This window comes from Streptomyces sp. NPDC058195 (assembly GCF_042883525.1).
Taxonomy (GTDB): Bacteria; Actinomycetota; Actinomycetes; order Streptomycetales; family Streptomycetaceae; genus Streptomyces.
Map to the genome: position 1 here is coordinate 146,682 of NZ_JBHVVM010000013.1, position 55,751 is coordinate 202,432.

Annotated in this window: 52 protein-coding genes (2 of these 52 cut by a window edge); 31 read left to right on the forward strand and 21 right to left on the reverse strand. The window is 72.1% G+C overall.

Features of this window, described 5'->3' with window-relative positions; translation table 11 throughout:
• On the reverse strand, window positions 1-1,124 hold the 5' portion of the coding sequence (locus ACFVWY_RS18375) for an alpha/beta hydrolase-fold protein (protein WP_389873220.1). 43 nt of this gene lie to the left of the window's left edge; the window shows 1,124 of its 1,167 coding nt (coding positions 1-1,124); the start codon lies at window positions 1,122-1,124; its stop codon lies beyond the left edge, outside the window.
• Window positions 1,125-1,235: 111 nt separating this feature from the next.
• Between ACFVWY_RS18375 and ACFVWY_RS18380 the strand changes: the two genes are divergently transcribed.
• Both ACFVWY_RS18380 and ACFVWY_RS18385 read left to right on the forward strand, forming a co-directional pair.
• Window positions 1,236-1,445, forward strand: coding sequence for an MbtH family protein (locus ACFVWY_RS18380; protein WP_389873223.1), 210 nt, complete (start codon window positions 1,236-1,238; stop codon window positions 1,443-1,445).
• Between the two features lie 17 nt (window positions 1,446-1,462).
• On the forward strand, window positions 1,463-1,960 hold the full coding sequence (locus ACFVWY_RS18385) for a GNAT family N-acetyltransferase (RefSeq protein ID WP_389873226.1): 498 nt from the start codon (window positions 1,463-1,465) through the stop codon (window positions 1,958-1,960).
• Between the two features lie 33 nt (window positions 1,961-1,993).
• Here the strand turns inward: ACFVWY_RS18385 and argB are convergent, their stop codons facing one another.
• Together argB and ACFVWY_RS18395 are read right to left on the reverse strand one after the other, a co-directional pair.
• Window positions 1,994-2,818, reverse strand: a complete 825-nt coding sequence (gene argB / locus ACFVWY_RS18390) for an acetylglutamate kinase (RefSeq protein ID WP_389873229.1) — start codon at window positions 2,816-2,818, stop codon at window positions 1,994-1,996.
• 56 nt (window positions 2,819-2,874) lie between these two features.
• Window positions 2,875-4,605: an Imm49 family immunity protein gene (locus ACFVWY_RS18395; RefSeq protein WP_389873384.1), complete on the reverse strand. Its 1,731-nt coding sequence runs from the start codon at window positions 4,603-4,605 to the stop codon at window positions 2,875-2,877.
• 227 nt (window positions 4,606-4,832) lie between these two features.
• Between ACFVWY_RS18395 and ACFVWY_RS18400 the strand changes: the two genes are divergently transcribed.
• Together ACFVWY_RS18400 and ACFVWY_RS18405 are read left to right on the forward strand one after the other, a co-directional pair.
• The gene (locus tag ACFVWY_RS18400) at window positions 4,833-5,312 is read left to right on the forward strand and encodes a hypothetical protein (RefSeq protein ID WP_389873387.1); all 480 of its coding nucleotides are present in this window, start codon (window positions 4,833-4,835) and stop codon (window positions 5,310-5,312) included.
• 125 nt (window positions 5,313-5,437) lie between these two features.
• Window positions 5,438-6,109 (forward strand): vitamin K epoxide reductase family protein, encoded by a 672-nt coding sequence (locus ACFVWY_RS18405; RefSeq protein ID WP_389873231.1) that lies wholly within the window; start codon window positions 5,438-5,440, stop codon window positions 6,107-6,109.
• Here the strand turns inward: ACFVWY_RS18405 and ACFVWY_RS18410 are convergent.
• Complete coding sequence (locus ACFVWY_RS18410; protein WP_389873232.1) at window positions 6,060-7,364, reverse strand: globin domain-containing protein; 1,305 nt, start codon at window positions 7,362-7,364, stop codon at window positions 6,060-6,062. The two genes, ACFVWY_RS18405 and ACFVWY_RS18410, sit on opposite strands and share 50 nt — an antisense overlap.
• Before the next feature lie 296 nt (window positions 7,365-7,660).
• Here ACFVWY_RS18410 and ACFVWY_RS18415 point away from each other — a divergent pair, with 296 nt between their 5' ends.
• Window positions 7,661-8,350: a response regulator gene (locus tag ACFVWY_RS18415; protein WP_389873234.1), complete on the forward strand. Its 690-nt coding sequence runs from the start codon at window positions 7,661-7,663 to the stop codon at window positions 8,348-8,350.
• A gap of 142 nt (window positions 8,351-8,492) precedes the next feature.
• Here the strand turns inward: ACFVWY_RS18415 and ACFVWY_RS18420 are convergent, their stop codons facing one another.
• A complete protein-coding gene (locus ACFVWY_RS18420) occupies window positions 8,493-10,148 on the reverse strand; it encodes a GAF domain-containing protein (RefSeq protein ID WP_389873390.1) in 1,656 nt (551 codons plus the stop codon).
• A gap of 497 nt (window positions 10,149-10,645) precedes the next feature.
• Between ACFVWY_RS18420 and ctaD the strand changes: the two genes are divergently transcribed.
• Window positions 10,646-12,334: a cytochrome c oxidase subunit I gene (gene ctaD, locus ACFVWY_RS18425; RefSeq protein WP_389873393.1), complete on the forward strand. Its 1,689-nt coding sequence runs from the start codon at window positions 10,646-10,648 to the stop codon at window positions 12,332-12,334.
• 54 nt (window positions 12,335-12,388) lie between these two features.
• Window positions 12,389-12,781: a hypothetical protein gene (locus ACFVWY_RS18430; protein ID WP_389873236.1), complete on the forward strand. Its 393-nt coding sequence runs from the start codon at window positions 12,389-12,391 to the stop codon at window positions 12,779-12,781.
• 90 nt (window positions 12,782-12,871) lie between these two features.
• Here ACFVWY_RS18430 and ACFVWY_RS18435 read toward each other — a convergent pair whose 3' ends face one another.
• Together ACFVWY_RS18435 and ACFVWY_RS18440 are read right to left on the reverse strand one after the other, a co-directional pair.
• Window positions 12,872-13,330 (reverse strand): SRPBCC family protein, encoded by a 459-nt coding sequence (locus ACFVWY_RS18435; protein WP_389873239.1) that lies wholly within the window; start codon window positions 13,328-13,330, stop codon window positions 12,872-12,874.
• A 193-nt stretch (window positions 13,331-13,523) separates the two neighbouring features.
• Window positions 13,524-14,522 (reverse strand): ArsR/SmtB family transcription factor, encoded by a 999-nt coding sequence (locus ACFVWY_RS18440; protein ID WP_389873242.1) that lies wholly within the window; start codon window positions 14,520-14,522, stop codon window positions 13,524-13,526.
• A gap of 131 nt (window positions 14,523-14,653) precedes the next feature.
• On the opposite strand from ACFVWY_RS18440, the gene ACFVWY_RS18445 reads away from it, so the two are divergent.
• On the forward strand, window positions 14,654-15,061 hold the full coding sequence (locus ACFVWY_RS18445) for a hypothetical protein (protein WP_389873245.1): 408 nt from the start codon (window positions 14,654-14,656) through the stop codon (window positions 15,059-15,061).
• Between the two features lie 553 nt (window positions 15,062-15,614).
• Here the strand turns inward: ACFVWY_RS18445 and ACFVWY_RS18450 are convergent.
• The 4 genes from ACFVWY_RS18450 to ACFVWY_RS18465 all read right to left on the reverse strand — a co-directional run bounded on the left by ACFVWY_RS18450 (window position 15,615) and on the right by ACFVWY_RS18465 (window position 19,506).
• On the reverse strand, window positions 15,615-16,889 hold the full coding sequence (locus ACFVWY_RS18450; protein WP_389873248.1) for a hypothetical protein: 1,275 nt from the start codon (window positions 16,887-16,889) through the stop codon (window positions 15,615-15,617).
• A 41-nt stretch (window positions 16,890-16,930) separates the two neighbouring features.
• Complete coding sequence (locus ACFVWY_RS18455; RefSeq protein WP_389873251.1) at window positions 16,931-17,440, reverse strand: SigE family RNA polymerase sigma factor; 510 nt, start codon at window positions 17,438-17,440, stop codon at window positions 16,931-16,933.
• Window positions 17,441-17,784: 344 nt separating this feature from the next.
• Window positions 17,785-18,681 (reverse strand): hypothetical protein, encoded by an 897-nt coding sequence (locus tag ACFVWY_RS18460; protein ID WP_389873254.1) that lies wholly within the window; start codon window positions 18,679-18,681, stop codon window positions 17,785-17,787.
• Between the two features lie 126 nt (window positions 18,682-18,807).
• On the reverse strand, window positions 18,808-19,506 hold the full coding sequence (locus tag ACFVWY_RS18465) for a hypothetical protein (protein WP_389873257.1): 699 nt from the start codon (window positions 19,504-19,506) through the stop codon (window positions 18,808-18,810).
• Window positions 19,507-20,107: 601 nt separating this feature from the next.
• Between ACFVWY_RS18465 and ACFVWY_RS18470 the strand changes: the two genes are divergently transcribed.
• From ACFVWY_RS18470 to ACFVWY_RS18485, 4 genes are all read left to right on the forward strand, one after another.
• Window positions 20,108-20,941: a PIG-L family deacetylase gene (locus ACFVWY_RS18470; RefSeq protein ID WP_389873260.1), complete on the forward strand. Its 834-nt coding sequence runs from the start codon at window positions 20,108-20,110 to the stop codon at window positions 20,939-20,941.
• A 498-nt stretch (window positions 20,942-21,439) separates the two neighbouring features.
• Window positions 21,440-22,714, forward strand: coding sequence for a 4-carboxymuconolactone decarboxylase (gene pcaC / locus ACFVWY_RS18475; protein WP_389873262.1), 1,275 nt, complete (start codon window positions 21,440-21,442; stop codon window positions 22,712-22,714).
• A 12-nt stretch (window positions 22,715-22,726) separates the two neighbouring features.
• Entirely contained in the window at window positions 22,727-23,383 is a 657-nt protein-coding gene (locus tag ACFVWY_RS18480) for an MBL fold metallo-hydrolase (RefSeq protein ID WP_389873265.1), read from the forward strand.
• Between the two features lie 48 nt (window positions 23,384-23,431).
• The gene (locus tag ACFVWY_RS18485; RefSeq protein ID WP_389873268.1) at window positions 23,432-24,211 is read left to right on the forward strand and encodes an exodeoxyribonuclease III; all 780 of its coding nucleotides are present in this window, start codon (window positions 23,432-23,434) and stop codon (window positions 24,209-24,211) included.
• Between the two features lie 121 nt (window positions 24,212-24,332).
• Here the strand turns inward: ACFVWY_RS18485 and ACFVWY_RS18490 are convergent, their stop codons facing one another.
• A complete protein-coding gene (locus ACFVWY_RS18490; protein WP_389873271.1) occupies window positions 24,333-25,517 on the reverse strand; it encodes a Cmx/CmrA family chloramphenicol efflux MFS transporter in 1,185 nt (394 codons plus the stop codon).
• A gap of 389 nt (window positions 25,518-25,906) precedes the next feature.
• On the opposite strand from ACFVWY_RS18490, the gene ACFVWY_RS18495 reads away from it, so the two are divergent.
• The 5 genes from ACFVWY_RS18495 to ACFVWY_RS18515 all read left to right on the forward strand — a co-directional run bounded on the left by ACFVWY_RS18495 (window position 25,907) and on the right by ACFVWY_RS18515 (window position 29,687).
• Entirely contained in the window at window positions 25,907-26,347 is a 441-nt protein-coding gene (locus tag ACFVWY_RS18495; RefSeq protein ID WP_389873273.1) for a DUF6278 family protein, read from the forward strand.
• A 127-nt stretch (window positions 26,348-26,474) separates the two neighbouring features.
• Window positions 26,475-27,218, forward strand: coding sequence for an amino acid ABC transporter ATP-binding protein (locus ACFVWY_RS18500; RefSeq protein ID WP_389873276.1), 744 nt, complete (start codon window positions 26,475-26,477; stop codon window positions 27,216-27,218).
• Between the two features lie 14 nt (window positions 27,219-27,232).
• Complete coding sequence (locus tag ACFVWY_RS18505; RefSeq protein WP_389873278.1) at window positions 27,233-28,156, forward strand: glutamate ABC transporter substrate-binding protein; 924 nt, start codon at window positions 27,233-27,235, stop codon at window positions 28,154-28,156.
• A 17-nt stretch (window positions 28,157-28,173) separates the two neighbouring features.
• On the forward strand, window positions 28,174-28,818 hold the full coding sequence (locus ACFVWY_RS18510; protein WP_389873281.1) for an amino acid ABC transporter permease: 645 nt from the start codon (window positions 28,174-28,176) through the stop codon (window positions 28,816-28,818).
• Complete coding sequence (locus ACFVWY_RS18515; protein ID WP_389873284.1) at window positions 28,815-29,687, forward strand: amino acid ABC transporter permease; 873 nt, start codon at window positions 28,815-28,817, stop codon at window positions 29,685-29,687. Before ACFVWY_RS18510 ends, ACFVWY_RS18515 begins: the two co-directional genes overlap by 4 nt.
• A gap of 196 nt (window positions 29,688-29,883) precedes the next feature.
• Here the strand turns inward: ACFVWY_RS18515 and ACFVWY_RS18520 are convergent, their stop codons facing one another.
• Window positions 29,884-31,131 (reverse strand): Ig-like domain-containing protein, encoded by a 1,248-nt coding sequence (locus ACFVWY_RS18520; RefSeq protein WP_389873287.1) that lies wholly within the window; start codon window positions 31,129-31,131, stop codon window positions 29,884-29,886.
• 218 nt (window positions 31,132-31,349) lie between these two features.
• Here ACFVWY_RS18520 and murJ point away from each other — a divergent pair, with 218 nt between their 5' ends.
• The 4 genes from murJ to ACFVWY_RS18540 all read left to right on the forward strand — a co-directional run bounded on the left by murJ (window position 31,350) and on the right by ACFVWY_RS18540 (window position 35,821).
• The gene (murJ, locus tag ACFVWY_RS18525; protein ID WP_389873289.1) at window positions 31,350-33,035 is read left to right on the forward strand and encodes a murein biosynthesis integral membrane protein MurJ; all 1,686 of its coding nucleotides are present in this window, start codon (window positions 31,350-31,352) and stop codon (window positions 33,033-33,035) included.
• Window positions 33,036-33,117: 82 nt separating this feature from the next.
• Window positions 33,118-33,801 carry a response regulator gene (locus ACFVWY_RS18530; protein ID WP_389873292.1) on the forward strand — a complete coding sequence of 228 codons (684 nt, stop codon included), beginning with the start codon at window positions 33,118-33,120 and terminating at the stop codon, window positions 33,799-33,801.
• Window positions 33,798-35,234: an ATP-binding protein gene (locus ACFVWY_RS18535; RefSeq protein WP_389873295.1), complete on the forward strand. Its 1,437-nt coding sequence runs from the start codon at window positions 33,798-33,800 to the stop codon at window positions 35,232-35,234. Before ACFVWY_RS18530 ends, ACFVWY_RS18535 begins: the two co-directional genes overlap by 4 nt.
• 71 nt (window positions 35,235-35,305) lie before the next feature.
• Complete coding sequence (locus ACFVWY_RS18540; protein WP_389873298.1) at window positions 35,306-35,821, forward strand: hypothetical protein; 516 nt, start codon at window positions 35,306-35,308, stop codon at window positions 35,819-35,821.
• A gap of 96 nt (window positions 35,822-35,917) precedes the next feature.
• Here the strand turns inward: ACFVWY_RS18540 and ACFVWY_RS18545 are convergent, their stop codons facing one another.
• Window positions 35,918-36,658 carry a hypothetical protein gene (locus tag ACFVWY_RS18545; protein ID WP_389873301.1) on the reverse strand — a complete coding sequence of 247 codons (741 nt, stop codon included), beginning with the start codon at window positions 36,656-36,658 and terminating at the stop codon, window positions 35,918-35,920.
• Window positions 36,659-36,998: 340 nt separating this feature from the next.
• Here ACFVWY_RS18545 and ACFVWY_RS18550 point away from each other — a divergent pair, with 340 nt between their 5' ends.
• From ACFVWY_RS18550 to ACFVWY_RS18560, 3 genes are all read left to right on the forward strand, one after another.
• Window positions 36,999-37,376, forward strand: coding sequence for a hypothetical protein (locus tag ACFVWY_RS18550; protein WP_389873302.1), 378 nt, complete (start codon window positions 36,999-37,001; stop codon window positions 37,374-37,376).
• Window positions 37,377-37,706: 330 nt separating this feature from the next.
• Window positions 37,707-39,515, forward strand: coding sequence for a gamma-glutamyltransferase (gene ggt, locus ACFVWY_RS18555; protein WP_389873304.1), 1,809 nt, complete (start codon window positions 37,707-37,709; stop codon window positions 39,513-39,515).
• A 150-nt stretch (window positions 39,516-39,665) separates the two neighbouring features.
• Window positions 39,666-40,352 carry a glycoside hydrolase family 75 protein gene (locus ACFVWY_RS18560; RefSeq protein WP_389873305.1) on the forward strand — a complete coding sequence of 229 codons (687 nt, stop codon included), beginning with the start codon at window positions 39,666-39,668 and terminating at the stop codon, window positions 40,350-40,352.
• A 35-nt stretch (window positions 40,353-40,387) separates the two neighbouring features.
• Here ACFVWY_RS18560 and map read toward each other — a convergent pair whose 3' ends face one another.
• Window positions 40,388-41,155, reverse strand: coding sequence for a type I methionyl aminopeptidase (map, locus tag ACFVWY_RS18565; RefSeq protein WP_389873306.1), 768 nt, complete (start codon window positions 41,153-41,155; stop codon window positions 40,388-40,390).
• 41 nt (window positions 41,156-41,196) lie between these two features.
• On the opposite strand from map, the gene ACFVWY_RS18570 reads away from it, so the two are divergent.
• Window positions 41,197-41,466, forward strand: coding sequence for a helix-turn-helix domain-containing protein (locus ACFVWY_RS18570; protein ID WP_389873308.1), 270 nt, complete (start codon window positions 41,197-41,199; stop codon window positions 41,464-41,466).
• Window positions 41,467-41,548: 82 nt separating this feature from the next.
• On the opposite strand, the gene ACFVWY_RS18575 is transcribed toward ACFVWY_RS18570, so the two are convergent.
• Window positions 41,549-42,643: a Rieske 2Fe-2S domain-containing protein gene (locus ACFVWY_RS18575; protein WP_389873311.1), complete on the reverse strand. Its 1,095-nt coding sequence runs from the start codon at window positions 42,641-42,643 to the stop codon at window positions 41,549-41,551.
• 147 nt (window positions 42,644-42,790) lie between these two features.
• Window positions 42,791-44,062: an aminotransferase class I/II-fold pyridoxal phosphate-dependent enzyme gene (locus ACFVWY_RS18580; RefSeq protein ID WP_389873313.1), complete on the reverse strand. Its 1,272-nt coding sequence runs from the start codon at window positions 44,060-44,062 to the stop codon at window positions 42,791-42,793.
• Between the two features lie 256 nt (window positions 44,063-44,318).
• On the opposite strand from ACFVWY_RS18580, the gene ACFVWY_RS18585 reads away from it, so the two are divergent.
• Complete coding sequence (locus ACFVWY_RS18585; protein WP_389873315.1) at window positions 44,319-45,161, forward strand: nitrilase-related carbon-nitrogen hydrolase; 843 nt, start codon at window positions 44,319-44,321, stop codon at window positions 45,159-45,161.
• Window positions 45,158-46,441, forward strand: a complete 1,284-nt coding sequence (locus ACFVWY_RS18590; RefSeq protein WP_389873317.1) for an aspartate aminotransferase family protein — start codon at window positions 45,158-45,160, stop codon at window positions 46,439-46,441. The genes ACFVWY_RS18585 and ACFVWY_RS18590 overlap by 4 nt, the downstream gene beginning before the upstream one ends.
• 58 nt (window positions 46,442-46,499) lie before the next feature.
• Here ACFVWY_RS18590 and ACFVWY_RS18595 read toward each other — a convergent pair whose 3' ends face one another.
• Window positions 46,500-48,389: an alkaline phosphatase family protein gene (locus ACFVWY_RS18595; protein ID WP_389873319.1), complete on the reverse strand. Its 1,890-nt coding sequence runs from the start codon at window positions 48,387-48,389 to the stop codon at window positions 46,500-46,502.
• Window positions 48,390-48,726: 337 nt separating this feature from the next.
• On the opposite strand from ACFVWY_RS18595, the gene hydA reads away from it, so the two are divergent.
• The 3 genes from hydA to ACFVWY_RS18610 all read left to right on the forward strand — a co-directional run bounded on the left by hydA (window position 48,727) and on the right by ACFVWY_RS18610 (window position 52,868).
• A complete protein-coding gene (gene hydA / locus ACFVWY_RS18600) occupies window positions 48,727-50,127 on the forward strand; it encodes a dihydropyrimidinase (protein WP_389873322.1) in 1,401 nt (466 codons plus the stop codon).
• 10 nt (window positions 50,128-50,137) lie between these two features.
• Window positions 50,138-51,154, forward strand: coding sequence for a TIGR03842 family LLM class F420-dependent oxidoreductase (locus ACFVWY_RS18605; RefSeq protein WP_389873324.1), 1,017 nt, complete (start codon window positions 50,138-50,140; stop codon window positions 51,152-51,154).
• A 154-nt stretch (window positions 51,155-51,308) separates the two neighbouring features.
• On the forward strand, window positions 51,309-52,868 hold the full coding sequence (locus tag ACFVWY_RS18610) for an NCS1 family nucleobase:cation symporter-1 (RefSeq protein WP_389873326.1): 1,560 nt from the start codon (window positions 51,309-51,311) through the stop codon (window positions 52,866-52,868).
• Here ACFVWY_RS18610 and ACFVWY_RS18615 read toward each other — a convergent pair.
• Window positions 52,831-53,604, reverse strand: coding sequence for a hypothetical protein (locus tag ACFVWY_RS18615; protein ID WP_389873328.1), 774 nt, complete (start codon window positions 53,602-53,604; stop codon window positions 52,831-52,833). The two genes, ACFVWY_RS18610 and ACFVWY_RS18615, sit on opposite strands and share 38 nt — an antisense overlap.
• A 226-nt stretch (window positions 53,605-53,830) precedes the next feature.
• Between ACFVWY_RS18615 and ACFVWY_RS18620 the strand changes: the two genes are divergently transcribed.
• Window positions 53,831-54,172 (forward strand): hypothetical protein, encoded by a 342-nt coding sequence (locus ACFVWY_RS18620; protein WP_389873331.1) that lies wholly within the window; start codon window positions 53,831-53,833, stop codon window positions 54,170-54,172.
• A 65-nt stretch (window positions 54,173-54,237) separates the two neighbouring features.
• Here ACFVWY_RS18620 and ACFVWY_RS18625 read toward each other — a convergent pair whose 3' ends face one another.
• Window positions 54,238-55,269 carry a nucleotidyl transferase AbiEii/AbiGii toxin family protein gene (locus ACFVWY_RS18625; RefSeq protein WP_389873334.1) on the reverse strand — a complete coding sequence of 344 codons (1,032 nt, stop codon included), beginning with the start codon at window positions 55,267-55,269 and terminating at the stop codon, window positions 54,238-54,240.
• Window positions 55,266-55,751, reverse strand: the 3' portion of a protein-coding gene (locus tag ACFVWY_RS18630; protein ID WP_389873336.1) for a hypothetical protein. 189 nt of this gene lie beyond the right edge of the window; only the last 486 of its 675 coding nucleotides appear in the window; its start codon lies beyond the right edge, outside the window; the stop codon is at window positions 55,266-55,268. The genes ACFVWY_RS18625 and ACFVWY_RS18630 overlap by 4 nt, the downstream gene beginning before the upstream one ends.

Here is a 55,751-nt window from a genome sequence, read left to right on the forward strand (position 1 = left end):
GCCACGTCCCGGAGCAGGGCGTGGCGCCAGCCCGCCCGGTCGTGGGCCGCGGCCGAGCGGGAGACCCGTACCGTCGCCCCGGCCCGCCCGGCCAGCGCCTCGACCCGTTCGCAGTGCGGCAGCATCCGGGTCTCGTGCTCCCCGACGTCGAACGCGCACCGCAGCCCGGACAGGTCCGCGCCCCCGCGCAGCCGCTCGGCCAGAGCGCCGCCGAGCGGCCCGCCCAGCGGGTCCGGCAGTTCCGCCGCACCGGGGAACCACCACAACGAGGCCGACTGAACGGCGATCCGCCGGACGAGGCCGGGGAACTCCAGCGCCGCGTACAGCGCGCTCAGCCCGCCCAGGCTCTGCCCGGCGACGACGAGCCGGTCCGGGTCGGCCGGCGGTCCGGACTCCGCCAGCAGCGGCAGCAGTTCGTCGCGGACCGCCTCCCAGAAGTCGGACCGGCACGCGTACTCCGCCTCACGGTCCTTGGCGGGCACGAAGACCAGCGTGACGGGCGGCATCGCGCCCGCGGCGACGGCCGACTCGAACGCGGTCGCGGCGGGGTGCAGATACAGCCAGTCGTCCCCGTCGAGCAGCAGCACCACCGGCCCGCCACCGCCCACCGGATGCACCCGCACGGTACGCCGCCCGCCGAGCCGCCCCCCGGTCCAGCGGAGCCGGGTCCGGGGGAGGGGCGGTACGTCGTCGGCGCCGACGACGGGCCAGTGCGGCTGCGCCGGGGCGTCCGGGGTGGCGGCGAGGGACCGGTCGGCCCCGGCCCCGGCCGGGTTGAGCGGGTCCGCGTGGGCGGCGCCGTCCACGAGGACGCGGTAGGTGACCCGCAGCCGTGCGGGCATCCGGACCTCGGCGTACCAGCAGTCCGTACCGGCCCAGCGGCGCAGCGGAAGAGGGGGTGACCAGCTCTCGAAGTCGACGACGGCCTCGGACCCGCGCCACAGGAACAGGGTCCGCCAGCCGCCGTCGCCGTCCGGTACCGAGACGGGCGTGCGCGCCGCTGCCCAGAACGCGTCGGTGCCGATGCTGCCGGGCAGCCCGAACGGGGCGAAGGGCGTGGGCTCACCCGGCGTGTGAACGGCCGCTTGTGAGGGGGAGGGGGAGGAGTTAGGCTCATCCTTCATTAGGTGAGCCTAACCTAACAAGTTGTGATCGCTCCATCCCCGCACGCCGTCCGGCGCGCACTCAGTATCCGGCCGTCAGTGGCCCGTTGGGCCCGAGGAGGCACCGACAGTATGAGCACCAACCCGTTCGACGACCCCGAAGGCCGCTTCCTGGTCCTGGTGAACGACGAGGGCCAGCATTCGCTCTGGCCGTCCTTCGCCGAGGTGCCCGGAGGGTGGACGGTCGCCCTCGCCGAGCGCGACCGGGCGGCCTGCCTGGAGTACATCGAGGCCAACTGGACCGATCTGCGCCCCCGTTCGCTCGCCGCCTCCACCGACTGAGACCGGTGGGGAGCACCATGGCCGCCGCGGGAACCTGCCCCGCCCCGTCGGCCGCGCCGGGGTGCGCGGTGCGCTCCGCCCGTCGGGAGGAGGCCGAGGAACTCGCCGCGCTGTCCCGGCCGTTCGCGCGCTCGGGGGCACTGAGGGAGCGGCCCGTCTCGCTCTACGCCGCCCGCGCCGCCGAGTTCCTGGTGGTGCGCGCCCCCGGGGGTCCGGTCGAGGGCGCCGTGGCGCTGCGGGTGCACCCGGGTGAGGCCGGGGCGGTGGGTGTCGTCTACAACTTCTGTGTGGCCGGGCCCCGTCAGGGGTGCGGGGTGGGCGCCGGACTGCTGCGCGCGGTGCTCGACCGGGCGCGCACCCAGTCGCTCGGCGCCCTGTTCACGGCGACCACCGGCAGCGGAGGTCTGTTCCTCCGGCACGGCTTCGCGCCCACGGCCGCACACCGGGCGCCGCAGGCCTGGGCGAGATCCCTGGACCCGCGCCGCGGCGCCCGGATCCTCGCGCGGGCACTCTGAACGCGGCGGGGCCCGGCCCGTACCCGGTACGGGTCAGGCGCCGCCGGGGACCACCGTGGTGCCGGAGCCGTCCGGGTGGAGCACGCTCCGCAGCACCGCGTGCGGCACCCGGCCGTCCAGCACCTGCGCCGCGCGCACCCCGCCGCGTACCGCGCGCAGGCAGCCCTCCATCTTCGGCAGCATCCCGCTCGCCAGGCCCGGCAGCAGTCCGGCCAGGGTGTCGGCCGTCAGCCGCTCCAGCACCTCGGTGCTGTGCGGCCAGTTGGCGTACAGCCCCGGCACGTCGGTGAGCATCACCAGCCGCTCGGCGTCCAGGGCCACCGCCAGCGCCGAGGCCGCGAGGTCCGCGTTGACGTTGTAGACCTGCCCGTCCGCGCCGCGTGCCACCGGGGAGACCACCGGGATGTGGCCCCGCTCCAGCAGGGCGCGCATCAGGCCGGGGTTCACGTCCACGACGTCACCGACCAGCCCGATGTCGACCGGGCGGCCGTCCGCCCAGGCCGGGCGCCGCACCGCCGTCAGGGTGTGCGCGTCCTCGCCGGTCAACCCCACGGCGTAGGGGCCGTGTTCGTTGATGTGGCCGACCAGTTCTCGCTGGACCCGGCCGCTCAGTACCATCCGCACCACGTCCATGGCCTCCGGTGTCGTCACCCGCAGCCCCGCCTCGAAGCGGGACTCCAGGCCGAGCCGGTCGAGCATCGCGCTGATCTGCGGACCGCCCCCGTGCACCACGACCGGGCGCAGTCCGCGACGCCGCAGCTCCACGACGTCCCGGGCGAACGACCGCTTCAGATCCGTGTCCACCATGGCGTTGCCGCCGAACTTGACGACGACCGCGCCGCCCCGCACCGAGTTCATGAAGTTAGCTTAGCCTTACCTAAGCTTTCCTGGCCGGGTGTTGGCCCGCCGGACCGTCAGGTGCCGTCGGTCCCCCGCTGGAAGGGTTCGGCGGCCCGCAGCAGGTCCTGCGGGAGGTACGGGGATTCGACGCGTACGGACCAGCCCCGGCGGCGGGCGTGACAGGCCAGGGCCAGGATTTCGAGATCCAGGAAGGCGTCCGGACTGTCGGCCCGGTCGGCGACCTGGTAGTGGTCGCGATGGGCTTCGAGCGCGTCGGCGAGGGCCAGGTTGAAGCTCTCCTCGTCGCCCTCCACCAGCTGGGACAGCAGTACGGCCGGTGGCGTGGGAAAGCCCCGGTCCCGGGCCTTCTCGACCTGTTCCAGCGCCCGCCGCGCGGCCGGCCCGGGATCGGTGCCCTTCAGATAGGCGTGGAGGGCCTCGTGGTACGCGCTGAACACCGAGTGGTCCGGGTGCGCGAAGGCGGGACCGGTGAGGACCAGCGGGGCGAGGTCCTCGCGTACGCCGGTGATGAGCGCCAGCGCGGTGGCCGTCGCCCAGGTGCCGGCGCGGACCTCCTCCCCGCGCTCGGCCCGGTAGCGCAGGGTGCGGCCGTCCACGGTCACCTCGGTCTCGGTGCCCGGCTCCGCGAGGGCGACGCGGAACAGGGCCGCCCCTGTCCGGGAGGCCAGCCTGAGGTTCGCGAGCTGGGCGTCGGACACCCGGCCGGAGTCCCGCGCACGCCACTTGAAGAGCCGCTCCTGGTCGCCCATGACACTGCCGAGCCGCCAGAGGGAGAGGGGACTCCCGCCGTCGGAGGTGAACGCTTCCTCGACGTGCCTGTCGTACACGGCCTCCAGCTCCGGGGACACCGTCCTTTCGCGGGCGGGCCGCTCCACCACCAGCGGGCCCGCGGCGAGCGCGGCGACCGCGTCCGGCCGCCGGTCCCGGCCGAACCCCGCGACCCGGGGGCCCGGGGCCTCGAAGCCGGTGACCAGCGCGTGCGGAAGGTAGTCGGTGCGGACGGCCGGAGCCCAGCCCAGCGTCCGGTACGCGAACGCGGCCAGCGCGATGGGCACCAGCGGCAGGAGCGTGCCCGGGGAGGCCGAAGGGCCGTGCAGGACGCTCTCCTTGGCCAGGAGCCCGGCCAGCGCGGCGTCGAAGGCGCCCCGCTCCCCGGCGGCCAGGGCGCGCAGGGCACCCAGCGCCACGCTGCCCGGCCGGTCCAGGAGGGGCTCGCCGCTCTGCTCGGCGCGGACCCGGACGCGGTCCAGAGCCGCGTCCACGGCGGCGGTCTTGGCCCGCGCGCTCGGCGGGTACTCCTCGTCGTCGCCGGTGTCGTCCAGGAACACGGCCGTCAGGCCCGCGGCCAGCTCCCCGGCGGGCGTTCCCTGTGCCTGCGCGGCGAACTTCTGCCGGGCGAAACGGAACGCCTCGCCATGCCAGCCGGCCCGCTCCGTGAGCACCGCCAGACACAGCGCGTCGGTCCACTCCCCGGGCGTGACGCTCTCCGCGGGGGCGTCCTCCCCCGGCGCGTAGTCCATGCCGAAGTTCACGTACTCCAGAAAGACCTGGAAGGAGCAGTGCGGGTGGTACGCGGCATAGGAGACGGCGCCCGCCGCGGCCTCGGCGGTGTCCCTCAGGACGGCCTTGGCCTCCGGAGTACCGAGGCCGGGCGTCCCGACGGAGAGGGCGCCCAGGTAGTCGAGGAATTCCTCGGAGAGGAACTGCCACGCGTAGGTGGTCATCCGGTCGGCTCTCGACAGGGACCGCACCCGGCCCCCGATGCGGTTCGGGAAGTCCTCCATGGCCGCCGACACGGCGGCCCCGCCCACCTGGTGACGCTCTATCCGCACTGCTCTGCTCCTTGGTCGGTGTCTGCGCCACCCTACGAGGGGGGTCCGACACCCGCCCTCGCCGCCGGGCGTGCCCGGTGGACCGCTGGTCAGGGCCGATCGGCCCTAGTGGTGAAGGCGCCCCGCTGGGTTCACTGCGTTGCATCGCACGCCGCTGGTGCGCGCGGGAGGGAAGCATGGTGATCGCAGTCGTCGGGCACAGGGACCTCGGCAGCCGAACCCTGGAGCTGGTGGAAGCCGAACTGAGAACGCGGCTGGACCGATTGGCGGAGGGAGCCGCCGCGCTGGTGCGGGCCGGGTCGGGGCTTCCGCTGGTATTCGGGCGGGCGGCCCGCGAGGCGGGACGGAAGCTGACGGTGCTGCTGCCGTCCCAGGGCGCGGTGCCCGCCGCGCTGCCGGAGCCGGACCGTTCGGCCGCGGGCGAACTGCTGGTCCTGGCCGAACAGGTGCGGCTGCTGGCCTTCGATCCGGCCGACCGGAACGCGTGTGTCGGTGCGGACGAACGGCTGGTGGCGGCCAGCGGGACGGTCCTCGCGGTGTGGGACGGATCGCCCTCGGACGGCGGGGACGCCACCGCGCATCTGGTCGCCTTCGCGCGGGCGCGTGGCATCGCGGTGGAGGTCGTCTGGCCGGCCGGTTCGGTACGGGGGCGACGGTGAAGCTGTCGGACCGCGGTACGCGGACGGTACGGACGCGGGGCACGGACCCGGAGCGCGCGGAGGCGTCCGGTCACGGCGAGGCCGTACGGGACGGAGCGGGTCGCGACGGCGCGGATCATGGCGGCGTGGGTCACGGCGCGGATCATGACTACGCCGCGGATGACGGGCCCGCGTGCGGCGGGGCCGGTGCCGACGCGGCCGGACACGACCAGGACCGCGCCGGAGCGCGGCGGGGATTCGGCTGGCTGCTGATCGTCACCGCCGCGCTCGGACTGCTCGCCTCGTTCGTCATCACGGTCGACAAGTTCGAGCTCCTCGCCGACCCCGGCTTCGTCCCCGGCTGCTCGCTCAGCCCCGTGGTGTCCTGCACGAGCGTGATGACCAGTGACCAGGCGTCGGTGTTCGGCTTCCCCAACCCGCTCCTCGGGCTGATCGGCTTCGCGGTGGTGCTGGGCACCGGCGCGGGCCTGCTCGCCGGTGCGCGCTACCGGCGCTGGTACTGGCTCGGGCTGAACCTCGGCACCCTGTTCGGTACCGGCTTCTGCATGTGGCTGATGACCCAGGCCCTCTACGAGATCGGTGCCCTGTGCCTGTGGTGCATGCTCGTATGGGCGGTCACGATCTTCATGTTCTGGCACACCACGGTGCACAACCTGCGCCACGGGGTACTCCCCGCACCGCGCGCCCTGGTGGCGGCGGTGCTGGAGTTCCCGCTCGTGGTGCCGGTGACCTGGTGCCTGTCCATCGTCATGCTGATAGCAGTCCGCTTCTGGCCGTACTGGCGGACCTTCCTGTGACCGTTCCCCTGACAGTGGTGTCGAGATGAAGGTGCGTCTCCGGAATTCCGGCGGCGGTCAGCCGGGCGGCGACCTCCTGCTCGGCACCGGCCGGAGCGGTTTCGGGGCAGAGGGCCACGAAGGCGTGCTGCCGGGCCGTGGACCGCGCCCCGGTGTCCCCGAAGCGGGCACCCGCGGCGTCCGCCGCGACGACGGTCAGCCAGGACCGGTTGCGCCGGAACGCCTCCAGGCTCGCCGCGTCGTACATCTCCTCGCCCGCCCCCGCACTCCCCGGACCGCCATGCCCCAGCAGCAGCCGTACCCGGTGCACACCGGACCGGTCCGCGTCGATCCGCTGGAGCAGCGCCTTCATCGGGGCCCAGCCCGTGCCGGAGGCCAGCAGCAGCAGATCGGCCGAGAGCAGATGGTCCGGCAGGACCAGCGCACCGCGCGGCGCCCCGAGGCGGACCGTGCCGCCCGCCCGCGTGCCGTGCACCAGCGCGTCGCTCACCCCGCCAGCGCCCCGGGCCCGTACGTGGAACTCCAGTTCGCCGTCCGGGTGCGGGGCGCGGGCCAGGTAGTACGGGCGCCACGCCTGCTCCAGCAGCGGGGACTCCAGGGACGCGTACTGCCCGGCCTCGAAGGCGTACGGCTGGTGCGGGCGGACCCGCAGCACCGCGAGACCGGGGGCGCGCAGCTCGTGCGAGGTCACCGTCGCCTCCCAGCTGGGCGGTTCGGCGATCGCCTCGTCGGCGCCCCGGACCATCGCCGAGACCGCCAGGTGCAGCATCCGCAGCCAGGCATCCTCCAGCGCACCGGTCCACCGGACCCCGGCCCGCATCCGCAGCGCTTCGATGAGCGCTTCTTCGAACGCCTCGAACTGCGCGGGGCGCACCCCGAGCTTGCGGTGGTCGCGGCCCAGCTGACCGCATACGCGGATCAGCTCGTCCGTACGGTGCAGACTGCCGATCAGGTAGTGGAAGATCGACGCGAGATGGTCCTGCTGGAACGCCATCGACTCGGGGAACAGCGCCCGCAGGTAGGGGTGGCGCTCGAAGAGGAACCGGTACAGGTCCGCGATCAGCTCGTCCATCGGGGCCACCAGCGGCAGCGAGTCGCTGATCAGCAGCTGGTCGGCCCTGCCGTCGTAGGCCTGGGGGGCCTCGGCGGTCCACCGGTCCGTGCGGCTGTCGGCCGGGGCCAGGATGCGTCGTCGCAGGCGCATCGCGTCATGCCGCGCGAGCAGTGCGTGGTAGTCCTCGCTGGAGGTGTTCATGGGCCGGTTGCTCCTTGTTGCAGCGCAGTGGGGGTGGCCGGAAGGGAGATGTCCGTGGGCGCCCGGACGATCTTGGCGGCGTCAGTATGGCACCGGCCCCCACCCGCTGACCGGCCCCCGGCCACAGGGTCTTTAGGCCCTGTTCAGATGCCGTTCACCATGCCTCCGCACCCCGCCGGAACCCTCCCCGGAGCCGGGCACATACTGTTTTTGGCCCTCTCCCCGAACCGATCGAGCCTGATGTGAGTGAGTTCGCGAACACCGCAACAACCACGACCCCGCAGCACCCGGCCCCCTTGCCGGTCACAGCCCCCGTACGCGTCTTCATCCTCGACGACCACGAGGTCGTGCGGCGCGGCGTACGCGACCTTCTGGAGGCCGAGGACGACATCGAGGTGGTCGGCGAGGCGTCCACCGCCCGGGAGGCGCTCGCCCGCGTACCGGCCACCCGGCCGCAGGTCGCCGTGCTGGACGTACGCCTCGGCGACGACCAGGGCGGGGACCACGCCGGGATCGAGGTGTGCCGGGAACTGCGCGCCCTGATGCCCGAACTCGCCTGCCTGATGCTCACGTCCTTCGACGACGACGAGGCACTGTTCGACGCCATCATGGCGGGGGCGGCGGGCTATGTGCTCAAGCAGATCAACGGCGCCGATCTGATCACCGCCGTACGCCGGGTCGCCTCCGGCAGCTCGATGCTCGATCCGCGCACCACCGCCCGGGTGATGGAACGGCTGCGCGGTGCCGAACAGCAGCCGCCCGCCGAGCCGTCCGAGGCGGCGCAGCTCGACGGACTCACGCCCCGGGAACGGCAGATCCTCGACCTGATCGGCGAGGGCCTCACCAACCGGGAGATCGCCGAGCGCCTCTTCCTCGCGGAGAAGACCGTGAAGAACCGCATCTCGTCGATCCTCGCCAAGCTGGGCGTGGGCCGCCGCATCCAGGCCGCGATGCTCGTCGGCCGGGTCAGGGAACACCGGGGCTGACGGGCCCCTGCCTCCGGGCAGGGACCGCATCCTGGCAGGGGCTCAGGGGCTCAGGGGCTCAGGGGCTCAGGGGCTCAGGGTCTCAGGGGTCTCCTGAGCCCGTGCTTCCCTCGCCCGGTCCACCCGGGCGGGGGCGCGCCGGTCAGTCGTGCAGGGGCGCGCGCCAGACGATCCGGGTGCCGCCGTCCTCGGGCCGTTCCACGGACAGCGCGCCCCCGCACAGCTCCGCCCGGGTCCGCATGTTGGCCAGCCCGCCGGAGCGCCCGGCCGCCGGCCCCGCCCCGGCGGCGGCCAGTACGTCGTCCGGGATTCCGGCGCCGTTGTCGGTGACGGCCAGGGTCACCACGTCGTCCGCCGCGAGCTCGATGCCGATCCGGGTGGCGCGGGCGTGCCGGGAGGCGTTGGACACCGCCTCGGCGGCCACCGCCACCAGATGCTCGGCCAGTTCGTCCGGCACCGTGGTGTCGACCGGCCCGTCGATCCGCAGCGAGGGCTGGAACCCCAGGGCGTGCGCCGCGGTGCGGGCGGTCTCCGCCATCCGGTGCCGCAGCCCGCCGCGCCCCGCCCGTTCCGCGGTCCGCAGATCGAAGATGGTGGACCGGATGATCCGGATCGTGGTGTCCAGGTCGTCCACCGCCCGGCTGACCCGCTCCGCCGCGCCCGGCCGGTCGGCGATGGCCCGGGTGGTGCTCTGCAGAGTCATTCCCGTGGCGAAGAGCCGCTGGATCGCCAGATCGTGCAGATCACGGGCGATCCGGTCCCGGTCGTGCATGACGGCCAGCTCCTCGGACTCGGCCCGCCTGCGGGCCAGCTCCAGGGCGATGGCCGCCTGGTCGGCGAAGCCCGAGACCAGCGCGATCTCCGTCTCGTCGAACGGCGGCCGGTCCACCGGCCGGCCCAGCCGCAGCGCGCCGCTCGCCCCCGTGTCCACCCGCAACGGCACGGTCACCACCGGCCCCAGCCCGTCCTCGGCCCCGTCGCCGAACGGATGAGCCCGGGGATCGGTCCGTACGTCGGCACAGTGCACCGGCGTCCCGGTGCGGGCCGCGAGGCCGGCCAGCGACCCGCGCGCCGGGACGGACAGCCCCGTCACCCGCCCGGCGTCCCGGCCGTGGGCGACCGCGACCGTCAGCCGCGCCTCGGCCCCCTCACCGGCCCCCGGCGGCGACGGCAGCAGGATCGCGGCCCGGTCGGCCCCCGCCACCTCCATCGCCCGCTCGGCGATCAGGTGCAGCACCTCGTCGGCGTCCGTCCCCGACAGCAGACTGCGGGTGATCTCGCCGAGCGCCTCCAGCCGCCGCTCCCGGCGACGGCTCTCGTCATACATGCGCGCGTTGTCGATGGCGACCCCGGCCGCGATCGACAACGTGGTCAGCAGCGACTCGTCGTCGGCGTCGAAGCCCGCCCCGCCCCGCTTCTCGGTGAGGTACAGGTTGCCGAACACCTCGTCCCGCACCCGGATCGGCACCCCGAGGAAGGTGTGCATCGGCGGGTGGTGGGGCGGGAAGCCGAAGCTGCGCGGATGACTGCTCAGGTCGGTCAGCCGCAGCGGCTCCGGACGCTGGATCAGCTCACCGAGGATGCCGCGGCCGCACGGTGTCTGACCGATCTCGGCGGCCAGCGGTTCCGATATGCCGACCGGCAGGAACTCCAGCAGCGTCTGCCCGTCCCCGACGATGCCCAGCGCCCCGTACTCCGCGTCGGTCAGCGTCACCGCGGCCTCCACGATGCCGCGCAGCACCTCGGGCAGCTCCAGGCCGCGCCCCAGGCTCATCACCGCGTCCAGCAGACCGCGCATCCGGTCCGGGCGGCTCGGCTGCGGCCAGTCGGCCGCGACGGGGCAGTGGGCCCCGTGCGGGGCGGCGGGTACGTCGGCGGGGGAGCCGGACACCGTGGGTGCTGTCTCTGTCATCGGGGTGCCGCTCTCAGGTTCCGTGTGCCATGGGCGTATGCCGGGGGATCGCTCACCGGATCACCGGGGGTCTGGGACCGGTCCACGGACGGTCAGCCTACGGCAGTCACCCGGCCCGGTCCGGAGGTGCTCCCGCGAACCGGCCCGGACGGTGGGGCCGGTCGGCCGTGCGGGGGCCCGGCGAGTAGGGCCGGTCGTCCCGGTGAACGGTACCCGTCGGTCCCTGGAGGCGCCCCGGGGGCACGGCCAGCATGGTGCGGTCGGGAAGGTCCGGCCCGTCCCCTCGTGATTCACCGGGCCTTTCCGGCCGCTCCTCACGCCCCGCACGGCGGGGGAGCGCTCGTAGAACCGCAAGAGCTGGAGGACACGGTCCGGTGGACGCAATGGAAAAGCAGGGCAGTCTGGCCGCCCCCGCGCAAGGGCCCCTGCCCCCCGGCCCCGACCGGCCCGGCCGCCCGTCCCGCGGCCGGATCGTCGTCTCGTGGCTCACCACGACCGACCACAAGCAGATCGGCACGCTGTACCTCGTCACCGCGTTCCTGTTCTTCCTCATCGGCGGCGTCATGGCGCTCGTGATGCGCGCCGAACTCGCCCGCCCCGGCACGCAGATCATCTCCAACGAGCAGTTCAACCAGGCGTTCACCATGCACGGCTCGGTGATGCTGCTGCTGTTCGCGATGCCGCTGTTCACCGGATTCGCCAACTGGCTGATGCCACTCCAGATCGGCGCCCCCGACGTGGCGTTCCCGCGGCTGAACATGCTGGCGTACTGGCTGTTCCTCTTCGGCTCGCTGATCGCCGCCGGTGGATTCCTCACCCCGCAGGGCGCCGCCGACTTCGGCTGGTTCGCCTACGCCCCGCTGTCGGACGTCACGTATTCACCCGGAATAGGCGCCGACATGTGGATCATGGGTGTGGCGCTCTCCGGATTCGGGTCCATTCTCGGCGCGGTCAATTTCATCACCACCATCATCTGCATGCGCGCCCCCGGAATGACCATGTTCCGGATGTCGATCTTCACCTGGAACGTGCTGCTGACCGCCGTACTCATTCTCCTGGTCTTCCCGGTCCTGGCAGCGGCGCTCTTCGCGCTGGAGATGGACCGGAAATTCGGTTCGCACATCTTCGACCCGGCCAACGGCGGCGCTCTGCTCTGGCAGCACCTCTTCTGGTTCTTCGGCCACCCCGAGGTCTACGTCCTGGCCCTGCCGTTCTTCGGGATAGTCTCCGAGATCGTCCCGGTCTTCTCCCGCAAGCCGATGTTCGGCTACATCGGCCTGGTCGCCGCGACGATCGCGATCGCCGGACTCTCCGTCACCGTCTGGGCCCACCACATGTACGTGACCGGTGGCGTGCTGCTCCCCTTCTTCTCCTTCATGACCTTCCTGATCGCCGTGCCGACCGGAGTGAAGTTCTTCAACTGGATCGGCACGATGTGGAAGGGATCGCTGTCCTTCGAGACACCGATGCTGTGGACCACCGGATTCCTTGTCACCTTCGTGTTCGGCGGACTGACCGGCGTCATCCTGGCCTCACCGCCGCTCGACTTCCACGTCTCCGACACGTACTTCGTCGTCGCGCATTTCCACTACACGCTCTTCGGTACGGTCGTGTACGCGATGTTCGCCGGATTCCATTTCTGGTGGCCGAAATTCACCGGGAAAATGCTCGACGAGCGGCTCGGGAAGATCACGTTCTGGACGCTGACGGCCGGATTCCACCTCACCTTCCTGGTCCAGCACTGGCTCGGTGCCGAGGGAATGCCGCGCCGGTACGCCGACTATCTCGCCGCCGACGGGTTCACCGCCCTCAACACCCTCTCCACCATCGGATCGTTCCTGCTCGGACTGTCGTTCCTGCCCTTCTTCTACAACGTCTGGAAGACCAGCCAGTACGGCAAGAAGGTGACCGTCGACGACCCCTGGGGCTACGGCCGCTCTCTGGAATGGGCCACCTCCTGCCCGCCGCCCCGGCACAACTTCACCTCCCTGCCCCGCATCCGCAGCGAATCCCCGGCCTTCGACCTGCACCACCCGGAGATCACCGCGCTGGAATCCGCAGCGTCGCACTGACCGTCGCACTGCCCCCTGCCCGCCCCGCGAACCGCTTCCCGAGGAGTTCCGCCGATGTCCCACGGAGTACTGGCGGGAGGAGTGGTCGCACTCCTCGCAGCCGGAAACGTCTGGTACCTGCCCGCCTACATCGATCTGCGGGCGGGCCAGGACCGGCCGCGCTCGCGGCGGCCCGCCGCGGCCGCCGTGCTGACCGGGTGGGGCACGGTGCCCCTCACCCTGTTCCTGCTGCTTCTGCCCGTGGCCCCGGGCCTGGCCGTGCTGCCCGCGGTGGCCGGGGCCACCGCCGTGGTCTGCCTGGCCGTCCAGTCCCGGCTGCTGCGGGCCCAGGAACAGCGCGAGGAGGAGGCCTGCTGGTCCACCCTGTTCCCGGTACGGGCTGAGCAGAGGAGGAGCGGCCCCGGCGAGCTGAGCCCCCGGGCCGACGACGGACCCCGCAGCAGGTAGGGCGTGGCGGCGTACGGACCCTGTGACCCGTGGAGGGAACCAGGGTCCGTACGCCGTTGTCCGTGGTGGACCGGGCGGGGGTTCCCGCGCTCAGGGGCGGGCCGCCGTGCCGCCCTGCCGCTCGCGGACGGCGATCCGGGCGAGCTTCGTCAGCATCATGCCGTTGCGGATGGAGACGAGGTAGTCGACGGGGAGCCCGTGCATGCGGGTACCGGGGCCCCGCAGAGGATGCCATTCGAGCAGGAAGAGGGTGTTCCCGCCCCAAGGGATCAGGTTCATGGCGATGCGGGCCGCGCCGAAGGGGTCCGCCTTCGCCTCCAGCTCCAGGCGGCGCCCGGGTTCGCAGATGCGGACGACACAGGTGTCGTCGAGAGTGACGGCGCCGACCCCCACCCGGACCCGCAGCCGGGCACCCGCCTCGGGCCAGTGCGGGTCGGCGGCGATGACCTGCTGCGTTCCCGAGACCCACTCCCCGTAACGGCGGCCGTCGGACAGCAGGCTCCACACCGTGGACGGCGGGCTCAGGATCAAGCGGCGGTTCCGGGACACTGCGACCGCCTTTCTTCTTCCCGTCGGGGCGACGTGTGTGGTTCCGGCCGACGCTATCGGCAACGTGCGACCCCCGCATGCGCGGCCGGACCGCGTGTCGCGACCCCCGCATGCGCGGCGGACCGCGTGTCGCCGGAGCGCGCCGCCCAGCGGCTGACGCCGTGGCCGCGGCGTCGCCGCTGTTCCCCACGGGCTACGTCCGCGTCCGCCCCGCCCCCTGGTGCCGCCCCAGCAGCGCGTCGCCCTCCTCGCTGCGCCGGTAGCGGACGACGTGCCGGTCGCGTGCACGCAGGACCAGGCCGGAGCGGTGCAGCACCCCCAGGTGGTACGAGACCGTGGCCGGGGACAGGTGGATCCGCGCCGCCAGTTCGCCGGTGGACCGCGCGACGTCCAGGTCGCCCAGCAGAGCGGCCCGGCTCTGCCCGAGCAGCTTCCCCATCGCGGGGGTGCGGGGGTGGTCCAGCGCGGAGCCGAGACCGGCCGCCGGGTAGAACAGGACGAGGTCGCCGGAGGTCTCCAGCTGTACGCCGACCTCCGCGTGCAGGGTCGGCGTCAGTACCACCTCCCTGTCGGACGGCCGGACCTCTTCCTCGTACCTCCCTTTGCGTATGTCGAGCCGGCCACCCGACCAGCCGATGTCCGGGTGCAGGGTGTCGAGGAGATGCCCGACCCCGTGCCCGGCCATCTCGCGCGAGCGCGCGGCGATGTCCGCTTCGAGAGCGGCGCACATACCGGTCCACTCGTCGGCGAGCGCCTCCCTCCAGAACTGCCGCATGCCGTTGGCGACCCGTCGCCCGAACTCTCCCGCGTCTAGTGCCGACCGCAGCGACGCGGGCATCGGGCCGCCGCCGAACCGCACCGTGGCGACCTGGTGGGCGGCGTCCTCCTCGGACGTCGCGTCCATCATGGCCAGCTGTTCGTCGAAGACGCGTCCCGCGGCGCCGCGGGACGGCATCGGAGTGAGCAGATCGGGCATGTAGGTGAGCCCGTTGCGCCCATCGGGCTGGCAGTACGCGATCAGCGCGACGTCGGGCCTGCGCAGCGCCGAGCGCGCCGCGGGCCCCGGATCGCCCAGGAACGGATGGCGGCGTCCCGCCGCCGTGAGCCGCAGCCACGTCACCACGTCATGCGCCGGGGACAACGAAAGCCGGACCCTGCTCAGCGTCCCCGCGTCGGGAATCACGGATATCACGTCGGTGAATCGTAGGCGCGCATGCCTCATTCGAAGCAGTTCGAATCACTAACAGGCTTGCTCTGAACGGTAGTTGTCTTGATGTGCGGCGCCCGCGACCGGGTGGCGCACACCACGGACAGGAGATCGTCATGATGGCAGGGAGCAAGCGCTTCGCGGCGGCACTCGCGGGTGCCGCCGCCGTGTGCACCGTCCTCACCGCCCCCGCGCAGGCCGCCCAGGCCCCGGGCGCCGGTGCACAGGTGAAGAGCTGCTACGGCAGCGCGTTCGCGTACACGGCCCAGGCGGGCGACGCCACCCACCCGGCGCACTACCCCACCTACGGCAACTGGACCACTGTCGCGGGCTACTGCAACGACATCAACATCAAGACCAACGCCACCCGCCAGGTCCAGGTCTGTACGCACAACAAGTGCCACGGCTGGATCACGGCGTCCAAGGGCGTGTGGACGGTGATCTTCTCCGGATCGACGCCGGGCGCCGAGTACTACGTGAACTTCAAGGGTGCGGCCACCAACTCCGGACTGATCGCGGACTGACCCGCACCGGGCACCCATACCGGCCGGGCCGAAGCTGAAGCCGACGGGGGCGGCGGAGGCGGCGGGGGCAGCGGGCGGAGGGGGGCCGCCCGTCACGTGCCCTTGGAGAGGGGGAGGGAGGGGCACGGGGGAACAGGGGAGCGTGGAAGGGCGAGCGAGACGACGGCTGAAGCCCTCCCGTACCGCTTCGACGGGTCCGAGAGCGCGCCGAAGCCGGTCCTCGGGCGGCCGTCCGGCGCCTTCACGCTTCCCTGGCCCCGCCCTCCGCGCCGAAGGCCCGGCGGCACGGCGCCGCACCCCCGTGGTGCGGCGCCGTGTCCGTGCGTCTCGCCCAAGCTGCCCAGGGCGGTCGTCTCCCCGGGCGGACACCGCGGACGGAGCGGCCGGGCAGGGCGGCTTCGGGCCGCTGAGGCCCCGCTGACCCGCGGCTGCGGACGGCCAGGGCGCCACCGCGATACACCGGTCCCCCAGGGGAGACCCACCGCTGATCCGCGCGGTGCCGTTCCAGCAGTCTCCCCAGCGCCACCCGGCCGAGGGGCCCCGCGCCCGGAATCTACTGTCCGGCCCACTTCCCGCTCGTGGCGATCGCCTTCAGCTGCCGCAGGGTCAGCGCGGGGGTGCGCCGTGTGGCCTCCGTCTGCTGAGAACCGGAGTTGAACGCGGACACCACGACCCGCAGGCCGTTGGTACGGATGGTGTCGGCCGTCCACATCACCACGCCCGTGCCGCCCTTCTCGCCCGGTCCCCGACGCGTGACGACCTTTGTCCCGTCCGGGAGCACCTCCGCCCCGGCCCCGAACAGCTCGCCCTCCACGTCCGACATGTCCGGCTGCACGTTGATCTGCACCATGCTCGCGCCCTTGCCGTCGTTCACGACGACGTACGCGTACGCGTCGTCACCCCCCTCGGAGGTCACCTTCGCGGACGCGGGCAGCAGCGACTTGAGCTTCCTCAGGATCGTCCGGCCGTCCTGCTCCCGCGCCGACGGTGGCCGAACCGGCTCCGGGGCCGCCTTTTCCAGGGCGTTCATCACGGGCCGCCACACGCCGGAGGTGACGAGTCCCTTCAGCTGCCCCACCGTGAGCGGGGGCTCCGCCCGTGAGACGGCGGCGTCCTTCTCCGCGGGCGCGTTCCACTCGCTGGCATCGACCGTGTACCCGTCGGGGGTCACGAGATAGGCGTGCCACCACTTGGTGTCCACGCGCTTGTCGGCGTATTCGTACCCGCGCGACACCATCAGACGCGAACCGTCGGCAAGCGTCTCGTTCCGGCAGGAGTCGTACGGCACGAAGGTCTTGTCGGGGCAGGCGAGCTGCTGCTCCGCCTCCGTGCCCTCCGGGTCGACGGCGCCGACGCTCACACCGATCGCGGCTCTGCCCTCGCCGTCGTCGAAGACGAGGTGCGCCGATGGCCCGAACCGGTCGGCCGTGCCGCGCCCCGCCTGCTCGCTGACCTTCCCCTCCGGCAGCAGACTCTCCAGCCTCTTGATCACCTGCTGCGCCGAGAGCTGCGGCCCCTTGCCGGACGACGACTTCGCCGAAGGGCCGGTCTCCTGCCCGTCCGGCCGCGCGGCCACGCCCGCACCGCCGGTCCCCGGACCGCCGCCGAACGCGCCCGTGGCGTACGACGCCCCGAGCCCCACGACGGCGAGCGCCGCGACGCTGCCGGTCATGGCCGCGGCCCGCCTGCGCCGCAGCCTGCGCCGGCCGTGCGCGATCCCGCCGTCCACCAGCGGGCGCCCTTCCACGGAGAAGACCTCCCCGGTGTGGCGCAGCGCGTCACCGAGCCCGCCCTCGAAGGCGTCCAGATCCTCCTGGTTTCCAGACATGCCGAACCACCACCCTTTCTCGAAATAGCCAGTCGGGCCGATCAGTGCGCGGCGAAGTCCTTGATGCTGTCGCCGAGTTGCGCCCTCAGCCGGGCGAGCGCACGGGTACTGCGGGTGCGTACGGCCGCGGAGCTGACATGGAGGACGTCCGCGGTCTCCGCGATGGACCGGTCCTCCCAGTACCGCAGCACGACCACCGCCCGGTCCTTCGCGGGCAGCTTCCGCAGTGCTTCCAGGAGCGTGAGCCGCAGTGAGGCATCACCCTGCGCGGCCGTCTCCGGGGCCTCGGGGATCTCGTCGCTCGGCCGTTCTCCCGACGAGCGCCGCCGCTGGTGCGCCAGAAAGACCCGCACGAGAACGGTCTGCGCGTACGCCGCCGGATTGCCGAGCCTCGACGACCCCCAGACCACGTACATCCGCCCCAGTGTCTCCTGCACCAGATCCTCGGCGAGATGGGTGTCGCCGCTGGTCAGCAGGCATGCCGAACGGAAGAGATGCCCCATGCGGGCTGCCGCGAACTCCCGGAAGGCGGTCTCCTGGGACCGTCTCATCCGCCACCCTCCCCTTGCCTCGTCCCTTACTCCCTTTAGATGCGATGGGGGCGGCGGGATGTTTCACCCGCGTTGCTTCCTCCGGGGCCGGACCTCGTCCCCGGAGGCCGATGCCGATGCCGACGGCGCCGGTCTGACCGCGCTGTTCGCACATGGCCTTCCGCGGCCCCGTGTCCTCTCGTCGGCCCGGTGGGCGTCGTGCCGTCCGCGGACACGCGGGGTGGTGACCACGGCGACGGCCGCAGGCACCTCACGTCCCGCGGGCGGAGGGAGGGCGGCCGGCACCGTCCTCACCGGCCGATGGCCCGGACCGCCGTCCTGGAACGGTCTGCCGGGCCGGGCGCTCACGCGTCGCGCAGCAGAGCGTGCAGCGGATGGGCGGCGGCGTGCGCGGCCGGCCGCGCCAGGTGCAGGGCCGTGTGGAAGCAGCCGTCGGTCTCTTTGCCCCGGGGGTCGTTGCCGAGCGCGCGCACGGCGGCGATGGCGCCCCGCTGTTCGGCGGCGTCGGTGAAGCGCCGCTGCGGGTAGGTGCGACCGGTGTACTCCTGTGTGGTCAGACCGAACCGGTCCAGGCCCTCGGCGATGGCGCGGTAGGAGCCGGTGCGCAGGACGAAGGAGGCCACCCAGGCGGGCTCGTCCCTGCCCGCCAGCAGCGAGGCGAAGGTCCGGGCCGACAGGAAGCTCGCCCCGCCGGTCACCGTGATCAGACGCACGCCGCGCGTGGCCTGGTACAGCGCCGGGCTGGGCGCACCGGTCTCCAGGTTCTCGGCGAAGCCCGCCGTCAGCAGACCGACGGCGTGCGCGTACGCGAGGGCCGGAGCGGCGATGTCGAGGCCGACGACGCGGACGGCGTCCGCGCGGCGCCGCGCGGCGTAGTAGCGGCGGTCGGACTCCATCAGCTCGCCGGTCGTCATGCGGGCGGCCCGGGGCGAGGTGTAGCGCTCGTACAGCTCCTCCCACGTCACATGGTGGTTGAGGAGGGCCGCGTTGATGCCGTACGAGCAGCAGATGTCCAGGACCACGGCTTCGGCCCCGCGCTCCGCCGGGTGCGTGCCGTCCCCGGACAGGCCGACGAAGGACAGGAGGCGGCGGAAGACGCTCTGGGCGTGATGAGGCGTCTGATACCCCAGCGGCCCCAGAGCGCCGAAGTACGACCGCGGATCGGGCTGGCTGTAGACCTCGTCGAAACGCGTCATGCTCGTCGGCCCGCTGGTGCCGTGCCGGTCGTCCTCTGCGCTCATCAGGGCTCCTCCTCAGGAAGGGGACACCTGCATAGCGCACCACGCCACGGGCAGGAAGGGCGCCTCGGGCCGGTCCGGGAGCCCTCCGCCCGTGGTGGCACCGCCCGGACGGGGCGGGCCGGGTGGTCAGGGCAGGACGTAGCCGAGCATGCCGCCGTGGATCTGGCCCTCGCAGTCGGCCTGGTGGGACTCGAAGATCTGCCGGTTCTCCTTGCGCAGACAACGCAGCAGGGGCAGGCTCGGCACTCCGGCGGGCTGCGCGTTGTACAGCCAGCCAAGACGCGTCACGTACGTCTGGCCCTCGCAGCCGACGTCGGTGGTGGCGAAGTGGTCGCCGCGCACCTGGCAGAGGTAGAGGGGCTGCGTGTCGGGGGTGGGCGCGGTGTACAGGCTGCCCAGGGGGCCCTGGAGCTGGTAGCCGGCGGGGGCGTCCCACGGAGTGCTCAGGGTGTCGGAGCTCTTGTGGTAGCGGTTGAGTACGAAGGTGGGGGAGCCCACGTTCGGTTCGCCGGTGCACAGGTACTCGATGTGCACCTGCACCCACCCGTTGGGCAGCGAGTTGACGACGGCGGGACCGGCACTCACCCGGCACTCGGTCCGGGCGAAGCCGCGGGCGACCGCGGCATCGAGTCCGCTCGCGCGGGCGGACTGCTCGGCGACGTTCTGCGGGCCGCTGCCGAACCCCTGGATGTAGAGCTTGACGGGCCCGACGGAGGCGGCGGACGTCGGCGCGGCGGCGGTGGCGGTGGCACCGAGCGAGGCCAGGGCGAACGCGGTGGCGAGGGTGGCGGCGGACCGTCCGAGGGCGCGGCTGAGCAATCTCATGGACATACCTCGTTCCAGCAGGCGGGTGCGTCTCTCCTGCGCGTCCGCGACAGGAGGGCACTCCGGCGGGTTGGGTCGGTACAGCAGGCTCATAACTATCAGGCGGTATGGCCTCGTTGAAGCAACTCGCGAGGTATGTCCATTTCTGTGAGTCCGCTGGCCGGAGGGGCCCTCTTGACCGCATGCGGCGGGCGGCCCCGGCACGCACACGGCACGCACATGGCACGGGCACGGCACGGACACGGCGGCGGGTCCGCCGGGCGTCCTCGTCCACGGACCGGAGGGCCGATGCGCCCTGCCGGGAGCCGTCGCCGCCCCCGCGCGCCGGGACGCCGGTCCGCGGGCGTCCGACGACGCTGCGACGTGAAGGCGGTACCTGGACCGTGGTCGTGAGGAAACTCCCGCGTCCGGCAGACCAATGGGCCGCGCCGGGAACAGCCGGTCCGGTCGGCGCGGTTGCATCGAACGGGGGACCGGCGCCGTACGGGCGGGGGACGCGGAGACCGCGAGGTCGTCCGCCCCGCCAGGACCCGGGCCCCAGGACCGTGGTACGCCCGCCGCGCATAAGAACCAGGACGCATTTCCGCAGGAGGACTGTTTCATGACCGACCGACCCTTGACGCTCATGGCCGTACACGCCCACCCCGATGACGAGGCCACCAGCACCGGAGGGGTCCTCGCGCGGTACGCGGCGGAAGGCATCCGCACGGTTCTCGTGACGTGTACCGACGGCGGCTGCGGTGACGGACCGGGGGGCGCCAAGCCGGGCGACCCCGGGCATGATCCAGCGGCCGTCGCCCTGATGCGCAGCCAGGAACTGAAGGAGAGCTGTGACGTCCTGAAGATCAGCGACCTGGAGCTGCTGGACTACGCCGACTCCGGGATGGCCGGCTGGCCGGGCAACGACGCTCCCGGATCCTTCTGGCAGACCCCCGTGGAGGAAGGTGCTGCCCGGCTCGCGGAACTCATGCGGCACTACCGGCCCGACGTGGTCGTCACCTACGACGAGAACGGCTTCTACGGCCACCCCGACCACATCCAGGCCCACCGCATCACGATGGCGGCGCTGGAGATGACCGGGCTGACACCGAAGGTGTACTGGACGACGATGCCCCGCTCGACGATGCAGAGGTTCGGGGAGACCATGCGCGAGTTCGGTGGGGACATGCCGGAGCCGGATCCCGCCGAGATGGCCGCGCTGGCCGAGATCGGCCTGCCCGACGACGAGATCACCACGTGGGTGGACACCACCGCGTTCAGCGGCCAGAAGTTCGACGCGCTGGCCGCGCACGCCAGTCAGGGCGAGAACATCTTCTTCCTCAAGATGGGCAAGGAGAGGTTCGGCGAGCTGATGGGCATGGAGACCTTCGTACGCGTCAAGGACGCCACCGGCGCGTCCGTGCCCGAGAACGACCTCTTCGCCGGGCTGCGCTGACCCGCGGGATGCCGCCGGGCGCCGTCGCGACGGCCGACGGGTGAGGGGAACGGGCCGGGTCCGGCCGGAAGCGGCGCGGACCGGCCCGCCCGCGCGAGGGCGTGCGAGGCGCGGCGGCCCAGGACGCCGGGGCGTGCGGGGGTGATCACGGCGACGCCGGCGCGAGGCCCGAAGCCCCTTCGGACCGGCGCCCCGCCGCCGCCCGGTCGCGCCGGGTGCGCGGAGGCACTGGACGGGCGGACACCGGGGGTGCCGTGGGCGAAGGCCGCGCAGCAGCGGGCGCCGGACGTCCGAGCCCCGGCGTCCGGAGCTCAGACGTCCGAGCCCCGGCGTCCGGAGCTCGGACGTCCGAGACCCGGGCGGACGATCCCGGGCCGTCGGTCCCGGAGTCCGTCGCCTTCACGGCCGGGGCGGACCCTGCCGCGTCCGTGCCCGCGTCCGCCCGGACCTTCTGGCCCTGGCGGCACGGCGGAGGGCGGGATATGGGAGCGTGAACGGGTGAGTGAGACGACGACTGAAACCCTGCAATACCGCTTCGACGGGCCCGAAGACGCACCGATCCTGGTCCTGGGGCCCTCTCTCGGCACGTCATGGCACATGTGGGACCGGCAGATACCCGAGCTGACCCCGCACTGGAGAGTCCTGCGCTACGACCTGCCGGGCCACGGCGGCGCCCCCGCCCGCCCGGCCAGTGCCATCGGCGACCTCTCCGGCCGGCTGCTCGCCACCCTCGACAGCCTCGGGGTCCAGCGGTTCGGGTACGCGGGCTGCTCCATCGGCGGCGCGATCGGCGCCGACCTCGCGCTGCGCCACCCGAACCGGGTCGCCTCCCTGGCCCTGATCGGCGCCTCGCCCCGGTTCGGCAGCGCCGACGAGTTCCGTCAGCGCGGCGTCGTCGTACGCACCAACGGGCTGGAGCCGATGGCCCGCACCGCTCCCGAGCGCTGGTTCACCCCCGGCTTCGCCGCCGCCCAGTCCGCCATCGTCGACTGGGCCGTCCAGATGGTCCGCACCACCGACCCCGGCTGCTACATCGCCGCCTGCGAGGCCCTCGCCGCCTTCGACATCCGCGGCGAGCTGGGCCGTGTCACCGCCCCCACGCTCGTCCTGGTCGGTTCCGAGGACCGGGTCACCGGCCCCGGGGATGCCCGCACCCTCGTCGCGGGCATCCCCGACGCCCGGCTCGCGCTGGTCCCCGGCGCCTCCCACCTCGCGCCGGTCGAGCAGCCCGCCGCCGTCACCGACCTGCTGCTCACCCACTTCTCGTCGGCCTGGCAGGACACCCTCGCCGCCATCCCCGTCCCGGCGCCCATCCCGCAGCTCTCCGCCCCCGTGCTGCCCGTCGCGGAGATCACCGCCGCCGCACCGCAGCCCCCGAGCACCACCGGACGTCCCGACCCGTACGAGCCCGGTCTGAAGATCCGCCGCGAGGTGCTGGGCGACGCCCATGTGGACGGGGCCCTGGCCGCCGCCGACGACTTCACCGGGGACTTCCAGGAGCTCGTCACCCGCTACGCCTGGGGCGAGGTGTGGAACAGGGAGGGCCTGGACCGCCGCACCCGCAGCTGTGTCACTCTCACCGCGCTGATCGCCTCCGGCCGCCTGGAGAGCCTGGCCGCGCACGTCCGGGCCGCCCTGCGCAACGGTCTCACCCCGGCGGAGATCAAGGAGGTGCTGATGCAGACCGCCGTGTACTGCGGTGTGCCCGCCGCCGGTGCCGCCTTCTCCGTCGCCCAGTCCGTGATCCAGGAGGAAACCCGCCCCCGGCCGTAGCAGGATGGGCCCATGGACGCCGTGAACCCCGTGCACCCGACCCTGACCAAGAAGACGCACTCCTGCATCCGCCTGGAGAAGGACGGGCGCACGCTCGTCATCGACCCGGGCGCCTTCTCCGAGCCGGACGCCGCCGCCGGTGCCGACGTGCTGCTGGTGACCCACGAGCACCCCGATCACTTCGACGAGGGGCGGCTGCGCGCGGCGATGGAGGCCGACCCGTCGGCCGAGATCTGGACCCTGCGCAGCGTCGCCGACCGGCTTGCCGCGGCCTTCCCCGGCCGGGTCCACACCGTCGGCCACGGCGACACCTTCTCCGCGGCGGGCTTCGACGTGCAGGTGCACGGCGAACTGCACGCGGTGATCCACCCGGACCTCCCGAGGATCACCAACATCGGCTTCCTGGTCGACGGCTCGCTCTTCCACCCGGGCGACGCGCTCACCGTCCCGGACCGGCCCGTCGACACCCTGATGGTTCCGGTGATGGCCCCCTGGAACAAGATCTCCGAGGTCATCGACTACGTACGCGAGGTCGCGCCGCGCCGCGCCATCGACATCCACGACGCGCTGCTCACCGATCTCGCCCGCCCGATCTACGACCACCAGATCGGCTCCCTCGCGCCCGCCGACCACGGACGGCTGGCCCCCGGCGAATCGACGGGCCTGTGACCGCCGCCGGTCCGGCGGCTGTCGGTGCCAACCGCTAGGTTTACGTACATGCGCATCGCCACCTGGAACGTCAATTCGATCACCGCCCGGCTCCCGAGGCTGCTGGCATGGCTGGAGAGCAGCGGCACGGACGTGCTGTGCATCCAGGAGACCAAGTGCGCCGCCGAGCAGTTCCCGGCGGACGCCCTCCGCGAGATCGGCTACGAGTCCGCGGTGCACGCCACGGGCCGGTGGAACGGCGTGGCGCTGGTCTCCCGGGTCGGCCTGGCCGATGTCGTGGAGGGGCTGGCGGACGGCCCGGAGTACGACGGGGCGCAGGAGCCGCGGGCGATCTCCGCGACCTGCGGTCCGGTCCGCGTCTGGTCGGTCTACGTGCCCAACGGCCGCGAGATCGAGCACCCGCACTACGGCTACAAGCTGCGCTGGTTCGAGGCCCTGCGCAAGGCTGTCGCCGAGGACGCCGGAGGTACGCGGCCCTTCGCGGTGCTGGGCGACTTCAACGTGGCCCCGACCGATGACGACGTCTGGGATCCGGCGCTGTTCGAGGGCGCCACGCATGTCACCCCCGCCGAGCGCGCCGCCCTTGCCGCGCTGCGCGAGGAGGGGCTGTCCGACGTCATGCCGCGCCCGCTCAAGTACGACCGCCCGTACACCTTCTGGGACTACCGCGAGCTGCGCTTCCCGAAGAACAAGGGCATGCGGATCGACCTGGTCTACGGCAACGCCCCGTTCGTCGCGGCCGTCGAGGACAGCTACGTCGACCGCGAGGAGCGCAAGGGCAAGGGTGCCTCCGACCACGCCCCGGTGGTCGTGGACCTCGCCGTCTGAGCCCGTTGTCAGTGCCGGGGGCTAGCGTGGTTTCGTCCTTAATCCCGCTTGCTGGCTGCTTGCTGTGACCGAGGACGGCCCCGCCCGTTCAGCGCCGGGCGGGGCACCACCATCCCGCCGGTCAGGCCGCGGGAGCCCCGGCCTCAGCCTTGGCTCCCGCCCCTGTCCGCGCCCCGGCCATGACCGGCAGGGCGGGCCCCAGGGCCAGGGCCATCAGCACGGCGCTCACCCACAGCGGGGACCGGAAGCCGAGGTCCGCGCCGATCGCCAGTCCGCCCAGCCAGGGGCCGAGCGCGGCCCCCACGTTGAACGCGGCCGTGGCGAACGAGCCGGAGAGCGTCGGTGCGCCGGGCGCCAGCCGGAAGACCCAGGAGATCAGCGCCGTACCGGTGCCGAACGCGAGCATCCCCATGACGAGCACGAGCGGCACCGTTGCGTAGGTGCTTCCCGAGGTCAGTGCGAATCCGGCCCAGCCCGCCGTCAGCGCCAGCAGCCCGGCCGCGGTGAAGCCGGCCGGGCGGCTGTCCGCGAACCGCCCGGCGGCCGTGACGCCGAGGAACGAGCCCAGCCCGAAGAGCGCCAGCAGCCCGGGAACCCAGGCCGGGCCCAGCCCGGTGACGTGGGTGACGAGCGGTTCCACGTAGGAGAACGCGCAGAAGGTCGCGCCCTGCACGAGCGCCATCGTCACCAGGACCAGCAGCAGCCGCGGCGCGGCCAGGGCCCGCAGTTCGACGCGGGCGGGCACCGGGTCCGCCGAGGGCCGCCCCGCCGGAACGCTCTTCGCGATCACCAGGACGGCCGGTACGGAGACCAGGGCCACCGCCCAGAACGCCGACCGCCACCCCCAGTGCCCGCCCAGCGCCGCACCGGCGGGCACTCCGGCCACACAGGCGAGGGTCACGCCCCCGACCACCACCGAGGTGGCGCGGGCCCGCGCCCCGGGCCCGGCCAGGGAGACCGCGGTGACCAGGGCCACCGCCCAGAATCCGGCGTTGGCCAGCGCCCCGACGACCCGGGTCGCCAGCAGCAGCCCGTATCCGGGGGTGAGCGCGCCGACGACATGGACGGCGCAGAAGACGCAGAGGAAGAACACCAGGGCGCGGCGGCGCGGCCAGTTCCGGCTGAAGAGCGCCATCAAGGGCGCCCCCAGGACCATTCCGACCGCGAAGGCCGAGGTCAGCAGCCCCGCGGCGGGGATGGACACGTGCAGGTCGGCGGCGATGTCCGAGAGCAGACCGGACAGCATGAATTCGGAGGTGCCCTGGGCGAAGACGGCGAGCCCGAGCGCGTAGACGGCGAATGGCATGAAGAGACCCCATGGAAGGCTGACAGAGGGACCGAACAGGGGGTGTGGGCCCGCACCCGCCCGGCAGGAGCGGGCGGCAACGCGGAAGAACGTCCGGGGTGATCACGGACATGACCCGGCGGAGACGCGCGGGAGGAACGCGGGCCCACACAGCGGTGGTCCTGCGGCAGTGGCCTGTCGACTGCGGATCGGCCACCGGCGGACCGGTGGCTAGCCTCTGTCGGACTCGGGGCTGGACATGGAGGCGAAGGTACCAGCCCGGAACGTTCCGCCTCCACCCCGGTTCTCCCGGCCCCGGTGCTTCACTCCGGTGTCACCGGTGCGTTGCCCGCCCGGCGGACCGCGCGCCCTGTGGTGCGCGGCGTGGCCGGGATGCGACCCTGAGTGGTATGAACATCCCTTTCTTGGACAACTGGCGTAAGCGGCACGGCGGGGTGCAAGGCGAGGGGCTGGCCGCCGCGTTCGCGGATGATCCCGAGGGCGTGGCCGAACTCCTGGCCGAGTGCGAGCTGCTCCGGGTCCGCGCGGGGCAGCGCGGGCTCCGACTGGACGACAGTCCGGCGTCGTTGGCGGGACTCGACCAACTGCCGCCGCACTGGCGCGACGATCCGGAGGAGCTGCCCTGGCTGGGCAATGACGCGGGCCTCTACCTCGGCACGGTCCTGGTGCGGAACGTTCCCGGAGCGGTCTGGGGTGTCCGGCCCGGCGGCCAGCCCGTGGTGCGGCTCGCCACCGGCCGGGAGATCGACGTGGTCGGTGCCGGGCTGGACTGGGCGATGGCGGGCAGCCCCGAACTCTCGCAGGTGTACTCGGAATCCGCCGAAGGATAAGGCGGGTCCGACGACAAGCACATAAGACGCCTTATGCCTCATTTATGCGTGTCGGGGGCGAAGTCCCTTTTCGGGATGGATAGTTTGCGCTGACCTCGGCACAGAGAAAAAGTGGGTAGGGCAGCGTATGGCCGTCGATCCGTTGATCGAACTGCGGGACGTCAACAAGTACTACGGGCAGTTGCACGTACTGCGGGACATCAATCTCACCGTGGGCCGCGGGGAGGTGGTGGTGGTCATCGGCCCCTCGGGCTCCGGCAAGTCGACACTGTGCCGGACCATCAACCGGCTGGAGACGATCGAGTCCGGCCGGATCGCGATCGACGGCAGACCCCTCCCCGAGGAGGGCAAGGGGCTGGCCCGGCTCCGGGCCGAAGTCGGCATGGTCTTCCAGTCGTTCAACCTGTTCGCGCACCGCACTGTGCTGGCCAACGTCTCGCTCGCCCAGATCAAGGTCCGCAGGCGGAAGAAGGACGAGGCCGACCGGCGCTCCCGCGAACTGCTGGAACGGGTCGGACTCGCCGCACACGCCGACAAGTTCCCCGCCCAGCTCTCCGGCGGCCAGCAGCAGCGCGTCGCCATCGCCCGAGCCCTCGCCATGGACCCCAAGGCGCTGCTCTTCGACGAGCCCACCTCGGCACTCGATCCGGAGATGATCAACGAGGTGCTGGAGGTCATGCAGCAGCTCGCCCGGGACGGCATGACCATGGTCGTCGTCACCCACGAGATGGGCTTCGCCCGCTCCGCCGCCAATCGCGTGGTCTTCATGGCCGACGGACGCGTCGTCGAGGACCGCACCCCCGAGGCGTTCTTCACCGCTCCGGAGAGCGAACGCGCCAAGGACTTCCTGTCCAAGATCCTCAAGCACTGACGGGGGGTTCCGCATTGCGCACCGTACCGCGTACGAGAAGAGTCCTGGCCGTCTGTGCCGCCCTGCTGCTGGGTGTGCTCGCCGCCGCCTGCGGCAAGGAGGGCAGTCCGCCGGTCAAGGGCCCCAAGCCCGATCAGCTCCCGGTGTACAAGGTCGACACCGCCTTCCGGCTGCCCGCCTCGCCGACCTGGACGAAGGCGAGGAAACGCGGCTACCTCCGGGTCGGGGCCAAGGAGGACCAGCCCTACCTGGGCGAGAAGGACCCCGCCACCGGCGTCTACTCCGGCTTCGACATCGAGATCGCCAGGATGATGTCGGCTTCGCTCGGCTTCGACCCGAAGACGATCCGCTTCCGGACCATCGCCTCCGCCAACCGCGAGACGGCCCTGCAGAACGGGCAGATCGACTACTACGTCGGCACCTACACCATCAACGACATGCGCAAGAAGCTCGTCGGATTCGCCGGGCCCTACTACATGGCCGGGCAGGGTCTGCTGGTCCGCACCGACGAGCACGGCATCAACGGCCCGCAGGACCTGGCCGGCCGGACCGTCTGCTCGGCCGCGGGATCGACTCCGTACCAGCGCATCGCCGCCGAGTTCCCGAAGGCGATCCTGGTCGCCTACGACACGTACTCGATCTGCGTCGACAACCTGCTCACCTACCAGGTCGACGCCGTCACCACCGACGACGCCATCCTGCTGGGCTTCGCTGCCAAGGCGCCCGACGAGATGAAGGTCGTGGGCAAGCCTTTCTCCCAGGAGCCGTACGGCATCGGCGTCCCGCGCAGCGACAACGCGCTGCGGTTCGCGCTCGACGACGCGCTGGAGGCCAACCAGAAGAACGGCAACTGGAAGAAGGCGTTCGAGGCCACGCTCGGTCTGTCCGGGGCACCCGCGCCGACGCCGCCGCCCATCGACCGCTATCCGGCTGCCTGAGGAGGCGGGCATCGCACATGAACGTACTCACCGACAATTTCTCGCTCTACGGCAAGGGCTTCCTGGGCACCGTCGAGCTGACCGTCTACGCCTCGGCCCTGGCCCTGGTCCTCGGCTTCCTCATGGCTTCGTGCCGGGTCGCCCCGGTCGGCTCGCTGCGGGTGATCGGCACGGTCTGGGTGACGGTGCTGCGCAACACCCCGCTGACCCTGCTGTTCTTCGCGGTCCTGCTCGGACTGCCCCGCTTCGGACTCGTCCTGCCCTTCAAGCTCTTCGCGGTCCTCGCGCTCGGCTGCTACACCTCCGCGTTCATCTGCGAGGTACTGCGCTCGGGCATCAACACCGTGCCGACGGGGCAGGGCGAGGCAGCGCGCAGCCTGGGCATGACGTTCGGACAGACACTGAGCACCGTGGTGCTGCCGCAGGCGTTCCGGACGGTGATCCCGCCGGTCGGCTCCACGCTCATCGCCCTCGCCAAGAACTCGGCGATCGCCGGGGCGTTCAGCGTCACCGAACTGCTCGGCACCTACAAGACCCTCAACGAACTGGGCTACAGCATCATCTGGTCGTTCGTCTGGATCGCCGTCGGCTACCTGATCATCACCCTGTCCATCAGTGCGCTCTTCAACGTGCTGGAGAAGCGCTGGGGAGTCGCCCGATGACCACCCGCACCGCACCCGCGGCCACCGCGCTCTACGACATCCCGGGCCCGGCGACCCGCAAGCGCCACCGGCTCTACGGGATCGCCTCGACGGTCCTGATCCTCGCCCTGGCCGGCTGGGTGATCTATCTGCTCGTCGACACCGGGCAGTTCGCCGCCGCCAAGTGGGCCCCCTTCCAGTACAAGGGCATCCAGGAACTGCTGCTGCGGGGGCTGGGCAACACCCTCAAGGCGTTCGCGTACGCGGCGGTGCTCTCCCTGCTGCTCGGCGGCGTCCTCGCGGTCGGCAGGCTCTCCGAGCACCGGGCGGTGCGCTGGATCGCGACGCTGCTCGTGGAGTTCTTCCGGGCCATGCCCGTGCTGGTGATGATCTTCTTCATCTTCGTGGCGCTGAAGGTACAGCCGCTGCCCGCCCTGGTCGCCGGGCTGACGCTGTACAACGGTTCGGTGCTCGCCGAGGTCTTCCGTGCCGGGATCAACTCCGTGGAGCGCGGCCAGGGCGAGGCCGCGTACGCCCTGGGCATGCGCAAGACACAGGTCACCACCTTCGTCCTCGCCCCCCAGGCGGTGCGCGCCATGCTGCCCACCATCATCAGCCAGTTGGTCGTGGCGCTGAAGGACACCTCGCTCGGCTACCTGATCACGTACGAGGAATTTCTGCACGCGGGCAAGCTCATCGCGTCCAACCTCGACTACGATCTTCCCTTCATCCCGGTGGTGATGGTGATCTCGCCGATCTACATCGGGATGTGCATGCTGCTCTCCTGGTTCGCGACCTGGGTGGCCAAGCGGGAACGGCGCAATCCGAAGATGAAGGCCGTGGAGATCGCACCGGCCGAACCGGGGACGCTGCTGCCGGGAGTGCAGTAGCCGGGGCCGCCGCGAGGCGGTTCCAGCAGAGCGGTGCCCGCCCGGCAGCAGCCGGTGATCACTTCTCGTACGGGACGACGGGCCCGTGCACCGGGCCTTCCCGGGCGAGAAGAAGGTCAGCTGCGCCGGGCCGGGCGGTGCTCGACCAGCTGCCTCCCCGCCGGAGTCCGGAGGGGAAGGCGGCGGTCAGGTCCGTTCACGCCGACGTGCCCGTGCCCCGCAGCGCGCTCTTCGCCTGCCAGTCGGCCCACGACACGTTCCACGCCCCGTAGCCGTTGCCCTCCGCCACGGTGCCCTTGGCATCCGCGCCGGTGATCTCGAACGGGTCGCCGGCCCGTACCTGCCCGTACAGCGCACCGGCGTTCGCGTCGCTCATCCCGAGGCAGCCCGAGCTCCGGTTGGCGACCCCGAAGTAGGCCGCGTTCCAGGGCGCCGCGTGGGCGTACATCCCGGACCAGGTCAGCCGCATCGAGTAGTCGACCATCTTGTCGTAGGCGTCACCGAGGCCCACCGTCTCGGAGCGCATGTTGATCGTGCCCTCCTTGGACATGAGCACGGCCGTGCCGCGCCAGGACGCCTTCTCGCCGCCGGGGGTGCCAGCCGACATGGGCACGTCCATCACGGTCTTCCCGTCCCGCTTCAGCGACAGCCGGTGGCGGTCGAGATCCACGGCGACGACCTGATCGGCGCCGATCGTGAAGGTGGTCCGGTAGTCGCGTACGAACCAGCCGCCCGACGGGCCGGAGTCGATGCCGTTGAGATCGGCGTCGAGCGTGACCTTCGTACCGGACTTCCAGTACTCCTTGGGCCGCCAGTCGACGCGGTCCTTGCCGGAGTAGTCCTGCAGCCAGCCCCAGGAACCCTCGGTGTCGTCCGAGGTGGAGACCTTCAGGGCCTTCTCGACGGCCGCCCGGTCCTTGACCGGGTGGTCGAAGACGACCGACAGCGGCTGGGCGATGCCGACCGTGGTGTCTTTGCCGGGGGCCAGTGTCAGCTTGTTGACCTTCTCCGCGTCGGCGGTGGTGAACCCGGCCTTCGCGCTGCCGCCCCCCGCGGTGCTCGCCACCACCCCGTACGTGGTGCCCGGTGCGGCCGGGCGCCCGGATGTCCAGGTCCGGCCGTCGGCGGATATCCGGCCGGTCAGCGCCGCGCCGCCGTCCGCGTTCACCGTGACCGCCTTCAGCTTCCCGGAGGCGAGGGTCACCTTCACCGGCTTGCCGGGGGCGGCCCGGTCGCCGTGCAGGTTCACCGAGATCCTGGGCTCCTCGGCGGCCGCGGTTGCAGAACCGCCGCCCTTCGCCGAGTCCGAGCCCGAGTCCGAGGCGGCGGCCCCGGAGCACGCGGTGAGCAGAGACCCGAGCACCGCGGTACCGGCGATCAGGGAAAGCCGGACCGGGCGGCCGAGCGGAGCGGAACGGCGTACGGGCCGACGTGCAGCGATCAACGGAAATACCTCCAAGGCATTGTTCTTCGTCGAGGGAGAGGCGTACATCCGACGATAGGTTCCGCAAATCAGCCGAAAACCGGGAAATGCCCTGTGTGACATGTACCGCAGCACAACGGTCATCGTCCGGTCACATGCGGGGCCTCCCGCACCCGCGCGCGGCACGCGCGGGTTACCCTCCACGCCTGACCCGACGGCCGGAGAACAACGGGGGACACATGGGCGCAGCGGCGAAACGTACCGAGGCCGCGGCCCCGGAGCCCCCCTCGGCACCCGCCTCAGCGCCCCCCACGGCACCCCGCTCGGCGCTGCGCGACGGTGCCGTCATGGCGGCCGGATCCCTCGTCTCCCGGGCGACCGGCTTCATCCGCTCGGCGGTCGTCGTCGCCGCACTCGGCACCGGCCTCCAGGCCGACGGGTACAACGTCGCCAACACCGTGCCCAACATCCTCTACACCCTGCTCATCGGCGGCGCGCTCAACGCCGTCTTCGTCCCCGAGCTGGTCCGCGCGACGAAGCAGCACGCCGACGGCGGAGCCGCGTACACCGACCGGCTCCTCACCCTGTGCACCGTCGGTCTCCTCGCCCTCACCGGCCTCACGGTCCTCGCCGCCCCCTGGATCGTCGAGGTCTACGCCCCCGGCTACGACGGAGCCCAGGCGGACATGACCGTCGCCCTGGCCCGCTACTGCCTGCCGCAGATCCTCTTCTACGGGCTGTTCACTCTCCTGGGCCAAGTCCTCAACGCCCGGGACCGGTTCGGCGCGATGATGTGGACCCCGGTCCTCAACAACCTGGTGATCATCGGGGTGTTCGGGCTCTACCTGGCTCTCGCGACCGGCTCCGACGGGGTCCTCACCCCGGAACGGGCCCGGCTGCTCGGCTGGGGCACGACCGCCGGGATCGTCCTCCAGACCCTCGCCCTGCTGCCCGCACTGCGCGCCGCGCGATTCCGCTGGAGGCCCCGGTTCGACTGGCGGGGCAGCGGCCTCACCCGGCCGCTGCGCGCGGCGGGCTGGCTCGTCGCGCTGGTCCTCACCAACCAGATCGCCTACTGGGTGGTGACCCGGCTCTCCACCACCGTCGGTCTGCGCGCCGAGGACCAGGGGCTGGCGGGCGGCGCCGGATACACCGCGTACAGCTACGCCTTCCAGCTGTGGGTGGTCCCGCACGGCATCGTGACCGTCTCGCTCGTGACCGCGCTGATGCCCCGGATGAGCCGCGCCGCCGCCGACCGGGACCTGCCGGCGCTGCGCCACGACGTCTCCTACGCCCTGCGCACCTCGGCCGCGCTCGTGATACCCGCGGTGGCCCTGCTCTTCGCGCTGGCTCCGTGGGCGATGGGCGCGGTGTACGGGTACGGGCGGACCGGCGGCGCGGACATCGCCGTGATGGCGGGCATGACCATGGCGTTCGCCCCCGGCCTCATCGCCTACTCGGGGCAGTACGTGCTCTCCCGGGCCTTCTACGCGATGAGTGACACCCGCACGCCCTTCCTCCTCAACCTGGTGATCGCCGCGCTCAACGCCGGACTCGCGGTGGCCGCGTATCTGCTGCTGCCGCCCCGCTGGGCCGTCACGGGAATGGCCGGGGGCTACACCGTGGCCCTGTTCGCGGGCTTCGCCGCCACCGCGTACGTGCTGCACCGCAGGCTCGGCGCAGGGACCTCGCCGCTGCGCTCGGCCGCGCTCGGAGCGCAGCTCCGGCTCGTGGCGGCGGCGGTCCCCGCCGGGCTGCTGGGATACCTGGCCGCGTGGGCCTGCGCCGGGGCCGGGGACTTCGCCGCGCTGGGCGCGGGCACGCTCGTCCTGCTGCTCACCGTGGCCCTGCTGGCCCGCCCGCTGCGGCTGCGGGAGGTCAGCGCGGCGATCGGGACGGGCCGGGCCCGCCTGCGGAGGGCCTGAGTCCGGAAGGTCTCCCTCCGGAGTGTCCGAGTCCGGCGGGTGCGGATTCGGATGCCTGTTCGGCGACTGGGATACTGCTGCCATGCCGCGCGTGTTGCTGATCGAAGACGACCCCTCCGTACGTGAAGGGGTCGGACTCGGGCTGCGGCGGCGCGGCCATGAGCTGTGCGGGGTGGCGAGCGGCGAGGCGGGGCTGGCGGCGCTCGATGCGTTCCGGCCCGACCTGGTGCTGCTCGACCTGATGCTCCCGGAGATGAACGGGGTCCAGGTCTGCCGCCGGATCCGCGAGACCAGTCAGCTCCCGATCATCATGCTCACCGCCCGCGGTGACGACTTCGACGTGATCGTGGGACTGGAGGCGGGAGCCGACGACTACATCGTCAAACCGGCCCGCACCGAGGTCATCGAGGCCAGGATCCGCGCCGTCCTGCGCCGGCTCACCGCACCTGCCGGGCGGGACGGCAGCGAGACGCACGGCGACCTGACCGTCGACCGTACCGGGCTGACCGTCACCAAGGCCGGACAGCGCCTGCTGCTCGCCCCGTCCGAACTGAGGCTCCTGCTCCATCTCTCCGCCTCGCCCGAGGAGGTCTTCAGCCGTCAGCACCTCCTGGAGTACGTCTGGGAGCACAGCTATCACGGGGACGCCCGGCTGGTCGACGCGTGCGTACGACGGCTGCGGCAGAAGGTCGAGGACGTTCCCGGCCGCCCGCGGTACATCCAGACCGTGCGAGGCTTCGGGTACCGGTTCGGTCCGCTCGGATGAGGTCGCTCACCACCCGGTTCGGCCTGCGCACCCGGCTGGTCGGCGCCTTCCTCCTGGTCGCCGCGATCAGTGCCGCCACCACCGCCGCCCTCACCTACCGCGAGGCCCGTACCGCCATCCTCCAGCAGGCCCAGGACACGGCGGTGGACCAGTTCCGGGACCGGACCGGCGCCCAGGCCGTGACCCTGCCGGTCGACGAGGAACAGCTGCGGCGGATCTGCCGGACCCTGGCCCGCGAGGGCAAGCCGCATCCGTGGACCGTCCACGCCGAGTACGGCAAGCTGCGGGCCTCCTCCACCGGCCGCCCGGCCTCCGGCCTGATCACGCCCGAACTGCGTGCCGAGAACCGCGCCGGTACGCACGGCACCTTCCAGCGGGTCGTCAGCGGCGGTCGCCCCTGGCTGGCCGTCGGGATGCCCGCCACCGTCGACCGCGGCGACGGCGGCCAGCCCACCGGGCTCGTCCTCTACGCCGTGATGAGCCTCAGCACCGAACAGGCCAATGCCGACGCCCTGGTGACCGCGGCCCGCGACGGCGCCCTGCCCGCCCTGCTCATCGCCCTCGTGCCCGCGCTGCTCGCGGCCCGCAGCGTACTGCGTCCGGTCCGCGACCTCAGGCGGGCCGCCGCGGGCATCGGCCGGGGCGAGCTCGACACCCGGATCGAGGTGCGCGGCTCCGACGAGCTGGCCGGCCTCGCCCGTACCTTCAACGAGTCATCGACCAAACTCCGGGACTCGGTGGCGGAGCTCAGACAGGCGGAGCTGCGGGCCCGGCGCTTCGCCTCCGACGTCTCGCACGAACTGCGCACCCCCCTCGCCGGAATGCTCGCCGTCACCGAGGTGCTCGACGAGGAGGCGGACCGGCTGAACGCCGACACCGCGGCGGCCGTCCGGCTGATCAGCGCCGAGACGGGAAAGCTCGCCGCACTCGTCGAGGACCTGATGGAGATCTCCCGCTTCGACGCGAAGGCCGCCGATCTCCACCTCGACGGGATCGATGTCGCCGAAGCGATCCGCAAGACCCTGGAGAGCCGCCACTGGGCTGACCGGGTGCACACGGAACTCCCTGGCGGGATACGGATGATGCTCGACCCGCGCCGCTTCGACGTCGTCGTCGCCAACCTCGTCGGCAACGCGCTGCGCCACGGAGCGGAGCCTGTCACCGTACGCCTGCGCACGGAAACGGCGGGCTCCGGGCCGCTGGTGGTGGTCGAGGTCGCGGACAGCGGTCCGGGCATCGACCCGGCTGTGCTGCCCCACGTCTTCGACCGCTTCTACAAGGCGGACGCGGCCCGCACCCGGTCGGCCGGTAGCGGACTCGGGCTGGCGATCACCCAGGAGAACGTACGGCTGCACGGCGGCACCGTGCGGGCTTCGGACGGACCCGGCGGCGGCGCCCTCTTCACCGTGGAACTGCCGCAGGAGGGCGTATGAGAACCCGACGTGCGAGAACCCGGAGCACGACAATTCGGCGTACGGCAATCCGGCGTGCGGCTCGTGGACTGTTGCCCCTGGGCCTGCTGCCCCTGGCCCTGTCGGCCGCCGGGTGCGGGATCCGGGCCACCGACGTCGTGCGGGCCGGAGACCCGGCCACCGTCGACGTGGCGCCGGGGCGTGAGCAGAGTACGCTGCTCTACTTCGTCTCCTCCTCGTCCGCGAACCGGCTGATGCCCGTGGTGCGCCCCAACGAAGTGCCGCTGGAGGACTCCGGCGCGGGCGGTATGAAGCTGGTCCGGGGAGGGCCCGAGCAGGCCCTCGTGCTGCTCTTCGAGGGGCCGAACCGGAACGAGACCATGAGCGGTCTGCGCACCGAACTTCCGTACGTCCGCGCCGAGGTGCACATCAGGCTGGGCCCGGACGGCGTCCACGTCCGGCTGAACGCGCCCGTCACCACGTTCTCCGGCACCGCGCGTCGGCAGCTGGTCTGCACCGCCGCCCAGGCCCGTACCGCGGACCGCGGTGAGCCGGTGACGGTGACCGGCACGGACGGTGCGATCGGGCCCGCCCGCTGCCCGGTCTGACAGCCCCAGCCCGGCAAGGCGGACGGCCCGGCCCCGCCCGCCCGGAGCCCAGGTCACGCGGAGCCCAGGTCACGCGGAGCTCAGGTCGCCCGGAGCTCAGGTCGCCCGGTGTGACGTGCGCGGCGCCGGTGCGGGGGCCTGCGCGACGCGGGTCACATCCGCGACCAGCTCGACCACGTCGGGTCCGTACGCCTGGGAGTTGATCACCTTCAGCAGCAGGCAGAAGGTGTTGTTGCCGTGCTTGCGGGCCAGTTTCTCGTGGGTGCGGGACAGATAGCGGGAGGCCGCCTGGTTGGTGATGGCCTGCTGCCCGCAGAACAGGAACACCGGCCTCGCGTCCCGCCCGGCCGTCAGCCGCGCCAGCAGTACGTACTCGGCGACCCCCTTCTCGACCCGGTAGCGCTCCGAGCCGATCTGGAAGGCGTTGCGGTCGGGGCCGGGCGCGGGGTCGGTGTTCACCTTCACCCCGGGCAGCAGCGACTGCAGATGGGCGGCCGTCCGCCGGTTGGAGACCGGCCCGCCGACGCAGAATTCGGTGCGCTCGCCGAAACCCTGCTGGGCCACGTCGTGCGAGAGGATCTGCGCGTGTGCCGAGCAGTCCTTGACGAGGGCGGAGAGCTCCAGCAGCGCGAAGACGTCGTGGCGGTGGACGGAGCCGTCGCCGCCCGCGTCGCGGTTGACGACGAGCAGACACTCGGAATTGTCCGGCAGCCCGAAGAAGGCCTGCTTGCGGCGGAGCCTGCGGCGCCAGAGAGAGGTGCGGGCGAGCCAGCCCAGCGCGGCACTGACCCCGGCGGCTATCACGCCCAGCACGATGTTGCGTAGGTCGTCACTCATGGGCGGGCATGTTAGCGGGCGCCCGGAGCGGGAACCACGGCGAACCTGACGGGGCGGGTCCGGCCCGGCGTTGCGCCGCGCGGACGTGTCGGAGCGACGAAGAGCCCGGTCTCCTTACGCCGTGAAGGAGACGCCTGTCCTGACGGGCAGCCAGTCCCGTACCGTTCCCGTCAGGCGCAGCGCGTGAGGGCCACCGACAGGACGGTCCGCGAAACCGGTGCAGGCCCCGCCCCGCCCCGTTCCGGAGCGGGAGGAACGGGAGGAGCGGGAAGACCCGGATGGACGGCGGGGACGTAGAGGGATGCTGACGGAGGAAGCCGAACGGCCGTCTGTTCCCGGGATGCGCCGTGTACTCGGCCGGATCGGCCGATGCGTCCTGGTCTATCTGCTCCTGCACACCATGGCGTGGACGGTCATCGCGCTGTTGGCCCCGTGGGACGACTCCACCGGGCAGTACGTGAGGACCAGCCTCGGCATGCTCGGTCTCATCGGCGCTCCGACGCTCCTGCTCGCGCTCTCGGCGGGACTGGCGCACACGAAGGCGGCTCCCGTCAGCTTTCGGGCGGCGCTGATCGCTCCGATGGCGGTGTTCATCTGGCCGTGTCTGGCCGTGAGCACAGCCGAACCGCTCCTGTTCGAACTGGTGGTCCAGTTGATGTTCGCCTGCTGGCTGATGCCGGTTCCGCTCGTCCCGGAGAACGGGGAGGGGCGGCGGTAGCGGGCCGGTCAGGAGACGGGTGCCCCGGCGGGACGTCCTTCGGGGCACCCGTCGTGTCGCGCCTGACCGGTGCGGATCCCGGGTCGGCGGCCGGAGTCCGGCGTCATGGTCACGCCGCGGCGGAACGCGACCGTCGGCGACCGGCCCGCCGACACGGACCTCATGGGTGCTCGCCGACGTCGGCGGCTGTCACGCCCGGCACGACACCGCGTAGGTCACCACGCGCGGGCGGGCATGCTAGCGGGCGTCCGGAAGTGGCGTCGCGGCGTACCTGACGGGGCGGGCGGCCCGGCGTTACCCTGCGCGGACAATCCTGCACTGGAGGTGCGCATGAGAGGTTTCATCGTGCGGAATGTGTCTTTATCGGCTGTTCTCGCCACTGTCGTCGCTGTTGGTGCCGCCGCCCCGGCCACGTCCGCGCGGGCGCCCGAGATGCCGCCCAAGTCACCCGTCGCGGTGGGGTACGGAGGCGCGGTGGCCAGCGTCGACGCGGATGCCTCGGCGGCCGGCATCGAGGTGCTGCGCAAGGGCGGCAACGCGGTGGACGCGGCGGTGGCGACCGCGGCCGCGCTCGGTGTCACCGAACCCTATTCGGGAGGCCTCGGCGGAGGCGGCTACTTCGTCTACTACGACGCCGGGCGGCGCACGGTGGAGACGATCGACGGCCGGGAGACCGCCCCGCGCAGCGCGGACTCCTCGCTCTTCCTGGAGAACGGCAAGCCGCTCTCCTTCGACGCGGCCGTGACCAGCGGACTGGCCGTGGGCACTCCCGGCACCCCGGCCACCTGGGACACCGCGCTCAGGACCTGGGGCAGCACATCGCTGCGGCAGGTCCTCAAGCCGGCCGAGCGGCTCGCCCGGGACGGGTTCGTCGTCGACGGCACCTTCCGCTCGCAGACCGAGGGCAATCAGGCCAGGTTCGCCGACTTCCCGGCGACCCGGAAGCTCTTCCTGCCCGGTGGTGAACTGCCGGTGGTCGGCTCCGTGTTCAAGAACCCCGACCTGGCCCGCACCTATGCGCAGGTGGGCCGCGAGGGCGTCGACGGGCTGTACCGGGGCGCGCTGGCCGACGACATCGTACGGACCGTCCGCAAGCCGCCCGTCGACCCCAGGGCCGCCCGGGTCGTGCGGCCCGGCGACCTCACCGCCAAGGACCTGCGCTCCTACCGGGCGCTGCGCCAGGCACCGACCAGGGTCGGCTACCGCGGTCTCGACGTCTACGGCATGGCGCCCTCCTCCTCCGGCGGTACGAGCGTGGGCGAGGCGCTCAACATCCTGGAGCCCACCAGCCTCTCGAAGCTGACCGAGGCCCAGTACCTGCACCGTTACATCGAGGCCAGCCGGATCGCGTTCGCGGACCGGGGCCGCTGGGTGGGTGACCCGGCCTTCGAGGACGTACCGGCCCGGGAGCTGCTCAGCCAGCGGTTCGCCGACGCGCGCGCGTGCCTGATCAAGGACGACGCCGTGCTGACCAGCCCGCTCGCGCCGGGCGACCCGAGGCACCCGGCCGACTGCGCGACCGGCGGCAAGGCCGCCCCGACCACGTACGAGGGGGAGAACACCACCCACCTGACCGTGGCCGACAAGTGGGGCAACGTCGTCGCGTACACGCTGACGATCGAGCAGACCGGCGGCAGCGGGATCACCGTGCCGGGGCGCGGCTTCCTGCTCAACAACGAGCTCACCGACTTCTCGTTCGCACCCGCCGACCCCGCGGTGCACGACCCGAACCTGCCCGGTCCGGGCAAGCGGCCACGCTCGTCCATCTCGCCGACGATCGTGCTGGAGCACGGCAAGCCGGTGCTGGCCCTGGGGTCACCCGGTGGCGCCACGATCATCACGACGGTGCTCCAGTCGCTCCTCGGCACCGTCGACCGGGGGCTCCCGCTGGTCGACGCCATCGCGGCACCGCGCGCCAGCCAGCGCAACGCGCCGACGACCGAGCTCGAACCGGCACTGTGGAACAGCCCGCTCCGGGCGCGACTGGAGTCGCTGGGTCACGCCTTCAAGCTCAACCCCGAGATCGGGGCGGCCACGGGCGTGCAGCGGCTGCCGGACGGGCGGTGGCTGGCGGCCGCGGAGAAGGTGCGACGCGGCGGCGGATCGGCGAGGGTCGTGAAGCCGGCCGAACGTCCCTGACGGTACGTCAATAAGGTGAGTGAGTAAGGGAGTTGGTTCCGGGCGCCGAGGTGCCCGGAACCAGCTCCCGCGGTCTTGACGGCGGCGGCCGGGCGGGCCATGTTGTGCCGTCGGTAAGGAAAGTTTCCTATGGGAAGGGCACCCCCCACTGTGCGTACTCGAACGCTCGCCCTCGCCGCCGCCTTTGGCGCCGCTCTGCTCGCCGCCGCCACACTGGCCCCGGCGGCCCATGCCGGTCCGGGAATCAAGGAAGGCACCGTCAGTGCGGCCGACCTGCTGGCCAAGGTGACCACCTGCTCGCAGATCTCCAACGGCAAGTACCGCACGGACGAGGAGATATCGGCGACCATCCCGGTCTGCGGCAAGAACGGCGCCGTGTTCTGGAAGGCCGACATGGACATCGACTGCGACGGTGAGATCACCGCCGCCTGCAACGAGGACACCGACCCGTGGTTCCAGAACGGGACGGCGTTCGAGACCTCCGCCGGAAAGCCGCTGAACGCCGAGAAGCTGCCGTACGTCGTCGTGCCCAGCGCCAGCAGCATCTGGAAGTACGGTGATTCGGGCATCAAGGGCGGCGGCGTCGTCGCCGTGATCTACAACAACAAGGTCGAGTACGCGGTCGTCGGCGACACCGGCCCCAGCCAGATCATCGGTGAGGCGTCCTACGCCACCGCCAAGGCCCTCGGCATCGACCCGGACCCGGAGACCGGCGGCGCCGAATCCGGCGTCACCTACATCCTGTTCAAGAACTCCCAGGTGTCGCCCATCGAGAGCCACAGCGCCGCCGTCACCGCCGGGGACGCCCTTGCCCGGCAGTTCCTCCAGAACAACTAAGGGCTGTCCCGTCACGGCTCCGTGATCCGGACCGGTCACAGGGAGGTCAGGACGCGCGGTCCGTCGTCGGTGATCGCCACGGTGTGCTCGGCGTGCGCCGCGCGGCTGCCGTCGGTGGTGCGCAGCGTCCAGCCGTCCCGGTCCGCGTAGTAGTCGTCCTTTCCGCCGCCGATCAGCATCGGCTCGATGGCCAGGACCATCCCGTGCCGCAGCGGCAGGCCCCGGCCCGGCCGTCCTTCGTTGGGGACGGCCGGGTCCTCGTGCATCGCCCGGCCGATGCCGTGGCCGCCGAAGCCCTCCGGGATGCCGTATCCGGCGTTCCGGCAGACCGTGCCGATCGCATGCGCGATGTCGCCGATCCGGTTGCCGACGACCGCCGCCGCGATACCCGCCTCCAGCGCGGCGAAGGCCGTTTCGACGAGCCGGGTGTCGGCCTTCTGGGCCTGGCCGACGGTGAAGCTGATCGCCGAGTCACCGGCCCAGCCGCCCAGTGTCGCGCCCGCGTCGATGCTCACCAGGTCGCCGTCGCGCAGCCGCTGGTCGGTGGGGATGCCGTGCACGATGGCGTCGTTGACCGACGCGCAGATCACGGCGGGGAAGGGGGTGGGCGCGAAATGCGGCCGGTAGTTCAGGAAGGGCGAACCGGCACCCGCGTCCCGCAGCACCGCGCGGGCCACCTCGTCCAGTTCGCGCAGCGAGACGCCGACCGCCGCGGCCTGCCGTACGGAGGCCAGGAGCTGTGCCACGACCCGGCCGGTCTCGCGCATGGCTTCGATGGATGTGTCCGTCTTGAGTTGCACCATGCCAATTACTATACCGGTCGAAGCGGTATTAGAATGACGGCATGGTTCGAACTCCTCTGACTCCGCAAGAGCGCCGCCGCGGCGAGCGCCTCGGCGAACTGCTGCGCCAGGCGCGCGGCGGACGCAGCATGGTCGAGATCGCGGCGAGCGCCGGAATCTCCGCCGAGACACTGCGCAAGATCGAGACGGGCCGCGCCCCGACCCCGGCCTTCTTCACGGTCGCGGCCCTGGCCGGTGCGCTCGGGCTCTCGATGGACGAGATCCTCACCGGCTGCGTCCAGGAGCCGGACGCGGTCCCCCTGGCGGGGTAGCGGCCCCCTCGACGGCCCCGGCCCCGGCCCCCGCGGAGGTGCGGGAGCCGGGGCCGGAGGCGGAGCGGGGGCGGAGTCCGTCTCAGGACACGTTGGCCCCGTTCGGCTGCTCGACCAGGTCGATCATGACCGTCCGCCTGCCGTCCGGTGACGTCGGGTAGAACCGGCGGGCCCAGCGCCGGAACGGGCCGATCGGGCCGTCACCGGCGGCCAGTCCGGGCGGCTGCCGGTACTCCTTGTGGTGCCAGATCGGGAAGTCGGCCGCGGTGAACTCGCAGCTGGAACGGAAGACCGCGCGGTCCAGCAGCCGGGCCGCGGTCCGGCTCACCGTGCGCGCGAGCGGGGCCGGAAGCCGGGACGGCTCGTCGAAGGCGATGCGGTTGAGCTGCCGGAACTGCATCCGGTTCGGCGCGATCGCCGTCGGCAGCACCATCGTGCACATCCGCAGCCCCAGCCGGGGCGTGTGCACATCGGCGTGCAGGCAGCCGAGCCCATAGCCGTCCACCTCGACGTGCACGACGAAATCGCCCAGCAGCGGCGCCGATTCATGGGCGCGCATGGAGACGTGGAACGTCGCGTCGTCGTACTCCACGGGGCCGCCGATCTCGGCCTTGCTCCAGCCGTGCAGGGTGGCGAAGTGCCCGAGGTCCACCGAATTCTCGATGACCTCCTGGACATTTCCGGCCAGCTCCCAGGCCGCGCTGCGCGAGGGCCGGTGGCCGATCACATGCCACTGCGGAATCGACCAGTCCGGCTCCCGGCCGTCATGGTGCCGCCAGACGAACACCGCGCCGTTCACCTCCATCACCGGCAGCTGCGACAGCGGCGACCGCGGAGGGGCCGTGTCGTACCCCGTGCGCACACAGGAGCCGTCCGGGCCGAAGGCGAAGAAGTGGAAGGGGCAGACCAGCTCGTCCCCCTCGACCTTGGCCAGGCCCAGATGGGCCCCCAGGTGCGGGCAGTACGGCCGGATGGCCCGCACCGCGCCCGAGCCGAGCCGGTACAGCACCACGTCCTGACCCGCCAGCGGCCGGGTGAGGACGGTGCCCGGCCGCAGCTCGTCGGAGAACGCGAGTGCGGACCAGCCGCTCGGATACGGCAGGGCGGGGGCGCCCGCAGCATCGGCCGGTGTCGGCCCCTCGCTGATGGCGCCCCCGAGTTCGCGTGACAGTCCCACCACTTCCCCTTCTTCCGGATACGGTCCTCCGGGACAACTGCCCAGACCGTTCCGGAATCTCCCTACGGCACCGCACACCACTCGAACGGGGAGAAATGAAGCGGGAGTTGACGCCGGGCGGAGAAGGGGTGCGGCGGTGCTCCGGCCTCAGCGGGTCCGCTGCTCGTACCCCACCAGGCGCACGCAGACGGTCAGCCCCGCGATGGCCTGCTCCAGCTCCGCGAGCCCGGGATAGCTGGGGGCGATCCGGATGACCGCGTCGCGCGGGTCCTCGCCGTACGGATGCGTGGCGCCCGCGGGGGTCAGCACGATGCCCGCCTCGGCGGCCCGGCGCACGACCTCCCGGGCGCAGCCGTCCGGGACCTCCAGGGTGACGAAGTAACCGCCCTTGGGCGAGGTCCAGGACGCCAGCCCGGTGCCGCCGAGCTCCGCCTCCAGGATCCGGGCCACCGCCTCGAACTTGGGCTGGAGCAGGGCGCGCTGGCGCTCCATGTGGTACCGGACCCCATCGGCGTCGCGCAGGAACATCGCGTGGCGCAGGTGGTTGATCTTGTCGGGGCCGATCGACCGCTTGGCGTTGTTGCCGAGCAGCCACTGGACGTTCGCCGGGGACGAGCCGAAGAACGCGACGCCCGCGCCCGCCATGGTGATCTTCGAGGTGGAGCCGAACACGAAGACCCGGTCGGGGTGGCCCGCCCCGGCGCAGGCGGCGAGCAGATCGGCGATCTCGACGGGCTCGTCGGTGAGGTGGTGGGCGGCGTAGGCGTTGTCCCAGAAGATCCGGAAGTCGGGGGCGGCGGTGCTCATCGCGGCGAGCCGGGCCACCGTCGCGTCGCTGTAGCAGACACCGTCCGGGTTGCTGTACTTCGGCACGCACCAGATGCCCTTGACCGCGGGATCCTCGGCGACGAGCCGCTCGACGACGTCCATGTCCGGGCCCTCGTCGGTCATCGGGACCGGGATCATGTCGATCCCGAACCGCTCGCAGAGCGCGAAGTGCCGGTCGTACCCGGGCACCGGGCACAGGAACGCGATCCGCTCCTGGTCCACCCACCGCGACGGGGCCCCCGGCAGCACGCTCAGCAGTGCGTGCACCAGGCAGTCGTGCATCAGCTCCAGGCTGGAGTTCCCGGCCGCGAGCAGCTGGCCGGCCGGAACCTGGAGCACCCCGGCGAAGATCTCCCGCAGTTCGGGCAGCCCCTGGAGCCCGCCGTAGTTGCGTACGTCCGTGCCGTCGGCGGCGGTGTGCCGACCGGCTCCGGGCAGGCCCAGCAGCTCCTCGGAGAGGTCCAGCTGGGCGGGGGCCGGCTTGCCGCGGGTGAGGTCGAGCGAGAGCCCGAGCCCCACCAGGTCCCGGTGGTCCTGACGGGCCTGGTCGAGGAGCCCGGACAGGCTGTCGGGGGTCGGGTCGCTGGTCATGGTGGATCCTCTCGCAGGTACCGCTCGTACGGGGGCGCCCGCCGAGAATACAAAGCCGGTGCGGGAGGGCGGCGGACCGGGAGTGGGCAAGCGGGGCGCCTGTGGACCGCACGGGTGTGAAACATGATCGACTCCGCGGGTTCGCGGCGATGGTCTTGCCCCGCTGTGTGACGGGGCTTACGTTCTCCTCTACGCACGTGTCTACGGGCGTAGAAACGCGTTGAGGCTCGCTGACGCCGCGTCGAAGGAGCAGCTCATGTCCCCAGTCGTTCGCGCCGCACTCGTCCAGGCGACCTGGACCGGCGACACCGAATCCATGATCGCCAAGCATGAGGAACATGCCCGCGAGGCCGCCCGGCAGGGCGCGCAGGTCATCGGCTTCCAGGAGGTGTTCAACGCCCCCTACTTCTGCCAGGTGCAGGAGGCCGAGCACTACCGCTGGGCCGAGGCCGTCCCGGACGGCCCGACCGTCAGCCGGATGCGGGAGCTCGCCCGCGAGACCGGCATGGTGATCGTCGTACCGGTCTTCGAGGTCGAGCAGTCCGGTTTCTACTACAACACCGCCGCCGTGATCGACGCCGACGGCTCCTATCTCGGCAAGTACCGCAAGCACCACATCCCGCAGGTCAAGGGCTTCTGGGAGAAGTACTACTTCAAGCCCGGCAACGTCGGCTGGCCGGTCTTCGACACCGCCGTCGGCAAGGTCGGCGTCTACATCTGCTACGACCGTCACTTCCCCGAGGGATGGCGCCAACTCGGCCTGAACGGCGCCCAGCTGGTCTACAACCCGTCCGCCACCTCGCGCGGCCTCTCCGCCTACCTCTGGCAGCTGGAGCAGCCCGCCGCCGCGGTCGCCAACGAGTACTTCATCGCCGCGATCAACCGCGTCGGCCAGGAGGAGTACGGCGACAACGACTTCTACGGAACCAGCTACTTCGTCGACCCCCGCGGTCAGTTCGTCGGCGAGGTCGCCGGCGACAAGGCCGATGAACTCGTCGTACGCGACCTCGACTTCGGCCTCATCGACGAGGTCAGGCAGCAGTGGGCGTTCTACCGCGACCGCCGCCCCGACGCCTACGAGGGACTGGTGGAGCAGTGAGCAGCCTGCACCACCGCCATCTCGCCGTCAGCCCCGACTGGCTGGCGCTCTACTACAAGAAGCCGCTGGAGATCACCCACGGCGAGGGCCGCCACGTCTGGGACGCCGACGGCAGGCGCTATCTCGACTTCTTCGGCGGCATCCTCACCACCATGACCGCCCACGCCCTGCCCGAGGTGACCAAGGCGGTCTCCGAGCAGGCCGGCCGGATCATCCACAGCTCCACGCTCTACCTCAACCGGCCGATGACCGAGCTGGCCGAACGGGTCGCCGCGCTCTCCGGCATCCCGGACGCCCGGGTCTTCTTCACCACCTCCGGCACCGAGGCCAACGACACGGCGCTGCTGCTCGCCACCACCTACCGCCGGTCGAACCAGATCCTCGCGATGCGCAACAGCTACCACGGCAGGTCCTTCGGCGCGGTCTCCATCACCGGCAACAACGCCTGGTCGCCGACCAGCCTGTCACCGCTCCAGACGCTCTACGTGCACGGCGGCGTCCGTACCCGCGGCCCCTTCGCGCACCTGAGTGACGCGGAGTTCGTCGAGGCGTGCGTCGCCGACCTGGAGGACCTGCTCGGGCACACCCGGCCACCGGCCGCCCTGATCGCCGAACCCGTCCAGGGCGTCGGCGGGTTCACCTCGCCGCCGGACGGCCTGTACGCGGCGTTCCGGCGAGTCCTGGACCGGCACGGGGTGCTGTGGATCTCCGACGAGGTGCAGACCGGCTGGGGCCGTACCGGAGAGCACTTCTGGGGCTGGCAGGCACACGGTGAGAACGGGCCGCCGGACATCCTCACCTTCGCCAAGGGCATCGGCAACGGGATGTCGATCGGCGGTGTCGTGGCCCGCGCCGAGGTCATGAACTGCCTGGACGCCAACTCCATCTCGACCTTCGGCGGCTCACCGGTCACCATGGCGGCCGGGCTGGCCAACCTCTCGTACCTGCTGGAGCACGACCTCCAGGGCAACGCCCGGCGTGTGGGCGGTCTGCTGATCGAGCGGCTGCGGGCGGTCGCCGCGGGCTCGGAGCGGGTGCGCGAGATCCGGGGCCGGGGCCTGATGATCGGTGTCGAGCTGGTGCGGCCCGGCACCGACGAGGCGGACCCCGCGGCGGCCACGGCGGTGCTCGAAGCGGCCCGCGAGGGCGGCCTGCTCATCGGCAAGGGCGGCGGCCACAACACCAGCGTGCTGCGGATCGCTCCGCCGCTCTCGCTCACCATCGCCGAGGCGGAGGAGGGCGCGGGCATCCTCGGGGAGGCGATCCGCTCGCTGGACTGAGGCCGGAGGGACGCGGGGCCGGGCCCCGGGCGTGGTGCCCCGGGGCCCGGCCGGGCGGTCAGCGGCGCTTGCCGGTCGGACGAGTGAGGTCCAGGGTGCGGACCGGATCCAGCTCGCCGTAGTACGCGAGGTTCCGGTAGCGCACCTCGGCGATCGTCAGCGAGGCCCTGGCGACGCCCTGGGGCACCGTGGTCTTGAACCGGACCGAGCCGTCCTTCTTCGTGCTGCCGGTCAGCTTGCGCACCGCGCCGTCCACCGTCAGTTCGGCGGTGACCTCGGCGCCCTTCACCGGCGCGCCCTGGGCGGTGCGCACGACGCCGTTCGCGGTGACCTTCCAGGGCGAGTCGGAGCCGGGGCGGCCGAGGAGCACGGTCCCGGCGTCCAGCGAGGTGACGGCGAGCTGCGAGGGCGGGTGGGGCTGGTTGAAGGCGACCTGGTCGACGGTCCAGAAGGCGCTGTTCGTACCGGTGTAGCGGAAGCTCAGCCGGGCGGTCCGCGCGCCCGCCGGAACGGCCAGCTCCAGGTGCTCCACGGTGTTGCTGTCCGCCCGGTACGACTTCACCGGCCGCGGGGCGCCGCCGTCGTACGAGACGTACACATCGCCGGTCTGCGGGCCGTCGATCCGGTAGTTCGTCGCGTACGAGAGCGTGGCCGTCGGCGCGCCGTTCAGCGGGTACGCGGGGCTGATCAGGGTGGAGTCGAACGGCCCGGCGCCGTGCGCCTTGTCGTCCCACTCGTCGGAGTCGGCCACCGCGAACACGTCACGGGCGCGGACACTGGTCTCGCGGCCCTGGCCGCGCTCGGCGTTGGTCCAGAACTCGTCCGTGGCGAAGGCCCAGCCGCGCCACTCGGTGACGCCGCCGGACGGCATCTTCGTGTTGTCGATGGACCAGCCCTCGGGGGCGGTGTGCGTCCAGCCCCTGGCGTCGGCCGGGAGCTTCGTCTCGTCGACGGGTCCGCGCAGCGAGGGGCGCAGCGCGTCGAAGGCGTCCGTCCTCGGCTCGGCGAGCGAGGTGCCGTCCAGGTCCCAGGCGGGGTCGGTGGCGACGCCCTCGTGGCGCAGCACGGTGGGCGCGACGTCGGTGATCCTGACGTCCTGGCGTACCGAACCGGGGGCGATGCCCTTGCCCTGGGCTATCACGAACGTGCCGCGCTCCAGGGGGGAGTTGCCGCCGTGGCCGCCGGTGGGGGTGTGGCCGTGGTCGGCGGTGACGACGATCAGCCAGTCCTCCTGCGCGTACGTGGGGCGCGAGGCGACGGCGTCGAGCAGGCGGCCGACCTGGCCGTCGGCGGTGTTCAGGGCCTTGAGGTAGGCGGCGCTCGACGAGCCGGTGCTGTGGCCCGCGCCGTCGACCTCGTCGAGGTGGACGAAGGCGGAGTCGGGGTTGCCGCGCGCCAGGTAGTCGGCGGCCTTGGCGGTGGTGCCCTCGTCGTTGCCGCCCGCGACGCGCAGATCGGTCTTCGCGCCGAAGACGGTCTGGGGGATGGGGTTCCAGGTGCCGACGACCAGGGTGGACGTGGCCGGGTCGGCGGTCTCCAGCCGGGTCGCGTAGTCCGGGTAGCGTCCGTAGTTGGGGCTGGTGAAGTTGTTGTCCTTCACGTTGTGCCTGTCGGGCCAGACCCCGGTGGCGATCGACGACCAGCCGGCGCCGGAGACGGTCGGGGCCATCGGGTCGGCGTAGAGGTTGCTCCGGGCGGTCAGTCCCTGGGCCATCAGCCGCTCGATGCGCGGGACATCGGCGCGGGAGAAGGCGTCGAAGGTGGCGCCGTCGATGCCGATGACCAGGGTCTTCGCCTGCTTGGTGCCGGACGGCAGACCGGCGTACGGGGTGGCGGCGGCCGGGGCCTTCGGGTCCTGGGCCTGGGCGGTGGCGGCGGCGAGCGGAAGGGCGACGGCGGCGACGGTGGCGGCGGCCAGCACCGTGCGCGCGGAGCGCGGCAGTGACACGTGATCCTCCGGGATCGGTCGGTGGTACCGGACGGACGGGGGAGTCCGGTGATGGGTCCGAGACTCGCCCCCGGTGGTGAGCGGATCACCCCGGACAAGGGACGGGCGTGTGAACCGTATCCAACATCTGGACCAGACCCGTCATCAATTCGTTATTTTCCGATGGCCGGGGCCCTGCCCGCGGCTGTGGGCCGGTGGAGTGCCGGACGCGGGAAACAGAAACGTCTTCAGCGGTTGTCGGCAGCGGTATTGCCACAGTGGGTAACCCACTTCTACTTTCTTCACACGCACCACTTCTACGTGCGTAGACCCATTCCGCCACAGTGAGGAGGGGTACATGAGCCGCACCGTCATCCACGGCGGTCTCGTCATCACCGCGTCCGACGAAATGCACGCCGACGTACTCATCGAGGGCGGCCGTGTCGCGGCGCTCGCCGAGCACGGCAGCGACGCGGCCGACGGCTGGAGCGCCGACCGCAGGATCGACGCCACCGGCAGATACGTGATCCCGGGCGGTGTCGACGCGCACACGCACATGGAGATGCCGTTCGGCGGCACCTACGCCGCCGACACCTTCGAGACCGGCACCCGGGCCGCCGCCTGGGGCGGCACCACCACCATCGTCGACTTCGCCATCCAGTCCGTGGGGCGCCCGGTCCGCGAAGGGCTCGACGCCTGGTACGAGAAGGCCGACGGGAAGTGCGCCGTCGACTACGCCTTCCACATGATCCTCTCCGACGTGAACGAGTCCTCGCTCAAGGAGATGGACCTGCTGGTCGCGGAGGGGGTCACCTCCTTCAAGCTGTTCATGGCCTACCCGGGCGTCTTCTACAGCGACGACGGCCAGATCCTGCGCGCCATGCAACGGGCCTCCCGCAACGGCGGCCTGATCATGATGCACGCGGAGAACGGCATCGCCATCGACGTACTCGTCGAACAGGCCCTCGCCGAGGGCCGCACCGACCCGCGCTACCACGGGGACGTGCGCAAGGTCGCGCTGGAGGCCGAGGCCACCCACCGTGCCGTCCAGCTCGCCCGGGTCGCCGGGGCCCCGCTCTACATCGTGCACGTCTCCGCCGACGAAGCCGTCGCCGAGGTCGCCGCCGCCCGCCACAAGGGACTTCCGGTCTTCGGCGAGACCTGCCCGCAGTACCTCTTCCTGTCCACCGACAACCTCGCCGAGCCGGACTTCGAGGGCGCGAAATACGTGTGCTCCACCCCGCTGCGGCCCCGGGAGCACCAGGAAGCCCTCTGGCGCGGCCTCAGGAACAACGAACTCCAGGTCGTCTCCACCGACCACTGCCCCTTCTGCTTCTCGGGGCAGAAGGAGATGGGCCGCGGAGACTTCTCCAAGATCCCCAACGGCATGCCCGGGGTGGAGAACCGGATGGACCTCCTGCACCAGGCGGTGGTGGACGGCCACCTCTCACGCCGCCGCTGGATCGAGATCGCCTGCGCCTCCCCGGCCCGGATGTTCGGTCTCTACCCGAAGAAGGGCACCATCGCGCCGGGCTCCGACGCCGACATCGTCATCTACGACCCCACGGCCGGGCAGACCATCTCCGCGCAGACCCACCACATGAACGTCGACTACTCGGCGTACGAGGGCAAGCGGATCACCGGTCAGGTCGAGACCGTCCTGTCGCGCGGTGAACCCGTCATCGAGGCAAGGAAGTTCACCGGCCGGGCCGGACACGGCAGCTACACCCCGCGCGCCACCTGTCAGTACCTCGACTAGGAGCACCGCCATGGACTTTGGACTCGTCCTCCAGACCGACCCGCCCGCCTCGGCCGTCGTCGAGCTGATGCGCCGCGCCGAACGCAACGGCTTCCGCTACGGCTGGACCTTCGACTCGGCGGTGCTCTGGCAGGAACCCTTCGTCATCTACAGCCGCATCCTCGAACACACCGAACGGCTCGTCGTCGGCCCCATGGTCACCAACCCCGGCACCCGCACCTGGGAGGTGACCGCCTCCACCTTCGCCACCCTCAACGACATGTACGGCAACCGCACCGTCTGCGGCATCGGACGCGGCGACTCCGCGATGCGCGTCGCCGGACGCCCGCCCAACACCCTGGCCCGCCTCGGCGAGGCCATCGAGGTCATCCGCGACCTCGCCGAGGGCCGCGAGGCGACCGTCGACGGCCAGCCGGTCCGCATCCCCTGGGTGAAGGACGGCCGGCTGCCCGTCTGGATGGGGGCGTACGGCCCGAAGGCCCTCGCCCTCGCGGGGCAGAAGGCCGACGGCTTCATCCTCCAGCTCGCCGACCCCTTCCTCACCGAATGGATGGTCAAGGCGGTACGGGACGCGGCGGCGGCGGCCGGCCGCGACCCGGACGCCGTGACCATCTGCGTCGCCGCCCCCGCCTACGTCACCGCCGACGACGCGCCGGGCTCCCTGGCCCACGCCCGGGACCAGTGCCGCTGGTTCGGCGGCATGGTCGGCAACCACGTGGCCGACCTGGTCACCCGGTACGGGGAGCACTCCGGCATGGTCCCGGAGGAGCTCACCGCGTACATCAAGGACCGTCAGGGCTACGACTACAGCCACCACGGCCGGGCCGGGAACCCCGACACCGCCTTCGTGCCGGACGAGATCGTCGACCGGTTCTGCCTGCTGGGCCCCGCCGAGGCGCATATCGCGAAGCTGCGGGCCCTGCGTGACCTGGGCGTCGACCAGTTCGCCGTGTACGACATGCACGACGCGCGCGAGGAGACCATCGACGCGTACGGCGAGCGGATCATCCCCGCCCTCACCGACTGACCCCCGCACCCCCGCACCCCCGCACCCCCGCACCCGCGCTCCACCGCTCCACGGGTCCGCGCCCCACGGGTCCGCGCCCCACGGTTGTACACCCCCACGGTTGTACGCGTCCCGCTCCGCACGGCACCGCTCCCGAGCGAAGGGTCCAGCCGCCATGCCCTCGTCCGTTCCGCCCACTCCGCCGCAGGACCCGATACCCGGCGCCCCGGACCCCTCCGGGCGCGTCGGGCTCGATCCCGGCGCCGTTCCCGCCGACAACCGGTTCGTCAACGAGGACCTGTTGCCCGTCCCCCTGGAACGGCGCCGCTGGACGACGTACAACTTCGCCGCGCTCTGGGTGGGCATGGCCCACAACATCCCGTCCTGGCTGCTCGCCTCCGGGCTCGTGGCGCTCGGCATGGACTGGAAGCAGGCCGTGTTCACCATCGCCCTGGCCAACCTGATCGTGCTCGGCCCGATGCTGCTCACCGGGCACGCCGGACCCAAGTACGGCATCCCCTTCCCGGTCCTGGCCCGCGCCTCCTTCGGGCTGCGCGGCGCCAATCTGCCCGCACTGATCCGGGCGGCGGTGGCCTGCGCCTGGTTCGGCATCCAGACCTGGATCGGCGGTGTCGGGATCTTCACCCTGCTGGGGAAGATCTTCGGCGGCTGGGCGAAGGCGTCCGAGATCGGTGGCCAGCCATGGACGCTGTGGCTCTGCTTCCTGCTCTTCTGGGCCCTCGAACTCGCCATCATCTACCGGGGGATGGACGCGCTGCGGCGGTTCGAGAACTGGGCGGCGCCGTTTGTGATCGTCGGCGCCGCCGTGCTCCTGGTCTGGATCGCGGTCAAGGCGGGCGGCTTCGGGCCCCTGCTCGACCAGCCGTCCAGGCTCGGCTGGGGGCGGGAGTTCTGGCCGGTCTTCTTCCCCTCGCTGATGGGCATGATCGCGTTCTGGGCCACGCTCTCGCTGAACATCCCCGACTTCACCCGCTTCGGGGCCGGGCAGCGCGCGCAGATCCGGGGCCAGGCGCTCGGCCTGCCGACCACCATGACGCTCTTCGCGCTGCTCTCGGTCCTGGTCACCTCCGGCTCGCAGGCCGTGTACGGAGAGGCGATCTGGGATCCGGTCCAGCTGGTGGCACGCACCGACAACGTCTTCGGGCTGCTCTTCGGCCTGGTGACGGTGCTGGTCGCGACGGTCTCCGTCAACATCGCGGCCAACGTGGTGTCACCGGCGTACGACCTGGCGAACCTCGCGCCACGGTTCATCAGCTTCCGTACCGGGGCGATGATCACGGGGGTCGTCGGCGTCGTCATCATGCCGTGGAAGCTCACCGAGACCCCCGAGCTGTACATCTTCACCTGGCTGGGGCTGGTCGGCGGGCTGCTCGGAACGGTCGCGGGCATCCTCATCGCCGACTACTGGATCGTCCGCCGCACCGTGCTCCACCTCCCGGACCTCTACCGCCCCGGCGGACGCTACTGGTACGTCAACGGCTGGAACTGGCGGGCTGTCCTCGCCTTCGCCGTCGGCGGGGTCCTCGCGACCGGCGGCTCGCACTCCGCCCCGGGCGAGGGGCCGTTCCCCGAGGACGGGCTGATCCCCGTCCTCGAACCGCTCGCGGACTACGGCTGGGCGGTCGGCCTGGCCTCCTCGCTGGTGCTGTACGTGGTGCTCAGCGGCCGGTCCGCCGTCACACCGGCACCGAAGAACGGCCCAGCAGCGCGCTGATGTCGTACGTCAGACCCGGCGGCGGCGTGGCCGCGGGCACCGGACGCCCGAAGTCCGAGAGGCCCGCCACCGCGTCCGCCCCGCCGCCGTGGACCGTGATCCGCAGCGGGAAGGGCCGGCCCGTGGCCGCGACGTACGTCGTCCACGTCCGGCCCTCCCGGGTGCTGATCAGCGGCACCACCGGGGCGCCGCCGAGGGTGGTGCGCGGGGCCTTGCGCAGCGTCGCCGGGTCCTGGTGCGCCGCGGCGTCCGCCAACCGCTGGAAGGCCGCGGGATCGCAGCCCGCGGTCAGGGCGCGCAAGCGGGGGTCGGAGGCCGGGGCCTTCATGTAACGCCCGTCCAGGATCGCGGCGAAGGCCGGGCCGCCGTCGGGGACCTGGCTCTTCCAGAAGTCGGCGTCCGGCTTCACCCAGACCTCGTCGCCGTGCTTCACGATCCGTGCCGAGCCCTGGCCGTCGCCCAGACGCACCGATCCCGCGCAGTTCCCGGACCGGTCCACGGTGAGGTCCAGCGCCTGCGCCGGACGTCCGTCGCCCAGGTCACCGCGGGCGGTGAGATGCAGGGAACGGGTGCTCAGCAGGGCATCGTGCGAACGCTGCGCGATCTGCTGGGCGGAGAGCGTGTCGATCCCGTTGTCCGCCCGTGCCGTACCGCCGCCCACGAGGCCGCCGGTGAGCCCGAGCACGACGGCCGCCACCGGGGCGGCGCGGCGGGTGGCGTGGTGTCCAGCGGTCACGTCGCCTCCCTGAAGCCTGCTGTCGGGGAGCTCGTCGGGCCTTCTCCGGTGCCCTCCGATCCTTCGAGCCTACGTCGGGGACCGCCCGGTCGCGCGGCGGAACTCAACTGCGGTGAGCACACAGGGTGATGTTGTGCCGTGTTTTGTGCCGCGAGCGCCCGGGGAGGGTCGTCGGCGCACCGAGTCCGTCACCAGCGAGGAGGAACACCCACCTATGAGGCTGTCGATGAGGAGTGTGTCCAAGGCCGTGCTCCGGGACGTCGCCGCCGCGGGAGCGGCCGTCGCGCTCGTGCTCGCGGTGCCCGTCGTCACCGCCGGGACGGCCGCGGCGACACCACCGGGGCTGTCCTGCGACACCGGGAAGCACGCGGTCGACGAGTACACCGGCTTCGCGCTGTGCAGCAACGGCGGCAGCGCACCGCAGACCTTCTGGGTGCACCTGGTCTGCGGCTGGGCCCCGGACGTGGACGGGGAACACATCACCCTCGCTCCCGGACAGTCCGGCCAGTCCACCGCGCACTGCGGCGACATCGGCACGGGCATCGGCGAGATCAGCGTCCAGCCGTAGCACGCCCGGCGGACGCTCCGCCCCGGCCCCGTGCCGGACCGGGCCGCCCCGGTCCGGCACGGGTGTCAGGCCCGCCGCGCGCTCCGCTCCAGCAGTGGCGGCAGCGCGGCGGCCAGCCGCTCCCGCAGCTCGTCCGGACCGCCCTCCACCCACGGGTGCGCGGCCCGGAACACGGACCAGTCCACCAGCCAGTCCCGCACCGACGCGGGGGTGAACCACCGCGCGTGCGGCCCCAGCACCCGGCGCAGCAGCCGGGGCGGCAGCACCGTACGCCCGTACTCCGCGAGCAGCACCGCGTCGTACAGGTCCTTGGCGCCCGATCGGCCCTCCGCTTCCTGGTCCTCGGCCAGCCACAGCAGCTTCCAGGCGAGCGAGAGCCCCGGACTCGCGGTGCGGACCGGCACCGGCGGCCCGCCGTCACCCCGCGGGCAGGCCGTCCACACCGGCGCCTCGGGCAGCCGTTCGTCCCGCGCGAAGTCCATCCGGATCTCGCCCGGCGGCAGCCCGTCGGCCTCCCACGGCACGACGACCCGCACCCCGGGCGTCTCGTACTCCCGGTACAGCCACTCCCCGTCCAACGACACCCGGAGCGGATCGACGTGTATCCCCCGGGGCAGCGGCGGACCGGCCCTCAGCGCGGCGGCCACCTCCTCGTCGAGGCCGGACGGCGGGGACAGGTCGTCAGGCTCCGCCCACCGCAGCCCCTCCGGCGCGAGCACCGGCCGGGTGCCCGCGGTGCCATGGCACTCGCCGTCCGTCAGCAGCTCGGGCGCGGCCGCCCCGTGCGCGGCCTCCGGCCACTGCTGCACCTCCTCGATCCCCGCCACGTACGGATACGGGTCGCAGGGGTCGGGAAAACCGGCGGCACCGGGCTCCGGCACGATCCAGTCCAGATCACCCGGCTCCCGGGCGGCCGCGCCCATCCACGCCTGGAGCGGCACACTGCCCCGCAGCACCAGGACCTCGCCCCAGGGCGAGCCCGCGACCACCCGCAGCAGATGGTCCTGGACCGTGCGCCGGGCGGCCCGCCAGCGCGGGGCGAGCGCCGGGTCCTCGCACACCGGCTCCCCGGGAACCGGCCGGTCCCCGGCGGTCACCGGGATATCCCCGCCGGTGCGTCCAGCCAGCCCGCGTCCACGGCCGGCTGGTCGTCGTGCACGACGAACTCCTCCTCGACCTCCAGTACATCGAGCCCCGCCCCGCGCAACGCGCCCAGCAGTGCGTCGAGTTCGGCTCTCGCCCCGGGGCGGCCCACCGCGTGGCAGCGCTGCGTGACGAACCGTTCGTGGCTCCGGGGGCCGGTGAGGCGGCGGGCGTTGCGCGACAGACGCGCCCCGTGCCGCTCGGCCACCCCCCGGGCGACGGCCGCCTCCGGCTCGCCGGAGAGCAGCAGCTTGACGTGATGCTCGAAGTGGAGACCGGGCGGGAGCGCGGCGGCCTCGGCGGCGCTCCCTGGCACGTCCGCGTTCCACGGGGCGGCCTCGATCTTCACCCGGACGACCGGGAAACCCGCCGCGCGCAGGTCGGTGACCCGGCGGTCGGCGGCGGCCCGCTGCGCGGAGAGCGTGCCCCGGCCCCG

What these genes read in the sequence shown, in the direction of transcription:
- ACFVWY_RS18470 (WP_389873260.1), top strand. Translation starts at nt 20,108, where the DNA reads ATGACCGACCGACCCTTGACGCTCATGGCCGTACACGCCCACCCCGAT.
- ACFVWY_RS18445 (WP_389873245.1), top strand. Translation starts at nt 14,654, where the DNA reads ATGATGGCAGGGAGCAAGCGCTTCGCGGCGGCACTCGCGGGTGCCGCC.
- ACFVWY_RS18495 (WP_389873273.1), top strand. Translation starts at nt 25,907, where the DNA reads ATGAACATCCCTTTCTTGGACAACTGGCGTAAGCGGCACGGCGGGGTG.
- ACFVWY_RS18490 (WP_389873271.1), bottom strand. Translation starts at nt 25,517, where the DNA reads ATGCCATTCGCCGTCTACGCGCTCGGGCTCGCCGTCTTCGCCCAGGGC.
- ACFVWY_RS18450 (WP_389873248.1), bottom strand. Translation starts at nt 16,889, where the DNA reads ATGTCTGGAAACCAGGAGGATCTGGACGCCTTCGAGGGCGGGCTCGGT.
- map (WP_389873306.1), bottom strand. Translation starts at nt 41,155, where the DNA reads ATGGTGCAACTCAAGACGGACACATCCATCGAAGCCATGCGCGAGACC.
- ACFVWY_RS18460 (WP_389873254.1), bottom strand. Translation starts at nt 18,681, where the DNA reads ATGAGCGCAGAGGACGACCGGCACGGCACCAGCGGGCCGACGAGCATG.
- ACFVWY_RS18605 (WP_389873324.1), top strand. Translation starts at nt 50,138, where the DNA reads ATGGACTTTGGACTCGTCCTCCAGACCGACCCGCCCGCCTCGGCCGTC.
- murJ (WP_389873289.1), top strand. Translation starts at nt 31,350, where the DNA reads ATGGGCGCAGCGGCGAAACGTACCGAGGCCGCGGCCCCGGAGCCCCCC.
- ACFVWY_RS18455 (WP_389873251.1), bottom strand. Translation starts at nt 17,440, where the DNA reads ATGAGACGGTCCCAGGAGACCGCCTTCCGGGAGTTCGCGGCAGCCCGC.
- ACFVWY_RS18430 (WP_389873236.1), top strand. Translation starts at nt 12,389, where the DNA reads ATGTCCCACGGAGTACTGGCGGGAGGAGTGGTCGCACTCCTCGCAGCC.
- ACFVWY_RS18420 (WP_389873390.1), bottom strand. Translation starts at nt 10,148, where the DNA reads ATGCGCGGTCTGCTGGACGCGGTGATGAGCCTGGGGCGCGGCCTGGAG.
- ACFVWY_RS18610 (WP_389873326.1), top strand. Translation starts at nt 51,309, where the DNA reads ATGCCCTCGTCCGTTCCGCCCACTCCGCCGCAGGACCCGATACCCGGC.
- ACFVWY_RS18410 (WP_389873232.1), bottom strand. Translation starts at nt 7,364, where the DNA reads ATGAACACCTCCAGCGAGGACTACCACGCACTGCTCGCGCGGCATGAC.
- ACFVWY_RS18530 (WP_389873292.1), top strand. Translation starts at nt 33,118, where the DNA reads ATGCCGCGCGTGTTGCTGATCGAAGACGACCCCTCCGTACGTGAAGGG.
- ACFVWY_RS18485 (WP_389873268.1), top strand. Translation starts at nt 23,432, where the DNA reads ATGCGCATCGCCACCTGGAACGTCAATTCGATCACCGCCCGGCTCCCG.
- ACFVWY_RS18545 (WP_389873301.1), bottom strand. Translation starts at nt 36,658, where the DNA reads ATGAGTGACGACCTACGCAACATCGTGCTGGGCGTGATAGCCGCCGGG.
- ACFVWY_RS18620 (WP_389873331.1), top strand. Translation starts at nt 53,831, where the DNA reads ATGAGGAGTGTGTCCAAGGCCGTGCTCCGGGACGTCGCCGCCGCGGGA.
- argB (WP_389873229.1), bottom strand. Translation starts at nt 2,818, where the DNA reads ATGAACTCGGTGCGGGGCGGCGCGGTCGTCGTCAAGTTCGGCGGCAAC.
- ACFVWY_RS18395 (WP_389873384.1), bottom strand. Translation starts at nt 4,605, where the DNA reads ATGGAGGACTTCCCGAACCGCATCGGGGGCCGGGTGCGGTCCCTGTCG.
- ACFVWY_RS18580 (WP_389873313.1), bottom strand. Translation starts at nt 44,062, where the DNA reads ATGACCAGCGACCCGACCCCCGACAGCCTGTCCGGGCTCCTCGACCAG.
- ACFVWY_RS18500 (WP_389873276.1), top strand. Translation starts at nt 26,475, where the DNA reads ATGGCCGTCGATCCGTTGATCGAACTGCGGGACGTCAACAAGTACTAC.
- ACFVWY_RS18585 (WP_389873315.1), top strand. Translation starts at nt 44,319, where the DNA reads ATGTCCCCAGTCGTTCGCGCCGCACTCGTCCAGGCGACCTGGACCGGC.
- ACFVWY_RS18465 (WP_389873257.1), bottom strand. Translation starts at nt 19,506, where the DNA reads ATGAGATTGCTCAGCCGCGCCCTCGGACGGTCCGCCGCCACCCTCGCC.
- ACFVWY_RS18535 (WP_389873295.1), top strand. Translation starts at nt 33,798, where the DNA reads ATGAGGTCGCTCACCACCCGGTTCGGCCTGCGCACCCGGCTGGTCGGC.
- ACFVWY_RS18510 (WP_389873281.1), top strand. Translation starts at nt 28,174, where the DNA reads ATGAACGTACTCACCGACAATTTCTCGCTCTACGGCAAGGGCTTCCTG.
- ACFVWY_RS18550 (WP_389873302.1), top strand. Translation starts at nt 36,999, where the DNA reads ATGCGCCGTGTACTCGGCCGGATCGGCCGATGCGTCCTGGTCTATCTG.
- ACFVWY_RS18515 (WP_389873284.1), top strand. Translation starts at nt 28,815, where the DNA reads ATGACCACCCGCACCGCACCCGCGGCCACCGCGCTCTACGACATCCCG.
- ACFVWY_RS18385 (WP_389873226.1), top strand. Translation starts at nt 1,463, where the DNA reads ATGGCCGCCGCGGGAACCTGCCCCGCCCCGTCGGCCGCGCCGGGGTGC.
- ctaD (WP_389873393.1), top strand. Translation starts at nt 10,646, where the DNA reads ATGGAAAAGCAGGGCAGTCTGGCCGCCCCCGCGCAAGGGCCCCTGCCC.
- ggt (WP_389873304.1), top strand. Translation starts at nt 37,707, where the DNA reads ATGAGAGGTTTCATCGTGCGGAATGTGTCTTTATCGGCTGTTCTCGCC.
- hydA (WP_389873322.1), top strand. Translation starts at nt 48,727, where the DNA reads ATGAGCCGCACCGTCATCCACGGCGGTCTCGTCATCACCGCGTCCGAC.
- ACFVWY_RS18380 (WP_389873223.1), top strand. Translation starts at nt 1,236, where the DNA reads ATGAGCACCAACCCGTTCGACGACCCCGAAGGCCGCTTCCTGGTCCTG.
- ACFVWY_RS18480 (WP_389873265.1), top strand. Translation starts at nt 22,727, where the DNA reads ATGGACGCCGTGAACCCCGTGCACCCGACCCTGACCAAGAAGACGCAC.
- ACFVWY_RS18570 (WP_389873308.1), top strand. Translation starts at nt 41,197, where the DNA reads ATGGTTCGAACTCCTCTGACTCCGCAAGAGCGCCGCCGCGGCGAGCGC.